Origin of the sequence: Olsenella uli DSM 7084, assembly GCF_000143845.1 — a bacterium.
Lineage (GTDB): Bacteria > Actinomycetota > Coriobacteriia > Coriobacteriales > Atopobiaceae > Olsenella > Olsenella uli.
In genome coordinates, this window is the sequence record NC_014363.1 from 972,943 (window position 1) to 1,030,613 (window position 57,671).

Annotated in this window: 55 protein-coding genes, 3 tRNA genes and 1 pseudogene (2 of these 59 only partly in view); 52 read left to right on the forward strand and 7 right to left on the reverse strand. The window is 65.9% G+C overall.

All coding sequences use genetic code 11. The features are described from left to right. From acnA to rsfS, 19 genes and pseudogenes are all read left to right on the forward strand, one after another. Positions 1–1,458, forward strand: partial view of an aconitate hydratase AcnA gene (gene acnA, locus OLSU_RS04260; RefSeq protein ID WP_013251718.1) — the 3' portion only. It extends 1,221 nt beyond the left edge of the window; 1,458 of the gene's 2,679 nt are visible here — the last part of the coding sequence; the start codon falls outside the window, past its left edge; the stop codon is at positions 1,456–1,458. Further along, positions 1,371–1,661 (forward strand): annotated as a pseudogene (locus OLSU_RS09905) (double zinc ribbon domain-containing protein); the annotation flags it as partial. The gene acnA and the pseudogene OLSU_RS09905, both read left to right, overlap by 88 nt. Positions 1,662–1,724: 63 nt before the next feature. Next, entirely contained in the window at positions 1,725–2,519 is a 795-nt protein-coding gene (locus tag OLSU_RS04265; RefSeq protein ID WP_013251719.1) for a hypothetical protein, read from the forward strand. A gap of 96 nt (positions 2,520–2,615) precedes the next feature. After that, positions 2,616–3,164 (forward strand): peptidylprolyl isomerase, encoded by a 549-nt coding sequence (locus tag OLSU_RS04270; protein ID WP_013251720.1) that lies wholly within the window; start codon positions 2,616–2,618, stop codon positions 3,162–3,164. Between the two features lie 39 nt (positions 3,165–3,203). Then, a complete protein-coding gene (locus tag OLSU_RS04275) occupies positions 3,204–4,538 on the forward strand; it encodes a tetratricopeptide repeat protein (RefSeq protein ID WP_013251721.1) in 1,335 nt (444 codons plus the stop codon). Positions 4,539–4,588: 50 nt separating this feature from the next. Further along, on the forward strand, positions 4,589–5,635 hold the full coding sequence (mreB, locus tag OLSU_RS04280; RefSeq protein WP_013251722.1) for a rod shape-determining protein: 1,047 nt from the start codon (positions 4,589–4,591) through the stop codon (positions 5,633–5,635). Positions 5,636–5,647: 12 nt separating this feature from the next. Then, positions 5,648–6,646 (forward strand): rod shape-determining protein MreC, encoded by a 999-nt coding sequence (gene mreC / locus OLSU_RS04285; protein ID WP_041548892.1) that lies wholly within the window; start codon positions 5,648–5,650, stop codon positions 6,644–6,646. An 11-nt stretch (positions 6,647–6,657) separates the two neighbouring features. Beyond that, positions 6,658–7,230, forward strand: a complete 573-nt coding sequence (gene mreD / locus OLSU_RS04290; protein ID WP_013251724.1) for a rod shape-determining protein MreD — start codon at positions 6,658–6,660, stop codon at positions 7,228–7,230. An 8-nt stretch (positions 7,231–7,238) separates the two neighbouring features. After that, positions 7,239–9,272, forward strand: a complete 2,034-nt coding sequence (gene mrdA / locus OLSU_RS04295; RefSeq protein WP_013251725.1) for a penicillin-binding protein 2 — start codon at positions 7,239–7,241, stop codon at positions 9,270–9,272. A 14-nt stretch (positions 9,273–9,286) separates the two neighbouring features. After that, positions 9,287–10,519, forward strand: coding sequence for an FtsW/RodA/SpoVE family cell cycle protein (locus OLSU_RS04300; RefSeq protein ID WP_013251726.1), 1,233 nt, complete (start codon positions 9,287–9,289; stop codon positions 10,517–10,519). Positions 10,520–10,577: 58 nt separating this feature from the next. Further along, positions 10,578–11,591 (forward strand): hypothetical protein, encoded by a 1,014-nt coding sequence (locus OLSU_RS04305; RefSeq protein ID WP_013251727.1) that lies wholly within the window; start codon positions 10,578–10,580, stop codon positions 11,589–11,591. A gap of 244 nt (positions 11,592–11,835) precedes the next feature. After that, entirely contained in the window at positions 11,836–12,195 is a 360-nt protein-coding gene (gene rplU / locus OLSU_RS04310) for a 50S ribosomal protein L21 (RefSeq protein WP_013251728.1), read from the forward strand. A gap of 37 nt (positions 12,196–12,232) precedes the next feature. Then, the gene (gene rpmA, locus OLSU_RS04315) at positions 12,233–12,481 is read left to right on the forward strand and encodes a 50S ribosomal protein L27 (RefSeq protein WP_013251729.1); all 249 of its coding nucleotides are present in this window, start codon (positions 12,233–12,235) and stop codon (positions 12,479–12,481) included. A 126-nt stretch (positions 12,482–12,607) separates the two neighbouring features. Next, positions 12,608–14,434 carry an ABC transporter ATP-binding protein gene (locus OLSU_RS04320; protein ID WP_013251730.1) on the forward strand — a complete coding sequence of 609 codons (1,827 nt, stop codon included), beginning with the start codon at positions 12,608–12,610 and terminating at the stop codon, positions 14,432–14,434. A gap of 77 nt (positions 14,435–14,511) precedes the next feature. Further along, the gene (gene obgE / locus OLSU_RS04325) at positions 14,512–15,918 is read left to right on the forward strand and encodes a GTPase ObgE (protein ID WP_013251731.1); all 1,407 of its coding nucleotides are present in this window, start codon (positions 14,512–14,514) and stop codon (positions 15,916–15,918) included. 4 nt (positions 15,919–15,922) lie between these two features. After that, complete coding sequence (gene proB, locus OLSU_RS04330) at positions 15,923–17,047, forward strand: glutamate 5-kinase (protein WP_013251732.1); 1,125 nt, start codon at positions 15,923–15,925, stop codon at positions 17,045–17,047. A gap of 9 nt (positions 17,048–17,056) precedes the next feature. After that, a complete protein-coding gene (nadD, locus tag OLSU_RS04335; protein ID WP_013251733.1) occupies positions 17,057–17,770 on the forward strand; it encodes a nicotinate-nucleotide adenylyltransferase in 714 nt (237 codons plus the stop codon). An 11-nt stretch (positions 17,771–17,781) separates the two neighbouring features. Continuing rightward, the gene (yqeK, locus tag OLSU_RS04340) at positions 17,782–18,426 is read left to right on the forward strand and encodes a bis(5'-nucleosyl)-tetraphosphatase (symmetrical) YqeK (RefSeq protein ID WP_013251734.1); all 645 of its coding nucleotides are present in this window, start codon (positions 17,782–17,784) and stop codon (positions 18,424–18,426) included. Positions 18,427–18,428: 2 nt separating this feature from the next. Continuing rightward, a complete protein-coding gene (gene rsfS / locus OLSU_RS04345; protein WP_013251735.1) occupies positions 18,429–18,779 on the forward strand; it encodes a ribosome silencing factor in 351 nt (116 codons plus the stop codon). A gap of 29 nt (positions 18,780–18,808) precedes the next feature. Here the strand turns inward: rsfS and dinB are convergent, their stop codons facing one another. From dinB to OLSU_RS04360, 3 genes are read right to left on the reverse strand one after another with little or no spacing between them, the layout of a single operon-like run. Continuing rightward, a complete protein-coding gene (dinB, locus tag OLSU_RS04350) occupies positions 18,809–20,104 on the reverse strand; it encodes a DNA polymerase IV (protein ID WP_013251736.1) in 1,296 nt (431 codons plus the stop codon). Between the two features lies 1 nt (position 20,105). Next, a complete protein-coding gene (locus OLSU_RS04355) occupies positions 20,106–21,350 on the reverse strand; it encodes a sensor histidine kinase (RefSeq protein ID WP_013251737.1) in 1,245 nt (414 codons plus the stop codon). A 15-nt stretch (positions 21,351–21,365) separates the two neighbouring features. Beyond that, positions 21,366–22,052 (reverse strand): response regulator transcription factor, encoded by a 687-nt coding sequence (locus OLSU_RS04360; RefSeq protein WP_013251738.1) that lies wholly within the window; start codon positions 22,050–22,052, stop codon positions 21,366–21,368. Between the two features lie 233 nt (positions 22,053–22,285). Between OLSU_RS04360 and rpsP the strand changes: the two genes are divergently transcribed. From rpsP to OLSU_RS04510, 30 genes are all read left to right on the forward strand, one after another. After that, positions 22,286–22,624 carry a 30S ribosomal protein S16 gene (gene rpsP, locus OLSU_RS04365; RefSeq protein WP_013251739.1) on the forward strand — a complete coding sequence of 113 codons (339 nt, stop codon included), beginning with the start codon at positions 22,286–22,288 and terminating at the stop codon, positions 22,622–22,624. A 5-nt stretch (positions 22,625–22,629) separates the two neighbouring features. Then, positions 22,630–22,929 carry a KH domain-containing protein gene (locus OLSU_RS04370; protein ID WP_013251740.1) on the forward strand — a complete coding sequence of 100 codons (300 nt, stop codon included), beginning with the start codon at positions 22,630–22,632 and terminating at the stop codon, positions 22,927–22,929. Between the two features lie 7 nt (positions 22,930–22,936). After that, positions 22,937–23,464 (forward strand): ribosome maturation factor RimM, encoded by a 528-nt coding sequence (locus tag OLSU_RS04375; RefSeq protein ID WP_013251741.1) that lies wholly within the window; start codon positions 22,937–22,939, stop codon positions 23,462–23,464. Continuing rightward, a complete protein-coding gene (gene trmD / locus OLSU_RS04380; protein WP_013251742.1) occupies positions 23,461–24,213 on the forward strand; it encodes a tRNA (guanosine(37)-N1)-methyltransferase TrmD in 753 nt (250 codons plus the stop codon). The genes OLSU_RS04375 and trmD overlap by 4 nt, the downstream gene beginning before the upstream one ends. After that, positions 24,203–24,769, forward strand: coding sequence for a signal peptidase I (lepB, locus tag OLSU_RS04385; protein ID WP_013251743.1), 567 nt, complete (start codon positions 24,203–24,205; stop codon positions 24,767–24,769). Before trmD ends, lepB begins: the two co-directional genes overlap by 11 nt. Before the next feature lie 51 nt (positions 24,770–24,820). After that, positions 24,821–25,729 carry a glycine--tRNA ligase subunit alpha gene (locus tag OLSU_RS04390; protein WP_013251744.1) on the forward strand — a complete coding sequence of 303 codons (909 nt, stop codon included), beginning with the start codon at positions 24,821–24,823 and terminating at the stop codon, positions 25,727–25,729. A 1-nt stretch (position 25,730) separates the two neighbouring features. Next, positions 25,731–27,827 (forward strand): glycine--tRNA ligase subunit beta, encoded by a 2,097-nt coding sequence (gene glyS / locus OLSU_RS04395; RefSeq protein WP_013251745.1) that lies wholly within the window; start codon positions 25,731–25,733, stop codon positions 27,825–27,827. A 68-nt stretch (positions 27,828–27,895) separates the two neighbouring features. Next, positions 27,896–28,294 (forward strand): kinase/pyrophosphorylase, encoded by a 399-nt coding sequence (locus OLSU_RS04400; protein ID WP_013251746.1) that lies wholly within the window; start codon positions 27,896–27,898, stop codon positions 28,292–28,294. Positions 28,295–28,528: 234 nt separating this feature from the next. Next, positions 28,529–31,294, forward strand: coding sequence for a pyruvate, phosphate dikinase (gene ppdK / locus OLSU_RS04405; protein WP_013251747.1), 2,766 nt, complete (start codon positions 28,529–28,531; stop codon positions 31,292–31,294). A gap of 75 nt (positions 31,295–31,369) precedes the next feature. After that, the gene (locus tag OLSU_RS04410) at positions 31,370–32,425 is read left to right on the forward strand and encodes a deoxyguanosinetriphosphate triphosphohydrolase (RefSeq protein WP_013251748.1); all 1,056 of its coding nucleotides are present in this window, start codon (positions 31,370–31,372) and stop codon (positions 32,423–32,425) included. Positions 32,426–32,472: 47 nt separating this feature from the next. Then, positions 32,473–33,126 (forward strand): TetR/AcrR family transcriptional regulator, encoded by a 654-nt coding sequence (locus tag OLSU_RS04415; protein WP_013251749.1) that lies wholly within the window; start codon positions 32,473–32,475, stop codon positions 33,124–33,126. 105 nt (positions 33,127–33,231) lie between these two features. Continuing rightward, complete coding sequence (locus tag OLSU_RS04420; RefSeq protein ID WP_013251750.1) at positions 33,232–35,007, forward strand: ABC transporter ATP-binding protein; 1,776 nt, start codon at positions 33,232–33,234, stop codon at positions 35,005–35,007. Between the two features lie 3 nt (positions 35,008–35,010). Beyond that, the gene (locus tag OLSU_RS04425) at positions 35,011–36,750 is read left to right on the forward strand and encodes an ABC transporter ATP-binding protein (RefSeq protein ID WP_013251751.1); all 1,740 of its coding nucleotides are present in this window, start codon (positions 35,011–35,013) and stop codon (positions 36,748–36,750) included. Positions 36,751–36,904: 154 nt separating this feature from the next. After that, positions 36,905–37,246, forward strand: coding sequence for a 50S ribosomal protein L19 (rplS, locus tag OLSU_RS04430; RefSeq protein WP_013251752.1), 342 nt, complete (start codon positions 36,905–36,907; stop codon positions 37,244–37,246). 87 nt (positions 37,247–37,333) lie between these two features. Beyond that, entirely contained in the window at positions 37,334–38,113 is a 780-nt protein-coding gene (locus tag OLSU_RS04435) for a ribonuclease HII (protein ID WP_013251753.1), read from the forward strand. Between the two features lie 101 nt (positions 38,114–38,214). Continuing rightward, positions 38,215–38,649 (forward strand): YraN family protein, encoded by a 435-nt coding sequence (locus OLSU_RS04440; protein WP_013251754.1) that lies wholly within the window; start codon positions 38,215–38,217, stop codon positions 38,647–38,649. Beyond that, positions 38,649–40,145, forward strand: coding sequence for a YifB family Mg chelatase-like AAA ATPase (locus OLSU_RS04445; RefSeq protein WP_013251755.1), 1,497 nt, complete (start codon positions 38,649–38,651; stop codon positions 40,143–40,145). The genes OLSU_RS04440 and OLSU_RS04445 overlap by 1 nt, the downstream gene beginning before the upstream one ends. Positions 40,146–40,247: 102 nt before the next feature. Then, positions 40,248–41,054: a DNA-processing protein DprA gene (locus OLSU_RS04450; RefSeq protein WP_236697213.1), complete on the forward strand. Its 807-nt coding sequence runs from the start codon at positions 40,248–40,250 to the stop codon at positions 41,052–41,054. 30 nt (positions 41,055–41,084) lie between these two features. Next, positions 41,085–42,410 carry a methylenetetrahydrofolate--tRNA-(uracil(54)-C(5))-methyltransferase (FADH(2)-oxidizing) TrmFO gene (gene trmFO / locus OLSU_RS04455; protein WP_013251756.1) on the forward strand — a complete coding sequence of 442 codons (1,326 nt, stop codon included), beginning with the start codon at positions 41,085–41,087 and terminating at the stop codon, positions 42,408–42,410. Between the two features lie 11 nt (positions 42,411–42,421). After that, entirely contained in the window at positions 42,422–43,348 is a 927-nt protein-coding gene (xerA, locus tag OLSU_RS04460) for a site-specific tyrosine recombinase/integron integrase (protein ID WP_013251757.1), read from the forward strand. Between the two features lie 207 nt (positions 43,349–43,555). Beyond that, a complete protein-coding gene (gene rpsB, locus OLSU_RS04465; protein ID WP_013251758.1) occupies positions 43,556–44,317 on the forward strand; it encodes a 30S ribosomal protein S2 in 762 nt (253 codons plus the stop codon). A gap of 52 nt (positions 44,318–44,369) precedes the next feature. Next, positions 44,370–45,245: a translation elongation factor Ts gene (gene tsf / locus OLSU_RS04470; RefSeq protein ID WP_013251759.1), complete on the forward strand. Its 876-nt coding sequence runs from the start codon at positions 44,370–44,372 to the stop codon at positions 45,243–45,245. 170 nt (positions 45,246–45,415) lie between these two features. Next, positions 45,416–46,135, forward strand: a complete 720-nt coding sequence (gene pyrH, locus OLSU_RS04475; RefSeq protein ID WP_013251760.1) for a UMP kinase — start codon at positions 45,416–45,418, stop codon at positions 46,133–46,135. Positions 46,136–46,147: 12 nt separating this feature from the next. Continuing rightward, positions 46,148–46,693 carry a ribosome recycling factor gene (gene frr / locus OLSU_RS04480; RefSeq protein WP_013251761.1) on the forward strand — a complete coding sequence of 182 codons (546 nt, stop codon included), beginning with the start codon at positions 46,148–46,150 and terminating at the stop codon, positions 46,691–46,693. Beyond that, positions 46,694–47,479, forward strand: a complete 786-nt coding sequence (locus OLSU_RS04485; protein ID WP_013251762.1) for an isoprenyl transferase — start codon at positions 46,694–46,696, stop codon at positions 47,477–47,479. Continuing rightward, positions 47,476–48,429: a phosphatidate cytidylyltransferase gene (locus OLSU_RS04490; protein ID WP_013251763.1), complete on the forward strand. Its 954-nt coding sequence runs from the start codon at positions 47,476–47,478 to the stop codon at positions 48,427–48,429. The genes OLSU_RS04485 and OLSU_RS04490 overlap by 4 nt, the downstream gene beginning before the upstream one ends. Then, positions 48,426–49,637, forward strand: coding sequence for a 1-deoxy-D-xylulose-5-phosphate reductoisomerase (gene dxr / locus OLSU_RS04495; protein ID WP_013251764.1), 1,212 nt, complete (start codon positions 48,426–48,428; stop codon positions 49,635–49,637). The genes OLSU_RS04490 and dxr overlap by 4 nt, the downstream gene beginning before the upstream one ends. Next, on the forward strand, positions 49,637–51,019 hold the full coding sequence (locus tag OLSU_RS04500) for a site-2 protease family protein (RefSeq protein WP_013251765.1): 1,383 nt from the start codon (positions 49,637–49,639) through the stop codon (positions 51,017–51,019). Before dxr ends, OLSU_RS04500 begins: the two co-directional genes overlap by 1 nt. Positions 51,020–51,030: 11 nt before the next feature. Further along, on the forward strand, positions 51,031–52,143 hold the full coding sequence (gene ispG, locus OLSU_RS04505; RefSeq protein ID WP_013251766.1) for a flavodoxin-dependent (E)-4-hydroxy-3-methylbut-2-enyl-diphosphate synthase: 1,113 nt from the start codon (positions 51,031–51,033) through the stop codon (positions 52,141–52,143). A gap of 75 nt (positions 52,144–52,218) precedes the next feature. Next, the gene (locus OLSU_RS04510) at positions 52,219–53,934 is read left to right on the forward strand and encodes a proline--tRNA ligase (protein ID WP_013251767.1); all 1,716 of its coding nucleotides are present in this window, start codon (positions 52,219–52,221) and stop codon (positions 53,932–53,934) included. Positions 53,935–54,071: 137 nt separating this feature from the next. Here the strand turns inward: OLSU_RS04510 and OLSU_RS04515 are convergent. Beyond that, positions 54,072–54,147 (reverse strand) — tRNA-Ile (locus tag OLSU_RS04515). Between the two features lie 42 nt (positions 54,148–54,189). Beyond that, a tRNA-Ala gene (locus OLSU_RS04520) sits at positions 54,190–54,265 on the reverse strand. 243 nt (positions 54,266–54,508) lie between these two features. On the opposite strand from OLSU_RS04520, the gene OLSU_RS04525 reads away from it, so the two are divergent. Both OLSU_RS04525 and OLSU_RS04530 read left to right on the forward strand, forming a co-directional pair. Next, entirely contained in the window at positions 54,509–54,886 is a 378-nt protein-coding gene (locus tag OLSU_RS04525) for a hypothetical protein (RefSeq protein ID WP_013251768.1), read from the forward strand. A 116-nt stretch (positions 54,887–55,002) separates the two neighbouring features. Beyond that, positions 55,003–55,077, forward strand: a tRNA-Val gene (locus OLSU_RS04530). A gap of 61 nt (positions 55,078–55,138) precedes the next feature. Here OLSU_RS04530 and OLSU_RS04535 read toward each other — a convergent pair. Together OLSU_RS04535 and OLSU_RS04540 are read right to left on the reverse strand one after the other, a co-directional pair. Beyond that, complete coding sequence (locus OLSU_RS04535; protein ID WP_013251769.1) at positions 55,139–56,194, reverse strand: hypothetical protein; 1,056 nt, start codon at positions 56,192–56,194, stop codon at positions 55,139–55,141. Beyond that, the gene (locus OLSU_RS04540; RefSeq protein WP_013251770.1) at positions 56,175–56,822 is read right to left on the reverse strand and encodes an RNA polymerase sigma factor; all 648 of its coding nucleotides are present in this window, start codon (positions 56,820–56,822) and stop codon (positions 56,175–56,177) included. The genes OLSU_RS04535 and OLSU_RS04540 overlap by 20 nt, the downstream gene beginning before the upstream one ends. 515 nt (positions 56,823–57,337) lie before the next feature. Between OLSU_RS04540 and OLSU_RS04545 the strand changes: the two genes are divergently transcribed. Continuing rightward, positions 57,338–57,671, forward strand: partial view of a VOC family protein gene (locus OLSU_RS04545; RefSeq protein WP_013251771.1) — the 5' portion only. It continues 68 nt past the right edge of the window; the window shows 334 of its 402 coding nt (coding positions 1–334); the start codon lies at positions 57,338–57,340; the stop codon falls past the right edge of the window.

Here is a 57,671-nt window from a genome sequence, read left to right on the forward strand (position 1 = left end):
GTTGGCGACCTCTCCTTCGGCTACGACACCCCCGAGGGCAGCGTGACCCTCACGCACGGAACCATCGCCATCGCTGCCATAACGAGCTGCACCACGGCAACGGACCCCGCCATGATGGTCGCGGCCGGGCTTCTCGCCCGCAATGCCGCCGGGCGCGGGCTTGCGCCCAAGCCCTGGGTCAAGAAAGTGCTCGCCCCGGGCAGCCATTCCACCGCGCTCCTGCTCAGCCGTGCGGGCCTCGCGGACGCCCTTTCCCAGCTCGGCTTCCACACCTGCGGCTTCGGCTGCATGAGCTGCATAGGCAACTCTGGCGACATCCTCCCTCAGCTCAAGGGTGTCGCCGCCAAGGCCGAGCTTGCGAGCGTCCTCTCGGGCAACCGCAACTTCGAGGGTCGCATCTCACCCGACGTCAGCCAGAACTACCTCTGCCAGCCCGCCCTGGTCGTCGCATATTCGCTCGTCGGCACGGTCGACGTCGACCTGTCAAGCGATCCCGTGGGCATCGGCACCGATGGCGTGCCCGTCATGCTCTCGGACATTCTGCCCACGGACGAGGAAATCACCGCGACGTTGGGCTCCTTCCTGGACGAGGGGCTCTTTGCCCAAGGCGGCGAGGGGCTCTTCGAGGGCTCGGCCGAGTGGCGGCGGATCGACGCGGGCACGTCCGACGTCTTCTCGTGGGACCCCGACTCGACCTATGTCCGCCGGCCCCCTTACTTCGACCTCGCCACCCATCGTGACGTGGTGGGCATCTCCCGGGCACGGGTCCTCGCGCTCCTCGGGGACTTCGTCACGACAGACCACATCTCGCCGGCCGGATCCATCGCCGCCGACTCCCCGGCCGGTCGCTATCTCGTCGAGAGGGGCGTCTCCCCGGCCGAATTCAACACCTACGGCAGCCGTCGGGGCAATCATGAGGTGATGGCTCGGGGGACCTTCGCGAACGTGAAGCTCTCCAATGCCCTCGCCCAAGGCCGTTCGGGCGGGTTGACCACCGATCTGCTCGACGGCGAGGTCAAGAGCATCTTCGATGCGTCCGTGCACTATGCCGAGGCGGGTGCGCCCCTCGTGATCGTCGCTGGCAAGCTCTACGGCTCTGGGTCGAGCCGTGACTGGGCGGGCAAGGGTCCGACCCTCCTGGGCGTGCGGGCCGTCATTGCCGAGAGCTTCGAACGCATCCATCGCTCCAACCTCGTCCAGATGGGCGTGCTCCCACTCCAGTTCGTCGAGGGGCAGAGCGCCTCGTCCCTTGGCCTCGACGGCACTGAGGTCTTTGACGTCGAGGCCGTGGACCTGTCTGCGGGCATGCCCACGAAGAGGGAGGCTGTCGTCACCGCGCGACGTGCCGACGGGAGTGGGCTCCGTTTCGAGTGCGTCGTGAGGGTGGACACGCCCATGGAGGGTGCCTTCCTCGCCGCTGGTGGCATCCTGCCCTACGTCCTCGACCAACTGTTGTAGCCGCTGTCCCGACTGCCCCTAGGGGCAGTCGGACCCTTGGAGGCACCTTGATCTGTCCTAACTGTGGTTCCAATGTCCCTGATGGTGCCCTCCGCTGCCCAGCCTGCCGTGCTGAGCTGGGCCGGACGACCATCATCCCTCGGCTCAGGGGCGTCTGGTGCAAGAGCTGCGGTGCCCTCGTCCCCCCAGGTAGCGACGTGTGCCCCAACTGCGGCATGCCGCAGCGGGTCCCTGCGGCGCTGTCCCTAGAGGAGGGGTCGCCATCTATGGATGCGCTACCAGGGGCCACGGATCCAAAGGACGAGGCCGAGCTGGCGGGGGAGACCCACGCCATGGTGCGGATCGAGAGCGCCATCCCGTCCGAGCCTACCCAGTACGACCCCTCGTCGACGCGCGACCGCATTCCCCATGCGCGCTTCCTCGTTACGGCCGTGCTTGCGGCGGTTGTCGTGATGAGCGGCACGGTCCTCGCCATCACCCATCCCTGGGACCCTGGCGCCTTCGACACGAAGGCCAAGACCGAGGCCGACACCTCCCACGCGGGATTCCCCGGTACGGTGACGGAGCTGCAGGGACAGGAGGGGGGCAGCGCTACGACCGAGGTGAAGAGCGGTGACGATGCCACCCTCGAACAGCTCCAGGGCTACTACGAGCAGCTGGGCGCCCTCGCGACACGCGCCAACGAGAACGAGTCCCTGTTCCATCAGGTCTATGTCGACGCCGACCCGCAGAGACGAGAGGACGGCAAGGACGCGGCCGACGCGCTCGCCATAGAGGTCAGCAACCTCATCTCGGCCATCTCGTCGGCAAACGTTGAGTCCGGGACCTATGTCAACGAGCAGAGGAACCTCGTGACACTGGGAAACTGGCTGCGCAACAGGATGGATTCGCTCTGCGACGCATGGGACGCCGACGTCTCCTCCGACGATCCCTCCGCCGACAAGGACAGGATCCTGGCCAGCCTCCAAAACGATGGTGGGGCCTCAGCCACGGACAGCTACAGGGTGCTGTTCGAGCAGAACTACCCTGCATGGAAGCCCGAGCGCAAGGGCAGCTCGTAGCGCGCTCTCTGCTTACTCTGTGAAACGGGAGCGCTCCTGCTAGACTGATAAGGATTAATGCACTCGAACGTCGTCTGTTTCGGGAGGAGGGAAGGCATGGGCTTCTTCGACGAACCTCTGCACACGCCCGAGTATCGGCTCGGGGGTGATGAGGTTGCCGCCTTCACCACGAGCAAGGGCACCATCCTCGTGAGGCTGGATGGCGCCGGCGCGCCCATTCACGTCGCCAACTTCTGCGAACTCGCGACTTCTGGCTTCTACGACGGGCTTAAGTTCCACCGCTACGTCCCGGGGTTCGTGATCCAGGGGGGTTGCCCCAACACGCGCGAGATGAGCCCCGACGACGTCGCGGCCGGGCGGCGTGGTCCCGACGGGATGCCTGGGACTGGCGGCCCCGGCTACCGCATCCACGAGGAGTTCAGCACCAACCCACGCAACAGCCACGAGGACGGCGCCCTGGCCATGGCGCGCTCCCAGGACCCCAACAGCGCAGGTTCCCAGTTCTACTTCTGCCTGGGTCCCCAGCACGTGCTGGACAGCGGCTACACCGTCTTCGGCGCGACCATCGAAGGCAAGGACGTCATCGGTGAGCTTCGCCAGGGTGACGTCATCGAGAGCATCCGGATCGAAGGCGCCACCGCGTAGCGTTTGGACGTGTGGCGACGATGCAGACGAGGAGTCATTGTGAATCAGCAGGCTTTTGACGCTGGCAAGGCGGCGTACCAGCGAGGCGACCTCTCCGTCGCCGTGTCCCAGCTCTCCCAGGCAAAGGGTCCCGGGGAGGTCTCGGGTGCGGTCGACCACCTCCTGGGAAACTGCCTCATGAAGCTTGGCCGCTACGGTGAGGCAGCGGCCTCCTACGGCGATGCACTGAGGGATCCCTCCTACGGGCATTCTGGTGCCCTGGCCTGTAACCGTGGCCGCGCGCTCTTGGCGGCAGGCAGGCCCCAGGAGGCGATTGCCTCCCTGACCATGGCGACCAAGGATGAGACCTACACGACGCCATACAAGGCCCAGGTCGCACTCGGCAACGCCTTCATGCGCATCGGCAACGTGCGCGAGGCCGGCGTCGCCTACCGCAGCGCCGCCATCGACGAGAGCAACCCGGATCCCGCCTCGGCCCTGAGGAGTCTCGGCGGATGCTTCATGCAGATGGGTCGTGCCGTCGATGCGGTGGAGGCGTATCGCACCGCCCTCGACTTCTCGACCCCGCTCCAGGACCAGAATGCGGTCTATGGCGACCTCGGACTGGCCTACGTCGCCGCCAACCGCATGACCGAGGCCGTCGACGCGTTTGGCCATGCAACCGCAGACGGCAGCTACCAGCTTCGTCCCGAGGCCCAGGCGGCCTACGACGCCGCCCAGCGCGCGGTCTCGGCTATCACGGGCGGCGGCCCGTCCGAGACCGATGCCCTCCTTGCCGCGGCGGGCTATGGGACCGGTAGCTATGACCCCCTCGATCCGATGGGCACCTCTGGCGAGTTCATGCCCTCCCCGGAGGACACGGGCTTCTTTTCGGTCAACGAGCAGGATCTCATCAGGCAGGACAGGCGCGACCGCAAGGTCCGTCGCAAGCACAGGCACACGGGCCTCAAGGTCTTCGTCGTGCTCCTGCTCCTCGTCGTCGCCCTCGCCGGTGGCGGGTTCTGGGCCTACTGGCAGGGCTATGGCTGGCCGATGCAGGACGCCGTCGTCACCGAGCTCTTCAAGGCCAACACGTCTGGCGGCGACGTGGCGTCGCTGCTGGCCGACTCCGTCTCCGCAGACGACCGCTCGGCGATCGAGTCGCTGCTCCCCACCAGCACGACAAGCGTCTCCATCGATGGCGTCGACCGCTCCATGACCAGCTCGACCGTCCTTGCCACGGCTACGCTCCCGTCAGGCGGAAAGCAGGCCTACCAGATCGAACTCGTGCGGGACGGAATCGGCTGGAAGGTCAGCTCCGTCAGCGCCCAGTTCGCGTCCTCCGACGCCTCGGGCTCGAACGGTTCCACCACTGGCACCATTTCCGGCAACTAGCACGCGCCCGCCCTTCCGTGCGGCCAGGCCACTGATTGGGATAGGAAGATATGTCGATCCTCGACTCGCTCTTCGGAGAATATGACGGCGACCTCGCCATCGACCTTGGCACGGCCAACACCCTCGTGGCCGCCCGGGGCCAGGGCATCATCCTGAACGAACCCTCCGTCGTCGCCATCGACAAGAGCGAGGACCGCGTCCTTGCCGTCGGTGCAGACGCAAAGAGGATGATCGGACGCACGCCCGGCTCCATCATCGCGGAGCGCCCCCTCAAGGACGGCGTCATCGCCGACTTCGACGTCACCGAGGTCATGCTGCGCTACTTCATCGAGAAGGCGCGAGGCACGAGGCGTTACCCCTGGAGCCCACGCCCCCGCGTCGTCGTGTGCGTCCCCTCCGGGGTCACTTCCGTCGAGAAGCGTGCCGTCTTCGAGGCAACCATCGCTGCCGGCGCTCGCCAGGCCTTCCTGATCGAGGAGCCCATGGCCGCCGCCATTGGTGCCGACCTGCCCATCGAGGACCCCACTGGTTCCATGGTCGTCGACATCGGGGGCGGCACCACCGAAGTCGCCGTTATTGCCATGGGTGGCATCGTCGTCTCCCAGTCGATTCGCACGGCAGGCGACGAGTTTGACCAGACCATCCTCGAGCATGTTCGCGATGCCTACAGCCTCTCCATTGGCGAGCGCACGGCTGAGGACATCAAGATCAAGGTCGGCTCCGCGGCGCCCCTTGCCGAGGAGCTTGACGTCGAGGTGAATGGCCGTGACGTGATGAGCGGCCTGCCCAAGACGGTCCGCATCGAGAGCGAGGAGATTCGCCGGGCCCTCGACAAGCCGCTCGACGAGGTCACCAAGACGGTCAAGGACGCCCTAGACGTCACGCCACCCGACCTTGCCAGCGACCTCATGTACTACGGCATCCTCCTTACGGGGGGTGGCGGGCTTCTGCGTGGGCTCGACCAGCGCCTGCGCGAGGAGACGGGCGTGCCCGTGAACGTGAGCCCCACGGCCCTCGAGAACGTGGTGAACGGCTGCGCGCGCGTCCTCGAGGCCAATGCCCTCTCCGGCGGCTTCGTCCAACAGAGCGCGAGCTAGGCCGTGCCCCCCATGCCTTCGCTCCGTGGCGGCACGTCGCGCGCCAGCATCAGGAAAAGCGACTCGGACTCGGGCGTGCGCCTGCTGGTGGCCTGTGTCGCCCTCTCGCTCGTCATGTTCACCCTGAGTGCGCGGGAGAGTGGCTCGGGCTTCTTCACGAGCATGCGCGGCGCGTTCTCTACGGTCACCATGCCCGTGCGCTACGTGGGCGCCGCCGCCTCCGTGCCCTTTCAGGGCCTTGGCAACGTCTTCGCCAACCTCACCGCCGACCAGCAGACGCTCTCGGAGCTCAGGCAGGAGAATGAGCGCCTGACGGCACGCAACACGGAGCTCGAGGAGGCCGAGCAGACCGCCGCGAGGCTACAGGACCTCCTCGCCTTGCAGAGCACCTACAGCCTCCAGTCCACGGCGGCGCGCATCATCTCGGGCTCCAGCGACTCGTGGACCGATACGGTCACCCTTGACAAGGGCTCGAGCGCGGGGCTCTCCGTCGGCATGCCCGTAACGGACTCAAGCGGTGCCATCGGCCAGATCATCGAATGCGGGACGACCTCCTCCGTCGTGCGCCTCATCACGGACGAGAACTCCGGCGTCTCGGCCATGGTGCAGTCAAGCAGGGCGCAGGGCGTCCTCAAGGGTTCCGCCGATGGCACGCTGCACCTAACGCTCATCGGCACCGACCAGACGGTAGACGTGGGAGACACCGTCGTCACCAGCGGCCTCGGCGGCATCTTCCCGAAGGGGCTGCCGCTCGGTAAGGTCATCAGTGTCAACAAGGCTGCCGGCGCGCTGTACTATGACATCGACGTGAGCCCCCTATCGAGCACGGAGGGCTTCGAGGAGGTGCTCGTCATCACTTCGCTGACGGAGGGGCAGGAGGCGACCTCCGACGACATCGCTGCGGCGGACGCGCAGGAGACCTCCTCCATCGTCGGTGGTTCCGCCCCTTCGTCGTCCGATGCGACCCCGTCGGAGGAGTCCTCCGAGGGCGACGCAGGCACAAGCGAGTAGGGGAGGCGTGCATGCGAGTCAATGATTCGGGCAAGAACCGCAGGGACATAGGCTGGATGGGGCTTGCATGCCTTGTCCTGCAACTCGCCCTTGCCCCCAACATCGCCGTTGCCAACGGTCACATCAACTTCGCCATCGTGTTCGCAGGCATCGTGGCACTCAGCTACGGTGGGCCCACGGGCGTCCTTTGCGGCTTTCTTTCTGGCCTGGTCTTTGACCTCTGCTCGACGGGCCCGATTGGCCTCATGGCACTTCTCCTCACCATCTCCTCCTTCGTGCTCGGCATCGAGAATAGGAACCGCCTCTCGGACGACTCGTCGGGGGCGCTTGTGGTCTATCTCATCTCCACGTTTGCCACAATCCTCGTCTATCACCTGGTGATGCTCCTCTTTGGGCAGGCCGGCTCGCTTGTGGATGCCTTCGTGCTGCGGGCTCTCCCGACCTTCGCCCTCACGGCCGCCGCCTACCTCCCCGCCGCCTACCTCCTTTCGCACTCGCATGGGTCTGGACTGCAGCTTGGCGGCGGAGCCACCTCGCTCCGCTCGAGGCATGGTGGCGGCAGGTACAGCTTGGGCAAACGCTAGGGGGTTCCGTGAATCCCATAGTCGTGGTCATAATCGTGCTGGCGGTGATACTCGTCGCCCTCGTCGCCGTCTTCTTCCTCGTCGGCCGTGGCGAGGCGCGCTTCACCTTCGACATCGGTGGCGCCGTGCCGCGTGCCGCGGGCGGATCGGACACCTCCAGCGAGAGCGGCTTCAAGTCACGACTCAATGGGCTGGGAGTCTTCTCCGGGTCGATCATCGCCACCCTTCTCGTCAAGCTCTGGACGATGCAGCTGGTCTCCTCTGACTCCTACAGCGCGCAGGCGGAGTCCAACCGCACCCGCACCATCTCCCTCGCGGCACCGCGCGGACGCATACTCGACCGCAACGGTGTCGAGCTCGTGGGCAACCGTGCGAGCCTCTCGGTCATGGCGGAGGCCAGCGTCGCTGACAACGAGATCGAATGCAAGCTGCTGGGAAACCTCATCGGAATGCCGGAGATGGCGGTCAGGCGCAAGATCGAGGACGCCTCCGAGGGGGCGCAGAGCCTCAGGACCGTCGCCGTGGACGTGTCCCGTCGGGTCGTGGCCTATATCAACGAGCGCTCCTACCTCTTTGCGGGCGTCTCGGTGGCCGAGAAGGCCCAACGTCATTATCCGCTGGGCAACGTCGCGGCACACGTCCTGGGCTATACGGGCACGGTCTCCTCGGACCAGCTCGGCTCGACGGGCGGCTCGGACGTCGAGGGCGCCATCCGCTACGAGTCGGGTGACATAGTCGGCCAGGCGGGCGTCGAGTACCAGTACGAGAGCGTCCTGCAGGGCATCAAGGGCGAGCAGACCGTCTATGTCGACGCAGACGGAAACGTTTTGAGCCACACGGGCAGCGTCGATGCCCAGAGTGGCTCGGACATAGTCCTGACGCTCGATGCCAACATCCAGAAGGCGGCGGAGGAGTCGCTCCAGGGCAGGATCAAGACCCTCTACGGTGCCGGCAAGACGGAGTGCAAGGGTGGCTGTGCGATCGCGATGGACGTCACCAACGGGGAGATCCTGGCGATGGCAAGCGCGCCGACCTTCTATCCCAACGTGTTCGTGGGGGGCATCTCGACAGACGACTGGGACGAGCTCTCGTCCGAGGAGGGCGCGAACCCCCTCATGAACCGCGCCGTTGCTGGGCAGTACCCATCCGCATCGACCATCAAGCCCCTTTCCACCCTGGCCGCCCTCGACTACGGCATCGCCGGTGCGGATTCAGGCTACGACTGCACGGGCTACTGGACGGGCTTCGGCAAGGACTATGGGCAATACTGCTGGAACCATAGCGGCCACGGCTGGATGACGCTCCAGACGGGCATCACCTACTCATGTGACGTGGTCTTCTACGAGGTCGGCAAGGGCTTCTACTACTCCGATAGCAAGGAGGGCCTCCAGGAGACCTACCGCGCCTGGGGTCTGGGCAGCGCCGAGGGGGTCGACCTGCCCTCCGAGTCCGTCGGGCGCGTTCCCGACGCGGAATGGAAGTGGAACTACTACACCTCCTCCGATGACTCCGCACGCTCGTGGCAGGGTGGTGACAGCACCAACCTCGCCATCGGCCAGGGAGACCTCCTCGTGACCCCGCTCCAGATGCTCTGTGCCTATGCGGGTCTGGCGACCGGAGGGACCACCTGGCGCCCGCACGTCCTCAAGTCCGTCAAGTCCAACGTCGGCGGCGGCTCGGTCATAGACTACAAGTGCGAGGTCCTCCGTCAGATTGACATCGAGCCAAGCCATCTGGACCTCGTCCATGCGGGTCTCACAGGTGTCATCTACGAGGAGTCCGAGGCCCAGGCATCCCACTTCACGAACCTGTCGGTGAGGGTTGCCGGCAAGACGGGCACGGCCGAGACCCCAAAGAAGGACCCTACGGGCTGGTTCATCGCCTACGCCCCGTCAGACGATCCCAAGTATGTCGTCGCCTCCGTCATCGAGAACGGCGGCTATGGCTCCGAAGGCGCCATGTATGTGGTGCGCGACATCCTTGGCGCCATCTACAACGAACCGGATGACTCGACCGCCGTCGACACATCCGGCGTGCAATAGGGGAGGGGGAGGCTATGCCACAACGGGTTGCGGCACCCCAGGGGGCCCAAGGTGTCATCGGTACGCTGCGTGGGGCCATCGGCAGCTTCGGCAAGCGAGTCTCGGGCGACCGTGCCACGCGCAGCAGATCGCGACTGAACGGCCCCTTCTACCTCCCCCAGCTACTTGCCGCGCTGCTCATAGTCGCCTTCGGTGCCGTCGTCATATACACCGCGTCGCTCACGATCGCCGAGGCGTCGTTCGTGCGTCAGCTCGCGGGCATTGCGATCGGCCTCGTCTGTGCCTGGGGCATGTATCGCTATGACTACCGCGCCCTCGCAAACATGTCGACGGCCCTGCTCGTCGCTGATGTCGTGCTTATGCTGCTTCCCAGCGTCCCGGGGTTCGGCGTCTCGGCCATGGGTATGACCGGTTGGGTCAAGATTCCCCTCGTCGGCCTGCGCTTCCAGCCCTCGGAGCTCGCCAAGCTCGTGACCATCTTCCTCATGGCCTCGCTCGGCGCTGAGTACAACGGGCGCATCGACTCCCTGCGCGACTACCTCAAGCTCTGCGGAATCCTCGTCGTACCCTTCGTGCTCATCCTCACCCAACCCGACCTTGGCACCGGCCTCATCGTGCTCGTGACGGGAGCCTCCATCATCATCTGCTCGGGCGCCAAGCGCACCTGGGTCATCGCGACCATCGCCGGCATCGTCGCGCTCGCAGCCATCGTCGTCGCCACCTCCATGACGGAGGGCCTTCCCCATCTGCTCAAGACCTACCAGCTCAATCGCCTCATTGTCTTTGTGGACCCCTCCGTCGACCCTTCGGGCGACGGCTACAACCTCCAGCAGGCGAAGATCGCCGTTGGCTCGGGTGGCCTGCTTGGCAAGGGTTTTGGCAACGCCACGCAGGCAGCGGGCGGCTTTCTTCCCGAGGCACATACGGACTTCGTCTTTGCCCTGCTCGCCGAGGAGTTCGGCTTCGTCGGGTCCGTCGTGCTGCTGGGACTCTTCGCCACGATGATCCTCTCGACCATACTTTTGGCCCAGCGCGTTGAGTCCCCCTTTGGGAAGCTGGTCCTCGCCGGCTGCGCCACCATGTGGTCCTTCCAGCTGCTCCAGAATGTGGGCATGTGCATTGGCATCATGCCGATCACGGGCATCCCGCTGCCCTTTGTGAGCTTCGGTTCCTCCTCGATGGTCACGCAGCTGACTTCGGTGGGCATGGTCCAGTCCGTGTGGCATCACATCGTGAAGGCAGGCTGACAGGCATCCGGGCGCGGGGTAGGATGATGTCGGTGAACCTTCCGATGGGGGAGTGCTGATGGCTCGAAGGACCAAGGTCTCCGTTGGGGACGTCGCAGACATGCTGAGCGCCGGCCGCGAGGCCGAGCGCAGACGTTCGGCCGAGATCAGGGTACTGGTGCTGGTCGCCCCCGATGCCGTGCGTTCGCACGCGCTTGCGGTGAGGGACGCCTTCACGCCCGAGCTCGCGAGTTCCGTCGTCTGCGTTCGTGCCCTGGGCTCCTTCCCGGATGCCGGCTCCGCGTGGGATGTGGCCGTGATCGTAGCGGCCGCCGACGCCGCAGGGGCAACGGAGGAGGCCGTGCGTGTCGCACGATGCGGCGTTCCCGTGTCGATCGTGGCGGAGTCTGCCCTGGACGTGCGCGACGAGTCGATCCCCTCGGCCGTCTCGGCGCTGGTGTCCGTGATTGCCGCCACGAGCAGACAGGCCCTCATGGACAAGCTGGGGTCTTGGGTTGTGGGCGCGGTGGGTGAGAAGGGCCTCGCCTTCGCCGCCAACTTCCCCTTCTGCCGGAAAGCGAAGGTGGGCGAGCTCGTACACTCCTGTGCCGCACAGAACGCCGCAGTTGGCGCCATAACTCTCATCCCCGGGGCCGACCTGCCCATCATGTGCGCGAACCAGACAAGGCTTGCGTTGGACATGGCCGCGGCGTTTGGAAGGCCCCTCTGCGTCGAGCGCCTTGCGGAACTTGGGGCCGTGCTGGGAGCGGGCTTCGTGTACCGTCAGCTCGCCCGCACGCTAGTGGGGTTGGCGCCGGCCCTGGGTTGGGCGATCAAGGGCGGCATCGGCTACTTTGGTACGGTGACAACCGGCGGGGCGCTCGCCGCCCGTCTCGACCCCGACTCCCCGGACCCGGTGGCCTCTCTGCGTCAATGGCTGCCCAAAGGCCGCGTGCGCGGGCAGGGGACCCCCTCCCCCCGTACGACCACCACGCCCCAAGCGCTCCTGCCCCATCTTGGCACGAGCGCCCGGCGCAACGCCCACGGGGATGCCCCGGCGTACATAGACCTGGGGAAGGACGGGGGCAGATGAGGTTGCCGCGCGAGGACCCGTGCCGCCTCATCGAGCCTCCACAGGTCCGCCGCATGAGACAGTGGCACGAGAGGGGAGATGGACATCTCGCGGATCCGCTCTCGCCGTGTGGCCGGACGGGATGCGCAGATATCCTTTGCAAGGCGTGAACTGCTTGTGGACGCGGCGTTTCTGTTGACGGGGAAAACGAGCGCTAGTAAGATATCTTGCTGTTGCACTAGAACCAGTAATGAAGGGCTAACACATGTACGCAATCGTTACCACTGGTGGCAAGCAGTATAAGGTTGCCAAGGGCGACATCATTGATGTCGAGAAGCTCGACGTGCAGCCTGGCGACAAGGTCAAGCTTGACGTTATTCTGCTGAACGACGGCAAGAAGACCGTCGTTGACGCTGACGCCCTCTCCAAGAAGAAGGTTACCTGCGAGGTCGTCGACCAGTTCAAGGGCGAGAAGGTCACCGTCTTCAAGTTCAAGAAGCGCAAGCGCTACCACCGCACGAGGGGCCATCGCCAGAACCTCACCAGGCTCCAGGTGTCCAACATGCCGACCACCAGGTCCGCCGCTGCCAAGACGGCTTCCACCGAGGATGCCCCTGCGGAATAGCCTGAGTTTTCAATCTGAGTAGATAGGCAGGTAAGAAATGGCTCACAAGAAAGGCCTCGGCTCCTCTCGCAATGGCCGCGACTCCAACGCACAACGCCTTGGCACCAAGATCTTTGGTGGCCAGGCGGTGAGGGCAGGCCAGATCATCGTCCGTCAGCGCGGCACGCACATCACTCCGGGCGAGAACGTCGGGCGTGGCAAGGATGACACGCTGTTTGCGCTCGCCGACGGTACTGTCGAGTTCGTGAGGGGCGCCAAGCACTACGTGCACGTGCGCACCGCGTAGACAGCCCCCATCGTACGCCTGAGCCTCCGGACCTAGTCCGGAGGCTTCTTTGTTACGGGTTGAGGAACCGTCATGGCCCGTCTCGTACCCCCGTCGCATACGCACGGGGAAGCAAAGGAGCACATCATGTCCGAGGGCACCACCAGCCGCATCATCAGGCCCGGCTTCTCGGGTCCCGTGGCGAGGCTCGAGGGCGTGTCCTTCCGCTACGACCCATCCGAAGGGGACGCACTCCACGACATCGACCTCATCGTAGGGCGTGGCGACTTCCTTGGCGTTATCGGCCCGTCCGGCGCGGGGAAGACGACACTCGCGGCCGTGTTGAGCTCGGCCATACCACATCACTACAGCGGGACCTTCTCGGGTCGCGCTGTCCTATGCGGTCAGGACAGCCGTGAGGTCGCGCTCACGGATGTCTGTCGTCATGTGGGCAGCGTCCTGCAGGATATAGACGCACAGATGGTCGCCTCCAACGTCGAGGACGAGATGCTCTATGGTCTCGAGAACTTTGGCGTCCCCCATGACGAGATCCCCTCCCGCATCGAGGCCGCCCTCGAGGCAACCGGCATTGCCCCCCTGCGCACCCGTGACATCGACACGCTTTCAGGCGGGCAGCAGCAGAAGGTCGCCATTGCCGCCATTCTTGCGCTCAGGCCCGAGGTCATGGTCCTCGACGAGCCGACGGCGGCTCTTGATCCGGCGTCATCCAGGGCGGTCTTCGACACGCTGCGCAGGCTCAACGAGGAGGAGGGGATCACGGTCGTCGTGATCGAGCAGAAGGTTGCCCTCCTGTCGGAGTACTGTAGGCGCGTGGCCGTGATGTCCGAGGGCTCCATCGCCCACATCGGCACCCCCCGCGAGGTCTTTGCCCAGTCCCGTTCGTTGCGTGCCCTCGGGGTGGACAGCCCGCGCGTCACACGCGTGTCCAACAAGCTTCTCGAGCGCGGCCTCGTGAGGGATGGCCATGTCTGCCTGACCGTCGAAGAGGCAAGGGACCTCATCTCCTCCGTCGTTGGATGTGGGAAAGTCGTTGCAACTACGGCGGGCGCCTCCCGGAGGGGCACGGGCGCCGAGGGCGCGTGCGACGCCACGACCACCGCCGACGCTCCCATCTTGAGCTTCGAGGACGTGAGCTTCTCGTATGGTCCCGGGGCTGCCTCCGTCGACCACATAAGCTTCGAGGTCCACCCTGGCGAGCTTTTGGGCATCGTCGGGCAGAACGGCGCCGGCAAGACCACCCTCACCAAGCTCATGAGCGGACTTCTGAAGCCGTCGTCAGGAACGGTTCGCGTGGCCGGGCTTGACACGTCGACGGCACGCACGAGCCAGGTCGCGCGCTACGTCTCCACCCTCTTCCAGAATCCCGACCATCAGATCTGCAAGAACACGGTAGTCGAGGAAGTTGCCTTCAGCCTGCAGTTGCTTGGTGTGGGCAGCGAGGCCGCTCTCGAGCGTGCGCGTGACACGGTGGAGCACTTCGGGCTGCCGTCGAATGCCGATCCCTTCTCGCTCTCCCGTGGGCAGAGGCAGATCGTCGCCTTGGCCTCGGTCGTCGTGACCAATCCCCGGCTGCTCATCCTCGACGAGCCCACCTGCGGCCTTGACTACCGGGAATGCATGGTCGTCATGGACGCCGTGAACGCCGCCCGCGAGCGCGGCTGCGCCGTCGTCATGGTGTGCCATGACATGGAGGTCGTCTCCGACTTCGCGACGCGTCTCATGGTCATGGCCCAGGGGCGGCAGCTCGCGGACGGGGACCCACGTGCCATCTTTGCCGACGACAACCTGCTCGGGCGCGCATCCATTGACGCCCCACAGGTTTCGCAACTCTCGTCTGCCCTAGGCAGGGACGTGTCACCTGCCTTTGCGGGCATCACCGAGGTACGCGACCTCGTATCGGCCGTGGAGGAGATGGCGGGGCAGGGCGACAGGGGAGCGCGACCCCTACCCTAGGCCCCACCTCCCTTCCCGCCGCACTCGACGATGTGGGCCCGGATGCCGTACCATGTCATGACATCCAAGGAGGAATCGTGCCTACGAACACTTTCACTGACCTATGCAGGATCAACGTCAAGGGTGGCGACGGAGGTGCGGGGTGCATGTCGTTTCGCCGCGAGGCCTTCGTCCCCAAGGGCGGACCGGACGGCGGTGACGGCGGCAACGGCGGAAGCGTCATCCTCGAGGCGGACCCCCAGCTCTCCTCGCTCATCGACTACCGCTTCAAGCACCATTTCAGGGCGGAGCGTGCCACTCATGGCCGTGGTGCGCGTCGTCATGGCAGCGACGGGAAGGACCTGGTGCTGCGTGTGCCGCTCGGAACCGTCGTGCGCGAGCTCGATCCCGAGACGATGGAGCCGGCCTTCGATATAGCCGACCTCACGCATGCGGGCCAGCGCGTCGTCGTCGCGCCGGGAGGGATGGGTGGCCGGGGCAACATCCACTTCGTCACCTCAGTTCGTCGCGCCCCCGCCTTCGCAGAGAAGGGGGAGCCCGCCCGCGAGCACTGGATCGAGCTCGAGATGAAGCTCATGGCGGACGCCGCCCTCGTCGGCATGCCGTCCGTGGGCAAGAGTTCGCTCATTGCGCGCCTCTCCGCCGCGCGCCCCAAGATCGCCGACTACCCCTTCACGACATTGGCGCCCAACCTCGGCATGGTCCGCTCGAGGACGGGCGCATCGTTTGTCGTTGCGGACGTCCCGGGCCTCATCGAGGGTGCCAGCGAGGGCAGGGGCCTTGGCCACGAGTTCCTGCGCCACATCGAGCGCACCGCCCTCATCCTGCACGTGGTCGACATGACGGGCGGGTATGAGCAGCGTGACGCCATAGAGGACTATGAGGCAATCAATGCCGAGCTCAAGGCCTATGCGTCCGAGCTTGCCGATCGACCGCAGATCGTGGTCGCGAACAAGTGCGACATGCCGGGGACCGGGGGTTCCATCGAGCGCCTCCGTGCGGTGGCCGAGAGGGACGCACGTCCCTTCTTCGCCGTGTCCGCCGCGACGGGCATGGGCCTCGCGGAACTTACGACACGTTGCGCCCTCGAGGTCGCGGCCCTACGCCGTTCCCTCGCCCTCGACACCCCGGAAGACGATATCGACATGAGCGCGCTGGCCGAGCGCAGGCGCCAGCAGCGCGACCGCGCAGTGAACATCCGCATGGAGTCCACGGGCATCTGGCGCGTGGGGGGCGGGGCCGTCGAGCGCATGGTCGTCCAGACGGATTGGGAGAACGACGAGGCCGTCATCTACCTGCAACATCGCTTCGACAAGATCGGCCTCGACGACAAGCTCGTCAAGGCTGGCTGCAAGGTGGGTGACGAGGTGAGGATCCTCGGGTATGCCTTCACCTTCGAAGGCGACGGCAGAGACGACGGACAGGTCGGCCCCGATGACCTGGATGAGTTGCCGTCTGACGCCTTCTACGTGGAGGGTGACTAGCCCCATGGGCGAGATTTTCGATGCGCCCGGCATCATCGTCGTCAAGGTCGGTTCCTCCACCCTGGTGGATGCCCAGGGCTCTCCCGACAGGGACTTCATCGCTGGCCTCTGCGCCCAGGTGGCGCAGCTGCGGGGCGAGGGGCACGGCGTCGCCGTCGTGTCGTCCGGTGCCGTCGCCGCTGGCATGGAACGTCTGGGCATGGATGTGCGGCCCCTCGACATGCCGGGGCTCCAGGCGTGCGCCTCGGCCGGGCAGGCGGCTCTCACGGAGGTCTACGCCGACATCCTGAGTGCCTACCACATCCCCTGCGGCCAGGTCCTGCTCACCCGCAGGGACCTCGTCGATCGCAAGGGATACCTCAACGCACGCAACACTCTCGGTCGGCTGCTGAGCCTGGGTGCCGTTCCGGTCGTGAACGAGAACGACACCGTGTCCGTCGCCGAGTTTGCCTTCGGGGATAACGACACCTTGGGTGCCATCGTGGCGACTCTCATCAACGCGGACCTCTACGTCATCCTCTCTGACGTCGACGGGCTCTACACGGCAAACCCCCAGAGCGACCCCGAGGCGCGCCTCGTGTCGCGCGTCGAGGCCATCACGCCCGAGGTTGCGGCCATGGCGACGGGGGCGGGTTCTGCCGTTGGGACCGGCGGCATGGCCGCGAAGGTCCGTGCTGCCCGCGCGGCACTCTCCGCCGGCATACCCACCGTCATCTGTCGGGGCCGAAGGGCAGGGTCCCTGCTTGAGGCCGCACACGGTGAGGGCGTGGGAACGCGCTTCGAGCCCTCGGACGGAAGCGCGCCCGAGAGTGCCCGCAAGCTCTGGATCGGGCTTGCCGAGGTTCCGCATGGCACGATATGGCTCGATGAGGGGGCCTGCACCGCGGTGGCCTCTCGAGGGGCCTCCGTTCTGCCCGTGGGCGTCACGCGCGTCGAGGGCGACTATGCGGCCGGTGACGTTGTGAACGTCATGGCCCCCGACGGCGTGCTGGTCGGTCGTGGGATCACGCGCTACTCAAGCGAGGAGATGGTACGGGTCCACGGCCTCAAGCTCGACGTGATAGCCCGCTTCATGCCTGAGAAGGACGGCGCCGTCGCCATCCACCGTGACGAGCTCCTCGTCTTCTAGGAGGTACCGATGGACATCGCCGATGACGAGCCCCTCCGCACGGAGGAACCCGTGACGCCACACGACGACCTGCCCCGACTGGGGCAGGACGCCTCGCGCACGTATCGTCTGGGCATCATGGGCGGCACCTTCGACCCCATCCATAACGGCCATCTCGTCACCGCCGAGCAGGCCTTCGATGATCTGGGTCTCGATGTCGTCGTGTTCATGCCTGCGGGACGTCCGGCCTTCAAGCGAGACGTCCTCGTCACGGCAGGGGAGGATCGCTACGCGATGACGCTCCTCGCGACTGCGGACAACCCGCACTTCGTCGCCAGCCGCTTCGAGGTCGATCGGCCGGGCATCACCTACACGGCAGACACGCTCGAGCTTCTCCGGGCGCTCTATCCCGGCAACGTCGAGCTGTACTTCATCACCGGAGCCGACGCCATAGCCGAGATCGTCTCCTGGCGCCATGCCGAGCGGTTGGGTCGGCTCGCCACGCTCGTCGGCGCCACGCGCCCGGGCTATGACCTCGCCCGCGCCAAGGCGGCCATCGATGCCTCGTCCTATGACTTCGACGTGGTCTACCTGGAAGTCCCCGCGCTCGCAATATCGTCGAGCTATCTCAGGGGGCGCGTGTCGCGTGGCCAGAGCCTTCGCTACCTCACGCCCGATGCGGTCACTGGCTACATCCACAAGCACAAGCTCTATGGCGTGAGGCCAAACCGATACAGCATGTGAGGGGAGCGGGCATGGACCGGATGGCCGACTATACGGAGGAACAGGCCGCGACGATCGGGCGCCTGGAGCATGATTTGGGGGAGCGCATGTCCGCCAGGCCACAGCGTCTCGCGCACTCTCTCTCGGTGGCACACACGGCCGAGGAGATGGCCCTCCTCTATGGCGTCGACGCGTTCCAGGCGCGCGTGGCTGGCATACTCCATGATTGGGACAAGGCCCTCACCACCGAGGAGCTCAAGGCGGATGCCCATGCCATGGGCATAGACCTCGGCGTCGATATGTCCCTGGTGATTCCCCTGCTCCATGGGCTCACGGCCGCCCGTCGCCTGAGGTCCTCCTATCCGGAGCTTCCAGAACCCGTGTTTGCCGCCATCGAGAGGCATACCATGGCTGCGGTGGAGATGGCGCCCCTGGACCAGGTGCTCTTTGTCGCCGACGGCATAGAGCCGCTGCGCGGCGATGCCAAGGGCATCCGGGAAGTCCGCGAGCTGGTGGGAGTCGCCTCCCTCGGAGAGCTGTTCTGGAGATCCTTCGTGGGAGGCATCGTCTACGTGCTCGAGACGAACCGCTACCTCTATCCCGGGACGCTCGAGATCTACAACGCCCTCGCCCTCAGGAGGGCACCGGGTCCGACCGACTTGAAAGGAAACCTCTGAACATGGCAGTGACCCCCTTGGAGCTCGCGAAGGCCGCGGCAGTCGCCGCAGACGACAAGAAAGCCACCGATCTCGTCCTGATTGATCTCTGCGAGGCGTCGGATGTCTGTGACTACTTTCTCATCTGCACTGCCGCAAACGCCCCTCAGATGGACGCCACCGTAGACGCCATCTGCGAGAAGGTGGGTGCCAACTGTGGGGAGAAGCCCCTCTCCATCGAGGGGAGAGCCCAGACGGGCTGGGTCCTCATGGACTATGGAGCCGTGGTCGTGCACGTCTTTAGGCCCGAGGCGCGCGAGTACTTCCGCCTGGAGAACCTCTGGGGCGATGCCCCGCGCGTCGACTTGTCCTAGTCGCGTCCATCGCAGGTGGTGGTCCGAGCTCAGGAGTCAGGCCCGCTCATGGGCACGGTGTCCGACTCGTCCTCGCCCAGTCGCAGGTCGCGCCCATAGCTCAGAGCCTCCTTCCCAAAGCGCTCGCGCACGGCGTCGGCTGTGACGGAGAGTTCCCTGAGCGCCGACGCGCCGCGCCGCCCAACTGGGGTGCGGCCGTCTCCCACACTCCCGACGTCCAGCGAGAGCGAGAGCTGCCGCGGACGGACCCCGCCGAAGTCGCTGACGGCAACGCCGACAAGGCGCACTCCCGTCGCCCCGTCCCACAGCGCGTCCAGCAGCCCGACCGCCACGGCCCCAAAGACATGCTCGTCATCGCTTGCCTCGCCCAGTTGCCGCTGCATGGTGTGGGCGTGCTCGTAGTCAAACTTGAGCTTGAGCGTCACCTGAGACCCCTTGAGACCCCTGCGACGCAGACGTGCGCCCACGAGTTCGCTGACATGGCGCACCGCCGCCTCCAGCTCGTCGCGTCCCGTCAGGTCGCGGGCGAAGGTACGCTCGCTCGAGACGGATTTCACGTCATCGGGGGCGTCTGCGGGCGTCACAGCGCTTGTCTCGAGCCCCGCCGCGCGCAGGACCATGGTTGGGCCAAGGCTTCCGAATGCGCGTCTCATCATGACGGGGTCCTGGGTGGCAAGCTGGCCAAGCGTGTGTATCCCCATGGACTCGAGCTTGGAGGCGGTCGCCTTGCCGATGCCGCTCATGGACCGCGTTGGCAGGGTGGAGAGGAACTCCGCCTCCGTGCCCGGCAACACGATCGTCATGCCGCGCGGCTTCTGGCGCTCCGAGGCGATCTTCGCGACGGTCTTACTGGTCGAGAGGCCGATGGAGCAGGTGATGCCCAGCCCGCTGACGCGTTCCTGTATGCGGCGGCATATGGCGATGGGGCTCTCGCGCGAGAAGCGCCCCGGACTCACGTCGAAGAACGCCTCGTCGATGGAGACCCTCTGGACGAGGGGCGTCTCGTCCGTGACGAGGGACATGACCTGTTGCGAGAGCTCATGGTAGCGCCTGAAGTGGCCACGCGTCCAGATGGCATCGGGGCAGAGCCTTTGGGCCTGGTAGGAGGGCATGGCCGAATGCACGCCGTAGCGCCGCGCCTCATAGGATGCGGTCGAGACCACTCCTCGCTTGTCCGCGGAGCCACCCACGATCACGGGCCTCCCTCGCCATGCAGGGTGGTCGAGCTGCTCGACGGACGCGAAGAACGCATCGAGATCCAGCAGGGCGATCGCCCTGCCCTCCCAGGGGATCCCGTCCCCCCTCGTGTCGTGCTCCCGTCCCATGTCAGGCGATGGGGATCGTGACGGAGAAGGTCGTGCCCTCCACCTGGTCGCTCTTTACGGAGATGCCGCCGCCATGTGCCTCGACGATGCCCTTGGCGATGGCGAGCCCCAGTCCGAAGCCCGACGCCTGGCTTGTGCGTGCGCGGGCCTTGTCGCTGCGGTAGAAGCGGTCGAAGAGGTGCGGCAGGTCCTCGGGGTCAATGGGCGTCCCCATGTTCGTGACGCTGAGGTGCGCCGCCCTCCCGTGCTGGGAGAGGGCCACGAGCACGATGGTGTTCGCGCCTGCGTACTTGCAGGCGTTATCCATCAGGATGCGCACGAGCCGTTCGAGCCACTCCCGGTCCCCCGTGACGTGGACGTTCTCCTCGATGGTCGAGCTGATGGCGCAGGAGCGCTCGAAGGCGATCGCGTCGAACTCGAGGGCCGACTCGTCCACGAGGTCGGAGAGGTCCACGTCATCGTGCTGCATGGCTCCCGCCGCACCCGAGATGGTCTCGTCGGTGCGCGCCAGCTGGAGGAGGTCGTTCACGAGACCCCTCATGTGGTCGGACTCCTCGCGCGTGCTCTCCACCCAGCGCATGCTCCGCGTGGGTATGTCCCTGTCCCTCAGGAGGATCTCCGTGTTCGCCATGATGACGGAGAGGGGCGTCTTGAGTTCGTGGGAGGCGTCGGCGACGAAGGCGCGCTGGCGGTCCCAGGCCTGAGAGACCGGCCTGAGCGCCCAGCCCGCCAAGAACCAGGAGATGGCGAGCATGGCCAGGAGGCCCAGCACGATGATCTCGGCGAAGCGCAGCACCATGTTGGAGAACGACTGGTCCGCAGCGGAGGTGTCGACGATCGCGACGCGCCACCCACCGGCGATGCGCCTGCTCATCCATGACACGTGCAGCTTGGGCATGCTGCCGCTGTCGCTCGAGCTGGTTGTGGCACTTGCGATGACCTCGCCGAGCGTGTCAGGGTTGATGACGACCGGCGCATCGCTCGTCTCGAACACGACGCCGTCGCCGTTGACCTCCACGACGGCGGCGAGCATGTTCGCATGCCTCTCCCCATCCTCCTGCATCTGCGTCCCGATCGTAGGCACCGAGTTGATGTCGCCCTCGATGCTGCGGCGCAGCGACTCCCGTATCAACTGCTGCTGCGTCGCGTAGGTCAGACAGAGCGACATGCCAAGGGTGCTCACGAGGACGCAGCCCACGAGAGTCATGATGATGAGGATGAACTTGCGTTTGAGCCTCCCCAGCATCGTAGGGCGCCCGCGCTACTTGTCATCGTTGGCGAACTGTTCCAAGCGGTAGCCAAGCATCCGTAGCGTGGTGATCTGGACCGTGGAGTGGACGTGGCTGATCTTCTTGCGCAGGAACGAGATGTAGGCCTCGACGGAGTTTTCCGACGCCTCTCCGTCGGTACCCCATACGCGCGTGAGCAGGTCCTGCTTCGAGATGACACGGGCCGTAGAGCTCATGAGCATCCTGAGGACCTCGAACTCCTTGCCTGAGAGATGCACCGTATGCCCATCGCAGGAGAGGTCGTGCGTGGCCAGGTCGAGCGTCAGGTCAGCGAAGCTCACCTCGTCGATGACGACGTCTCCCTGGCGCCTGGTGAGCGCCCTCAGGCGAGCGAGAAGCTCGGGGGACTCGAAGGGCTTGGTCATGTAGTCGTCCGCGCCGGCATCCAGCCCCTCGACCTTGTCGCTCGTCGAGGTGCGTGCGGTGAGCATGAGAACGGGGATGGAGTTGTTCTCGCGCCGCAGCCGGCGGACGACCTCGATGCCGTCCATGCCCGGCAGCATCCCGTCCATGATAACGGCGTCGTAGAGCCCGCTCTCGCAGGCGGTGAGGCCGGACTTCCCGTCATAGACGGCCTCGGCGTTATAGTCTGCGTCGGAAAGGATGCGGACGATGGCATCGGCGAGGTTGCGCTCGTCCTCGACCACCAGGATGTTCATGGGTACCTCCAGGTTGTGCCTTGGCTAACTGAACCTGAGTTTACCCCGCAGACTGAATTTGCTCTGAACGACCACCGCATCCCGGCCGAAACGGGGAGGAAGGGTGCCTGAAGGTTCACAAAATCGACACCGTGTGCCCAGGTGACGGTGTCGTATCATAGAGAACCGCTTTATGTGGCAATGCGACGCACCAACCCATGTCCACGGCGTCGCGCGTCTGAAGGAGTTTTACCTTGGCAGTTAAGATTCGTCTCGCCCGTCACGGCGCAAAGAAGCGTCCATACTACCGCGTCGTCGTCGCCGATGGCCGCATGCCGCGCGACGGTCGATACATCGAGCTCGTCGGTCGTTACAACCCGCTGACCACCCCCAAGGTCATCGACCTCGACCTCGAGAAGATCGACGAGTGGATCGCCAGGGGCGCCCAGCCCTCCAATGCCGTCGCCCACCTGATCGACGTCGCTCGCTCTGACGCGCCCGCACCCGAGAAGAAGCAGAAGCCCTCCAAGAAGGCCGCTGCCAGGGCTGCCGCCGAGGCCGAGGCGGCCGCTGGGGCAGAGGACGCGGAGTAGCCGCCGTGTCCGGGCAGATCACTGACGTTCCCAGCTCCCCTGGCCAGGCCTGCGAGGAGCTTGCCTCCGACAAGGTCGCCGACCTCGTGGAGTACATCGTCTGCGGCCTCGTCACGGACGAGGACGCCGTCTCCCTCGACGTGACTGACAGCGATGGTTCCGCGCTCATCGAGGTCAGTTGCGCCGAGGAGGACGCGGGACGCGTCATCGGCAGAAGGGGCCGCACGATCAAGGCCATCCGCACGCTCGCCCGTGCCCTCGGTTCGCGCGTGGGCACCTCGGTCGAGGTCGAGGTCCTGGGATAGGCAGCTGGTGCGTGCCAACTACAGAGCCATAGCCCGTGTGGTGAAGACCCACGGCAAGAGGGGGGAGGTCGTGACGGTTCCCGTTCACGGCCTTCCCCCTCTGCTGCGCCCCGCGCTCAAGGTCGCCGTCGTCCCGCCCGCCCTCAAGGGCGACCGCCTCAGGGTGGTGGCCTCCGCGAGCGGAGATGGGCGCGGCCAGCTCGTTCGCCTCTCGGGCGTCGGGGGGATGGGCGATGCGTCGCGGCTGGTGGGGAAGACCCTGCTCGCCCGTGTGGACGACCTGCCGGATGGCTTCGAGCTCCATGACGCCTGCGCCCTGCTCGGCCGCTCGGTCGCGGACGAGAGGTACGGGGACCTCGGGCGCATCGCCGAGGTCCTGGTCGGGCCGGCCAACGACGTCTGGGTCCTGGATGGTCCTTACGGCGAGGTCCTCGTCCCCGTCGTCGACTCCGTGGTCCTGGGCATGGACGGTGGCGCCCCCATTCGCACGCGCGTTCCCGACGGCCTCGTCGAGACGACGGAGAGGTGGGCATGAGGTTCGAGACGCTGTCGGTGTTTCCCCAGGTCTTTGCCCCCTACCTGGACGTCTCCATCATGGGGCGTGCGCGGGAGCGGGGCATCCTCGACTTTGAGGCCTACGACCTGAGGCAATGGACGCACGATCGCCACAACACGGTCGACGACGCCCCCTTCGGCGGCGGGCAGGGCATGCTCATGAAGCCCGGACCCCTCTTCGAGGCCGTCGATGACATCTCGTCGCGGGGCAGGTCCCGTCCCCACGTCGTGTTCTTCTCGCCCTGCGGCGTCCCGTACCGCCAGGACATCGCCGAGCGGCTGTCCCACAGGGAGCGCGTCCTGCTCGTCTGCGGGCGCTACGAGGGAATGGACGAGCGCGTCTTCGGGCTTGCCGACGAGACCATCTCGTTGGGGGACTACGTCCTGACAGGCGGGGAGCTGGCGGCGCTCGTCGTCATCGACTCCGTGGTGCGCCTGCTGCCCGGCGCGCTGGGCGACGACATGAGTGCCCGGGACGAGTCCTTCTCGGATGGCCTCCTGGAATACGCGCAGTACACGCGTCCGGCGCAGTATCGTGGGATGGGCGTGCCCGACGTCCTGCTCTCCGGCGACCACGCGGCCGTCGCGGCCTGGCGTCGCAAGAGCGCCGTGGAGCGCACGGCGCTCTGGAGGCCCGACCTCCTCGAGGGCGCCTCGCTCACGGAAGGGGAGCGACGCTTCACGCAGGGGCTCCGCGACATGGGGAAAGGGGCAGACGATGACGGATAGCGACGAGGCACGGGGCGTCCGGCCCGCTTGGGTCGACTGGACCCTCACGATTGCAGCGGGAGTCCTTCTTGCCCTGATGGTGCGCGCCTTCGTGGCCGAGGTCTATGTCGTTCCGTCCGCCTCGATGCTCGAGACGATCCATGAGGGGGACCGCCTGGTGGGGGAGAAGGTCTCCTACCGGCTGGGTCGGCCCTCCGTCGGTGACGTGGTGACCTTCAACGACCCCGACGGGTCGGGCTCCACCCTCATCAAGCGCGTCATCGCCATCGAGGGCCAGACCATCGACCTGCGTAACGGCACCCTCTATGTGGATGGCGTGGCACAGAGCGAGTGCTATGTGGACGGCAGGCCCAGCTACGCGCTCACCCAGCATGCGGCCAACCTCGAGCAGGACATCAGCTATCCCTATACGGTCCCGAAGGGCTGCGTCTGGGTGATGGGGGACAACCGTACCAACTCGCTCGACTCGCGCTACTTTGGCGCGGTGGGCGTCGACCAGGTCACATCGAGGGCCGCCTTCATCTTCTGGCCACCCTCCGACATGGGGCGGCTCTAGGCCGTCACCTTGGGCATGCAGGTTCCGACGAAGAGGAGAAGATCTAAGGAAATGAGCGAGACCCCCCTAACCTTCCAGGACATGATCCTGACGCTCGAGCGCTATTGGGCAGGCAGGGGCTGCACCGTCATGCAGCCCTATGACAGCGAGGTCGGCGCCGGCACCTTCCACACGGCCACGCTTCTGCGCTCGCTCGGCCCCGCCGCCTGGCGCACCTGCTACCCGCAGCCCTGCCGTCGTCCCGCCGACGGGCGCTACGGCGAGAACCCCAACCGCATGCAGCACTACTACCAGTTCCAGGTCGTCCTGAAGCCGTCGCCCGCCGACTCCCAGGACCTCTACCTGGGATCGCTTGCCGCGATCGGCCTCGACCCCCAGGAGCATGACGTGCGCTTCGTCGAGGACGACTGGGAGAGCCCCACGCTCGGTGCCTGGGGACTTGGCTGGGAGGTCTGGATGGACGGCATGGAGGTCACCCAGTACACCTACTTCCAGCAGGTCGGCGGCATCGAGGTCGATCCCGTCCCCGTCGAGATCACCTATGGGCTCGAGCGCATCGCCATGTACGCGCAGGGGGTCGACTCGGTCTACGACATCGTGTGGAGCTATCTGCCCGACGGAACGCCCATGACCTACGGAGATGTGTTCCTCGAGAACGAGCGCGAGTTCTCCGCCTACAACTTCGAGGTCGCAAACGTGGAGCTGATGCGGGAGAAGTTCGACGAGTACGAGGCCGAGTGCCACAGCTGTCTCGAGCGCAGGCTGCCGCTACCCGCCTACGACTGCGTGATGAAGTGCTCCCACGCCTTCAACCTCCTGGACTCCCGCGGCGCCATCTCGGCCACCGAGCGCGCGAACTACATCCTGCGCGTCCGCACCGTGGCCAAGGCGTGTTGCGAGGCCTACCTCCTCGAGGTTGCCAACGGGACCGACGACGCCCGGGAAGGGGAGGTGGCCTGAGATGGCAGAGACCAAGGATTTCCTGCTCGAGGTCGGCTGCGAGGAGATGCCCTCGGCACCGCTCGCAAGCGCGCAGGCCCAACTTGCCCGGCTTTCCGCATCCGCGCTCACGGATGCGGGGCTTGCCCACGGCGCCATCGAGTGCCACTCCACGCCTCGCCGTCTCTCCGTGCTCGTGCATGACGTCGCGATGGCGACCGAAGAGGTCCACGAGGTCAGGCGTGGCCCTGCCACGGGCATCGCCTTCGACGCCGAGGGCAGGCCCACCAAGGCGGCCCAGGGCTTCGCGCGGAAGATGGGCCTTGGTGCGGAGCAGCTCGTCGTGCGCGGGGACGGCGATGGCAAGGACTATGTCTTCGCCGAGACGAGCATTCCCTCGCGCCCCGCACAGCCCATCCTCAGCGCGGCGGCGAAACGGCTCATAGCCTCGCTCGAATGGCCCAACTATCGCAGCCAGCGCTGGGGATCCGAGCACGCGACCTTCGTCCGTCCCGTTCGCTGGATCTGCGCGCTTCTGGGCGACGAGGTCATCCCCGTCTCCTTCGCGGACGTCACCAGCTCGAACGCGACGCGTGGCCACCGCGTCCTCGGCGCGGGGGAACATGCCATAGCCAACCCCTCCGCCTATCGCGAGACGCTTCGGTCGGCAGGCGTCATGCTCGAGGACGAGCGCCGCGAGGCCATCCTCGCTGGCGTCGCGCGCATCGAGGAGGAACGTGGGGGCGCACACGTCGACACCCCGCGTCGCGTCCTCGACGAGGTCGTGAACCTCTGCGAGTGGCCGACGCTCCTCGTGGGGAGGTTCGATGAGGAGTTCCTCGCCGTGCCGCACGAGATCATCTGCGAGTCGATGCTCTCCAACCAGCGCTACTTCCCGATCTATGACGCAAGCGGCGCCCTCACGCGGGAGTTCGTGGTCGTCTCGAACGCCGACCCTGCGGTTTCACCCACGGTGGTGGCCGGCAACGAGCGCGTCGTACGCGCCCGCCTCGACGATGCCAAGTTCTTCTATGACGAGGACCTCAAGGTCCCCTTGGACGACTTTGTCGAGAGGCTCGACCGCGTCACCTTCCAGGAGCGTCTCGGCACGATGCGCCAGAAGGTCGAGCGTATGGAGTCGCTTTCGGCTGAGGTCGCCCGTGGGGCAGGGCAGGGCGAGGAGGTCGCTCGCCTGGCCAGGCGTGCCGCACACCTCGCCAAGGCCGATCTCGTGAGCCAGGCCGTCGTGGAGTTCACCAACCAGCAGGGCGTCATGGGCGGCTACTATGCCAAGGCCGCTGGAGAACCCGCCGAGGTCGCCAGCGCCATCCGGGAGCACTACCGTCCGCGCTTCGCCGGCGACGCGCTTCCCGAGGGCGTCGTGGGCAAGGCGGTCGCCATCGCCGACAAGCTCGACACCATCTGCGGGATGTTTGCGATAGACGAGCCCCCGACCGGTTCGTCCGACCCCTTCGCACAGCGCCGAGCCGCCATCGGCATCATCGCCATGGCGCGCGCCATGCCCACGCTGAGCCTCCGTCCCCTGATCGGGGCCGCACTGGACGCCTATGCGCGCCAGGGCCTCGCCTTCGACGCCGGAGACGTTGCCGAGAAGGTGGCCCTGTTCTTTGCGGGGCGCCTTGCGACCATCGCCAGGGACGACGGCGTCTCTCCCGATACCATCGAGGCCGTCTCCTCCGTCGGCGTCATCGACCCGGACGAGTTCCTCCACCGCGCCCACGCGCTCGACGGTGCCCGTGCCGATGCGCCCGAGGTCTTCGATGACCTCGCCACGGCATACGCACGTGCAGCCCACCTGGGCGATGCCCGCCTTGGCACGACGGTCGACGAGGCTCTCATGGGGCAGGCCGAAAGGGAGCTCCTGCATGCCTGCGAGCGGGGTGCGGGAAATGTGGAGAAGTCGTTGTCGATGAGGGACTTCGACGGCGCGTGCAGGGCCCTCGCCGAGCTGAAGGAACCAATCGACCATTTCTTTGATGACGTCCTCGTCATGGACGAGGACACTGTGCTAAGGGAGAACCGCCTGCGGCTGCTGAATAAGTTCGCTTCCGTATTCAGTGGCGTGGCAGACATCGGGGCGCTCTCCAGGAGGAAGTAGGCACGGGCCCCGCCCAAGGGGCCCTCGGGCGGGGCTGGGTCCACGGCCCCGGTGATTTGGAGGGAACTATGACGGACGTCACGACAGGAGAAGAGATTCCCGAGGTCACTCCCATAGTGTTTGTCATCTCGGACGCGCGCGGCAAGACGGCGACCGGCGTCGTCGAGGCGGCAGCCTCCCAGTTTGGCGAGGAGGCCGTCGTGATCAAGCAGCTGGGAAACGTCCACAGCGTCAGCATGGTCTGCGACTACCTTGACAAAAACGTCGACCCCGACCTGCCCCTTGCGGTCTTCCACACCATCGTCGACCGCAACCTCCGCCGCGACATCCGTCGCGAGCTCGACAAGAGGGGCATCCCCTCGATCGACCTTCTCGGGCCCTCTATCACCGTGATCTCTACCCTGACGGGCGAGGAGCCCAAGTACGAGCCAGGCCGCAGGACCGTGACCGAGGTCGAGACCCTCTAGACGCTTTTTGCGCAGACTTTCCACTATAGGCCATGTTGGGGGCCCTGTTCCCGCAAACCTCCCTGACAGCTCATTTGGTGCCGTTGGGCGGAGGGCGGTCGCCGGGGGTGTGCCTCTGGATAAAATAGCTTCGTTATGAAGAGCGCCTGCCGTGAGCTTCATCTCACCGCAGGTGCTCTCGCGTAAGGCAAGGGGTGCTCGCGTGCCCCGTGGCAACGAGATCAGGGGTGTCATATGGCTGAGAAGCACGTGTATCGTTTCGGCATGGACGAAGACGGTAACAACGTTACCGAGGTCGCAGGCAAGACCGTCAACGAGGCCAAGTGGATCACCGGCGGCAAGGGCGCCAACCTCGCCGAGATGGCCAACATCGGCCTTCCCGTCCCCCCGGGATTCTCCATCACCTGCCAGACCTGCGTCGCCTATTCCAGCGCTGGTAACGTTTGGCCTGAGGGCGTCCTCGATGAGATTGACGAGTATCGTGCCGACCTTGAGAGGCGCATGGGAAAGAGGCTCGGCGACAAGGATGACCCGCTGCTCGTCTCCGTCCGCTCCGGCGCGCCCTTCTCCATGCCTGGCATGATGGACACGGTGCTCAACCTCGGCCTCAACGACGAATCCGTCCAGGGCCTCATCAAGCAGACCAACAACGAGCGTTTCGCGTGGGACTCCTATCGCCGCTTCGTCCAGATGTTCTCCGGCGTCGTCATGGGCGTCGACGGCCAGCTCTTCGAGGACGCCATCAACAAGAAGAAGGCAGACAAGGGCGTCAAGCTCGACACCGACCTCGACGCCGCCGACCTCAGGGACCTGACCGAGACCTTCAAGGGCATATTCGCCAAAAACGTCGACTCGCAGGCCCACCCCGAGGTCGCGCCCAACGGCATCGCCACCTTCCCGCAGGATCCCTACCTGCAGCTCCGCCTTGCCGAGCAGGCCGTGTTCGGCTCCTGGAACACCGAGCGCGCCATCCTCTACCGCAAGCAGAACAAGATTGACGACTCCCTCGGTACGGCCGTCAACGTCCAGGTCATGGTCTTCGGCAACAAGGGCGAGACCTCCGCTACGGGCGTCGCGTTCACGCGCAACCCCGCCGACGGCACCAACGAGCGTTACGGCGACTTCTTGGTCAACGCCCAGGGCGAGGACGTCGTGGCCGGCATCCGCAACACCGAGCCCATCGCAGACCTGCCCAAGATCCCTGGTCTCGAGAAGGCCGGCAAGGACCTCTACCACGTCTTCGAGATCCTCGAGGACCACTACGCGGACATGATGGACCTCGAGTTCACCATCGAGCAGGGCAAGCTCTGGATGCTCCAGACCCGTGTGGGCAAGCGCACCGCCCTCTCTGCGCTCAAGGTCGCCATGCAGATGGTCGAGGAGGGTCGCATCACCCAGGAGCAGGCCATCATGCGCGTCGCCCCGTCTCAGCTCGACCAGCTCCTGCACCCGCAGTTCGACCCCAAGGCCAAGCTGGACGTCGTGGCCAAGGGCATGAACGCGTCACCCGGCGCGGCGGTGGGCGCCGTCGTCTTCTCCTCTGACGCCGCCGTCCACTACGCCAACATCGAGAAGCCCTGCATCCTCGTCCGCTGGGAGACCACCCCTGACGACCTCAAGGGCATGGTCGCCGCCGAGGGCATCCTCACGTCACATGGCGGCAAGACCTCGCATGCCGCCGTCATAGCCCGCGGCATGGGCACGCCTTGCGTCTGCGGCGCCGAGGCGCTGAGGATCGATGCCAAGGCCAAGGAGTGCGTCATCTCCGGCACCAATGCCGTCCTGCACGAGGGCGACATCATCTCCATCAACGGCACGACCGGTGACATCATCCTGGGCGCCGTGCCCCTTACGCGCCCCGAGCTCACCGGTGACCTCGAGACCATCCTCGGATGGGCCGACGACGTCCGCCGCGACGCCTCCCGCGGTCGGCTGTTCGGCGTCCGCACCAACGCGGACAACCCCGAGGACGCCCAGCTGTCCGTCGACTTCGGTGCTGAGGGCATCGGCCTCGACCGCACCGAGCACATGTTCCTGGGCGAGCGCAAGGAGATCATCCAGTCCTTCATCCTTGCTGACAACGACGGCCAGAAACAGCAGGCACTCGGACAGCTTCTCAAGGCGCAGACTGGTGACTTCGAGGGCATGTTCAAGGCGATGGACGGCAAGGCCGTCATCGTCCGCCTCCTCGACCCGCCCCTGCACGAGTTCCTCGACGACCCGCGCGAGCTTGCCGTCGAGATCGCCCACGCCGAGGGCCGTGGCGAGACGGAGATCCAGATCAAGGCCATGCGCGACCGCCTCGCCCGCCTGGACTCCTTCCAGGAGGCCAACCCCATGCTCGGCCTGCGCGGCTGCCGTCTGGGCATCGTCTACCCCGAGCTCAACGACATGCAGGTCCGTGCCATTGCCGCCGCCGCGGCCAAGCTTAAGAAGCAGGGCCTCGATCCCAGGCCCGAGATCATGGTGCCGCTGATTTCCACCGTCGAGGAGCTCAAGCTCGTCCGCGCCCAGATCGAGGCCGGCGTCCACGCCGTCGCCGAGGCGGAGGGCGTCGAGCTCAGCATTCCCATCGGCTGCATGATTGAGCTCCCCCGTGCCGCCGTGACTGCCGACGAGATCGGCAAGTACGCCGACTTCTTCTCCTTCGGAACCAACGACCTCACCCAGACGACCTTCGGCTTCTCCCGCGATGACGTCGAGAGCGCCTTCATCCCCCAGTACCTCAACAAGAAGATCCTGAGGGCCAACCCGTTCGAGACGCTGGATTCCGGCGTCGCGAAGCTGGTCGAGATGGGCGTCAAGGGCGGACATGCCGCCAACGACACCATCGTCTGTGGAGTCTGTGGCGAGACCGGCGGCGACCCCGACTCCATCCAGATGTACTATGACCTCGGTCTCGACTACGTCTCCTGCTCGCCCTACCGCGTGCCCATCGCACGCCTGGCGGGTGCGCAGGCCAAGATCAGCTCCAACGGCGGACCCCGAAAGCTCGCCTAGGGCTGCGTGATCTGAGCTTGTCACGACGGGGGAGGGGCCTAGGGCCCCTCCCCCTTGCTTTTACGGGAGGCGCACATGGACATCATCGACAGGGAGACGCTGGAGCGACGCGAGCACGAGCTGCTCAGCCCATGGGCCTGCCACTCCGACGAGAGCTCCGGCCGCACGCGGGAAGAGGAGCCAGACCCCTTGCGGACCTGCTTCCAATGCGACCGCGACAGGATCCTGCACAGCAAGAGCTTCAGGCGGCTCGCCAACAAGACACAGGTCTTCTTGGCGCCGGAGGGAGACCACTATCGCACCCGCCTCACCCACACCCTCGAGGTCGCCCAGATCGCCTGCGCAATCGCACGTCCCCTGGGGCTTAACGTCGACCTCACCGAGGCCATAGCCCTTGGCCATGACCTGGGCCACACGCCCTTTGGGCACTGCGGCGAACGGGCACTCCAGCGCGCCATGGCACGCAGGCTGTGCTGTGACTCCGACGACCCGCGACTCTTCCGTCACAACGAGCAGAGCGCCCGCATCGTCTGCCTGCTAGAGAAGGACGGCCTCGGTCTCAACCTCACCCGCGAGACCATAGACGGCATCGTCAACCACAACCAAGGGACGGCGGCGCACACGCTCGAAGGCCAGGTGGTCGCCCGGGCAGACCGCATGGCCTACGTGACGCATGACATGGATGACGCCAAGAGGGCCGGCATCCTGAGCGAGGAGTCGCTTCCCGCGGACCTGCGCCGCATCCTGGGATCCAGCTCGTCGGAGCGCATAGAGACCATGGTGCACGACGCGGTCAGCGCGAGTGCCCAGTGCGGAAAGATCGCCATGTCAGACGTAGTGTGGGACGCCATGATGGGGATGAGGCGCTTCCTGTCAGAGAACCTGTACACTCGTGGCGAGGCGAAGCGCGAGGAACCCAAGGCTGCCCATCTTGTGGAGGAGCTGTTCACGCACTTCGTACGCCATCCGGACGAGATCCCGGCCGAGTACCGCTCTCGCAGGCAGGACTCCGTGGACGTCCAGGCGGCAGACTACGTGAGCAGCATGACCGACCGCTATGCCATCCGACTCTACGAGGAGCTTAACGTGCCCAAGGCCTGGAGCCTGTCCGACCAGCGGGGCGACAGCTGAGATGGGGCGCGCTACGATGGATGCCATGAGGGACGGTCGGGGGACGCGTGGATGATGCCAAGATCATGGACGACTCAGGCGGCGGCACCCGCGCGGCCATACTCGCCTCCGCCCGTTCCGCCTTCCTCGTGGGCGGCTTCTCCGGCGTCTCGATGCGCGCCATCGCCACCTCGGCAGGCGTGACCACTGGTGCCATCTACGGATACTTTCCCAGCAAGGAGGCCCTCTTCGATGCCGTCGTAGGACCTGCGGGGGATGGTCTCTTCGCACTTCACCTCGCGGCCCTGCGGGAATTCTCCGCGCGCCCCGCAGGAGGGCGCTCCTTCGACGCCATGTGGGAGTTCGAGTTGGAGAAACGCTCGCAGATGATGGATTTCATCTATGACCACCTCGACGACTTCCGTATCATCTCGGAGGGCTCCACCGGCACGCGCTGGGAGCGCTACCTCGACAAGTTCGTAGAGGTCGAGGTGTCGAGCACCTTCGAGTACGAACGGGATACGCTTGAGGTCGACGGGCATCCCTCGGACGTCGAGCGCGTTCTCGTCGAGGTGCTCACAGGCCTCTTCTTCAAGGGCGTCTTCGATCTGCTGTCGCGTGACCTCAGCCGCACGGAGGCTCAGCGTTTCATCGCGAGATATGGGCGCTTCTTCCACGACGGCATGCGTATGCTCATGGAGCGGACCGCTGCCGGCACCTGACATCCCCTGACGGCCTCTCTATTCCTGCGCACATACCTTGCCAAGTGACATAACGCTGTTATATCCTACCTAAGGTAACCAAGACTAACTTTAGGAGGACATGACATGGGAAAGAGGGAAGAGAGGGAGATCGACCCTCTGTCCAGGCTGCTCGGGTGGGCAGGGCCAACCAACCGAGCGCTCTACGTGCTTTCCGTGGCACTTGCCGTCATAGGCGTGGTGGGTAACGTCCTGCCGTACTATACGGCGGGCCAGATGGTTCTGGGCGTGCTCGGGGGTAATCGCAGCCTGGGGTTCTATGGAGGCTGGTGCGCCTTCGCGGCCGTGAGCTTCGGCTGCCACATCGTCTTTCACTACGCGTCGACGTCCGTCTCGCACATAGCGACGTTCAGGACCATCTCGTCGGTGCGCCGCCGCCTTGCGTCCAAGCTCACGCGCGTCCCCATGGGCTACGTCCTCGACACGCCCTCGGGCACGCTCAAGAACATCCTCGTGGAGAAGGCCGACGGCATCGAGGTTGCCCTCGCCCATGTGGTCCCCGAGATGACCAGCGACCTGCTGGTGCCCATCGCGGTCGTAGCCTACCTGTTTTCGCTCGACTGGAGGCTGGCCCTCGTCTCACTCGCGACCATCCCCGTGGGCGCCCTGGTCTACGGCCAGATGATGCGCGACTACGAGGAGTGGTACGGCCGCACCGTGACGACGGGCAACGAGATGTCGTCCGCCGCCGTCGAGTATGTGAATGGCATCGAGGTCATCAAGGCCTTCGGCCGCTCGGCCAGCTCGTATGAGAAGTTCTCCCGTGCGGTACACGCATACGCCCACTCCTTCATCGACTGGATGGCACACTGTCAGATCTGGTCGGACCTGGGGCTGTCCATCATGCCCGCCACGCTGGTGGGGGTGCTCCCGGTGGGCTGCCTCCTCGTGGCATCGGGGCAGCTCGAGCCCGCGACCTTCGTGCTGGCCGCCATCCTCTCGCTGGGCATCTTCCCGCCCCTCTACGCGGCCATGAGCTTCATGGACTCCCTTGCCCAGCTGGGAACGGTCGTGGGCCAGATCGCCGATGTGCTCGGTCAGGGCGAGCAGCTCCGTGCCGACGAGCCTTCGTCCGGACTTCGCGCGGGCGAGGTCCCGAGCATCGAGCTTACGGACGTGCGCTTCTCGTACGGCGACGCCGAGGTGCTGCATGGCGTGGACCTCTCGGTCGAGGCGGGTACGGTCTGCGCCCTCGTGGGACCCAGCGGGTCGGGCAAGTCGACCCTGGCGCGGCTCATGGCCGGCTTCTGGGACCCTGGCGAAGGCAGCGTGTGCCTGGGAGGCGTTCCCCTCACGAGCCTCTCAGCGAGTCAGCTGGCGGACGAGGTGGCATACGTCTCGCAGGACAACTACCTCTTCGACCAGTCGATCATGGAGAACATCCGCATGGGCCGTCCCGACGCCACGGACGAGGAGGTCATGGAGGTGGCGCGCCAGAGCGGCTGCCACGACTTCATCATGGCCCTCGACCACGGCTACCAGACCGTGGTGGGCGGCGGCGGCGGGCACCTCTCGGGCGGCGAGCGCCAGCGCGTCGCCATCGCACGGGCCATGCTGCATGACAGCCCCGTCGTGATCCTGGACGAGGCCACGGCCTACACGGACCCGGAGAGCGAAGCCCAGGTGGAGGCTGCCGTCTCTCGTCTCGTCGCGGGAAGGACCCTGGTCGTGATCGCGCACCGGCTCTCCACCATCACCGACGCGGACAAGATCGTCGTGGTGGACGACGGACGCATCCGCGCCAGCGGCACGCACGAGGAGCTCATGGGATCCTGCGAGCTCTACCGGAAGATGTACCAGGCTCACATGGGCGCCCGCGATATGGCGTCGGAAGGGGAGTAGGGCATGCTGTCAACCATACGCAAGTACTTCGCCTTCGGCGGGTCGAACACGCCCAAGCTGCGTCGCGGCATGGCCTGGAGCGTGGGTAACTCCATCTTCGAGGCGCTGCAGATCCTGGCCCTGGCCATCGTGCTCTCGGCCGTCGCCACCTCGACGGTGGGGGTCCGGACGGCGGTCGCCTCACTGGCCGTCATGCTTGTCTCCATGGCAGGCTGCTCCGTTACCGCACACTTCAAGAGCCAGAACTTCTGCGACGGCAACTTCTCCATGAGCGGCGAGAAGCGTTCGCAGATCGGCGATCGCATGCGCTATCTGCCCATGGGCTACTTCAATGACAACAGCCTGGGGGAGATCGCCAGCACCATGACCAATACCCTCGACGACGTGCAGAACGCCGGTGGCGTCGTCTACTCCAACGTCATCTCGGGCCTCGTGCTCACGGTGGTCATGGTGCTCATGCTCGCCGTGATGGACCTGCGCTGCGGCCTGCTTGCCGCCGCCACCGTCGTCTGCGTGCTGGGCATCAATGCCATCATGCAGAACGTCTCGCGTGCCGTTTCCGACCGCCGCGTGGAGTCCCAGCGCGCCATCGTGGGCGCCGTCCTCGAGTACGTGCAGGGCATCTCCGTGGTGAGGGCCTTCTCCCTGGCCGATGGCGCGGAGAGCCGCCTGGGCGCCGCCATCGGCGACTGCGAGCACGCCAACCTCACGCTCGAACTGCGCTTCGTCTGCTTCATGGTCCTGGAGGCGCTGGTCTGCAAGGCATCGAGCATCGCCCTCTGCCTGCTGTCGCTCTCGCTCTGGGCCTCTGGCTCGCTCGAGACAGGCACCTGCCTCACCATGGTCGTCGCATCGTTCATGGTGTTCGCCAAGCTCGAGCTGGTGGGCAGCTATGCCAGCCTGCTGCGCATGATCGACTTCAGCATGGACAAGGTGAACGCCCTCATCGCGACCCCCGCCATGGGGGAGGGCGCTGGCATCGAGTCCGGCGACCGCTTTGACATCGAGCTCGAGGACGTCTCCTTCTCCTACGGAGAGCGAGACGTGGTCGACCACGTCTCGCTCTCCATCCCCCAGGGCAGCTCCTGCGCGCTCGTGGGACCCTCCGGCAGCGGCAAGACCACGCTCGCGCACCTCATGGCGCGCTTCTGGGACGTGGATGCGGGACGCGTCACCGTGGGCGCGCACGATGTACGCGACTGGAAGGTGGACGCCCTGCTCTCCAACTTCTCCATGGTCTTCCAGGGAGTCTACCTCTTCGACGATACCATCGAGAACAACATCAAGTTCGGCCGTCCGCAGGCCACGCACGCAGAGGTCGTCGAGGCTGCGCGCCGCGCCTGCTGCGACGAGTTCATCGACAGGTTGGAGCATGGCTACGACACGCGAATAGGAGAGGGTGGGGCCTCCCTCTCGGGTGGCGAGCGCCAGCGCATCTCCATCGCCCGCGCCATCCTCAAGGACGCTCCCATCGTCATCCTCGACGAGGCCACCGCGAACGTCGACCCCGAGAACGAACTCGAGCTCCAGCGGGCCATCGAGGAGCTGAGGCGCGGTAAGACGGTCATCATGATCGCACACCGCCTCAAGACGGTGCGCGGGGCCGACCAGATCGTGGTGGTGGACGCAGGCCGCATCGTGCAGCGCGGCACGCACGAGAGCCTCATGCGCGAGGAGGGGATCTACCGTGACTTCGTGGGCATGCGCGAGCGCACCATTGGCTGGAAGCTCGCCCAGGCATAGCCCGCGCGCGGCCATTGTGGTCGCTTTGTGCCCAAGCTCGAGACGGAGCGCCTGGCTTCCTTGCCCCAACAGGACGCATGCCATATAATGACTCGCCGTGTGTAAGCCTATGTGCCGCGCAGTAGACGACGGCACCTCTAGAGACGAGGTAACTATGGACTACATTCGCGCAATCGAGCGCCAGCAGATCCGTGAGGACATCCCTCAGGTTCGCGTCGGCGACAACGTCAAGGTGCACTACCGCATCAAGGAGGGCGAGCGCGAGCGCGAGCAGGTCTTCCAGGGCGACGTCATCCGCATGAGCGGGGGCTCCTCCCGCGAGACCTTCACCGTCCGCAAGATCTCCTTCGGCGTCGGTGTCGAGCGCACCTTCCCCCTCCACAGCCCCAAGATCGCCCAGCTCGAGGTCGTGCGCCATGGTGACGTCCATCGTGCCAAGCTCTACTACCTTCGCGACCGCGTCGGCAAGGCGGCGCGCATCCGCGAGAAGCGCTAGGTCATACAGCAGAGGAACCCCAAGGGGCCGCCCGCGTGGCGGCCCCTCTCGTAGACGCACAGCGTTCGGGCGGGAGAGGAGGCGCGCATGGCATACGCCGCGACGGCGAGGGAGATTGCCGCACTCCTGAGTGACGCGGGACCCGAGGAGGCCCTCGCCCTTAGCGAGCGCTATGCCGAGGACCCCCGCAAGCAGGTTCGCCAGGCTGTTGGCGCGGCCTTGCGGCGCCGCGAGCGCGAACTCGAGGAGAGGGAGCGCGTCTCCCGGATGTATGCCCTTGAGCGGGAGCTGGGTGGGGAGGGTGTCATCGTGGGCGTGGACGAGGTGGGCCGCGGGGCCCTCGCCGGTCCGCTCACCGCTTGCGCGGTCGCCCTGCCGGGCGAGCCCATCATATGGGGTCTCAATGACTCCAAGCAGCTGAGTCCCGCACGGCGCGGGGCATTGGGAGCCACGATAGCCGAGCACGCCATCGCCATCGGCGTGGCCCACGTCGAACCCGCATCCATCGATGCCGTCGGCATGTCGGTGGCGCTGCGGATGGCCATGGGCCAGGCCATTGCCGATGCCGGTGTCGATGCGGACTGCGTCCTGATAGACGGCAACCCCGTACACGTGCATCCCCAAGAGCGCGCCCTCGTCAAGGGCGACGCGCGCGTCGCGTGCATCGCGGCGGCCTCCATCGTCGCCAAGGTGACCCGAGACTCCCTCATGGTGGCCTACGACAGCGAGTATCCGGGCTATCATCTCGCCGAGTGCAAGGGATACGGCTCCCCGGCGCACATCGACGCCATCAGGCGGTTAGGGCTGACCCCCATTCATCGTGTGTCGTTCTGCGGCAACTTCCTGGAGACTCCCGCGCTGTTCTGAGAAGGACGTCCTACAGGGTGCTTGCGGTAAACGAGCGCAGGCACCGGTGCAAGTCACCCATAGCAGAATCCTTCCCACGATATGATGCGAGGGAGGCTTCTATGCAGGCGGGCGGAGAAGGGGCGCAGGAGGGCCGCACGGGTGCCGGACGGCGGACGCGCGGCATGGGCGCCCGCGAGGTCGGCGCCGAGGGAGAGCGACTGGCCACGACCTACCTCAGGCGGCGTGGGTACGAGGTCCTGGAGCGCAACTGGACGTGTACGGCCGGTGAGGTGGACATAGTCTGCGAGATCGAGGGTACCGTCGTGCTGGTCGAGGTGAAGACGCGCCTTTGGCGGGAGGTGGAGGACGGCCCTTTGCCGGAGCTTGCCGTGGACGGTAGGAAGCGGGCCCGTTACCGCAGGCTTGCGCTCGTCTATCTCTGCACCCATCCCGAAGTCGAGGCGGTCCGCTTCGACGTGGTGGCGATAAGCATCGTGGGAAGGCGCTGTGCCCAGGTCCACCACCTCATGGGCGCCTTCGCCTGGGATGACTGATGGGTGCCTCCGTAGCCGTCCAGACGGCCATACTGCACGGGATGGAGGCCCTGCCCGTGAGGGTCGAGGTGTCCACTTCCGCAGGCATTCCAGGCATCACGATGGTAGGTCTGCCCGATTCCGCCGTGTTGGAGTCCCGTTCGCGCATTCGCTGCGCCATACGAAACAGCGCCCTCAGGATGCCCCGTGAGCACATAACCGTGAACTTCGCACCCGGAGAGTTGAGAAAGTCGGGCACGGGGCTCGACCTGCCCGTGGCGGTGTCCATCCTTTGCAGCAGCGGGCAGATGCCGCTGACTGGTCTCGATTCCTGCCTCTTCGTCGGCGAGCTGGCGCTCGAGGGCGACATACGGCCCACGCGCGGCATGCTCGCGTACCAGAGGCTCGCGGAGTCTATGGGCCTTGCGCTCGTCTGCTCTCCGGAATCGGGCTGCCTGGGATCCTACGAGCGCTGCCTGGGCGTAGCCGCGCTGGGAGAGATCGCCCGTGGCGTCCCTTGGGTCACCCGTCACTGCAGACGTCCGAGTCCCGCCGACGACCACTCGTGCGAGCATGCTCCGGCGACGCTCGACTTCGCCGACGTCGTGGACCAGGAGTCCGCGAAGCGTGCCATCGCCATTGCGGTCGCAGGTGGCCATGGCCTGCTCATGGTGGGTCCTCCCGGGTCGGGGAAGACCATGCTCGCCCGGAGGATACCACGCATCATGCCCCCACTTTCCCCAGCGGAGAAGGACGAGGCCCTGCTCGTTGCCTCGGTCGCCGGCCGGGACGCGACCGAGCTGCAGCTGGGCAACAGGCCCTTTCGCAGCCCCCATCACTCCATCTCACTCGCTGGGATGATAGGTGGCGGAAGGCCCGTGCTGCCAGGTGAGGTGACCCTCGCCCACAGGGGCGTGCTGTTCCTCGATGAGCTCCCCGAGTTTGCGTGCAACGTCCTACAGTCACTGAGGCAGCCCCTCGAGGAGAGGTGCGTGAGGCTTATCAGGGCGGAGGGCGCCTTCGCCTTTCCCTGCGACTTTCTCTTCGTCGCTGCGGCAAATCCCTGCCCCTGCGGCTACCTGGGCGATCCGGTAAGGCCCTGCAGCTGCAGCGAGACGAGGGTGGCCCAGTACCAGTCGCGCATAGGCGGCCCGCTCATGGATCGCATCGACGTGAGGGTGGACGTGGCGCGTCCCGATGCGTCGAAGGTGATAGGCGGCCGCGAGGGGCTCTCGACGGAAGACATGACGCGCATGGTGCTGCGCGCGAGGGAGCGTCAGGAAGGGAGAGGCGATGCCGGCGCACTCAACTCCCGGCTTCCCCTCTCCCAGATTTCCCTGGAGGCGGACGCGCGCTCCGTGCTCGAGCGGATGTCGGCAAGGCTTGCGCTCGGCGGTCGCTCGATCGTTCGCGTCGCACGCGTAGCCCGAACGATTGCCGACCTCGAGGGAAGTGACCGCGTCAGGCGAGGCCATGTCGTAGAGGCCTGCATGTACCGAGACCGAAGTGGGGTATGACGATGGTGGCACGAGGGGGGCGCTGGGCGCTCGGGAGGAAGGACGAGGGATATCCCCCCCTCCCTCGAGCTCCTCGAGGACCCTCCAGAGGAGCTGAGGGGCATTGGCGACCCCTCGGCGCTAGGGGCGCCTTGCATATCGATCATCGGGGCCCGCAGGGCGACGCCCTATGGCATTGCCGTCGCGGAGATCGCTGGCCGCGTCGCAGCCGAATGTGGCCTGACGGTCGTGTCGGGAGGTGCCATGGGCTGCGACTGCGCCGCCCTGCGTGCCGCAGCCAGGTCCGGTGGCCGCTGCGTGATCGTGTCCGGATGCGGGGCGGACCGCGTGTACCCCGCAAGCTCGTCGGACATGTTCGAACGGGCCGCGGCAGGGGAGGGTGCGGTCATATCGCTCGAGCCTTGGGGGCAGGGACCGAGGAGGTGGGCCTTCCCCAAGAGGAACCGCATCATCGCCGCGCTCTCGAGATGCGTGCTGATCGCCGAGGCGGGGGTGAGATCGGGAACCATGAGCACCGCAGACGCTGCGGTCGAGATGGGGAGGACGCTGTATGCCGTGCCCGGCTCGATCTTCTCGCCGCAGTCTGCCGGCGCGAACACCCTCATCGCCAACGGGGCCGCCATCATCTCTTCCGAGGTCGACCTGGAGGTCCGGATATCGTATGACTACGGGTGCCTGCGGTTCGTGGGCGCCCAGGGACCGACCCCATCCGGCAGGATACTGTCTGCACTGACCGCGAACCCCATGCGCCCCGACGACCTTGCCCGCGCGCTGGGGGAGGACGTGGTCCACGTCCTCAACGCGTTGAGCGACTACGAGCTCCAGGGTCTTGTGGTCCGCCTGCGCGACGGCCGCTTCTCCCCGTCAGCGCCCGCGTTCGAGGGGCAGGGTACAATCGCTACCGGGTAACGGTGTCACATGCGTGCGGGGGAGTCCAAGGTGCCAGACGAAGTCACAGTCATCGGAGGGGGTCTCGCGGGGAGCGAGTGCGCGCTTCAGCTTGCGAGCCGGGGCGTACGGGTCACGCTCTTTGAGCAGCGCCCGTTCCATAGCTCACCCGCACACCACGGTGCGGGCTTTGCCGAACTCGTGTGCTCGAACTCCCTCAAGTCGACGCGCCACGACAGCGCGGCGGGTCTCCTCAAGGAGGAGATCACCAAGATGGGCTCCTTCCTCATCGCCCTTGCGCACAGGGCCTCCGTTCCGGCCGGGGGTGCCCTTGCGGTCGATCGTGGTGCCTTCACGGACCTTGTCACGCAGGCGATCGAGGGCGAGGGGAACATATCCGTCGTACGGGAGGAGGTCACGACGATTCCCGGGGGCATGGTCGTCGTCGCAGCCGGGCCCCTCTGCTCCGACGCCCTGTTCGGGGACCTCTCTCGAAGGCTGGGGGCCGAGTCGCTCTCCTTCTACGATGCCGCGGCGCCCATCGTCGACGCGCAGACCGTCGATCGCTCCATCGCCTTCGTGCAGTCACGCTATGCCGAGGGAGGGGGAGACTACCTCAACTGCCCCATGGACCGAGACGAGTACGATGCGTTCTACGACGCCCTCGTCGCCGCCAAGCGCATCGTCTCCAAGGACTTCGAGCAGAAGGACCTCTTCAATGCCTGTCAACCCGTCGAGGAGGTCGCCCGAACGGGACGCGACTCGCTGCGCTTTGGCGCCCTCAAGCCCGTCGGTCTCACGGATCCCAGAACGGGACGGCGTCCCTGGGCTGCCGTGCAGCTGCGCGCCGAGAACGTAGGGCGTACGGCGTATAACCTCGTGGGGTTCCAGACCAATCTCAGCTGGGGCGAGCAGAAGCGCGTCTTCCGGATGATCCCGGGTCTTGAGGAGGCGGACTTCTTCCGCTATGGCGTCATGCACAGGAACAGCTTCGTCGACGCGCCCCGTGTCCTAACGGATACCTTTGCCATACCCCATACGCAGGTCAGACTTGCGGGCCAGATCACCGGTACGGAGGGCTACGTCGAGGCCATCGCCTCGGGCCTGCTCGCCGCGCTCAACACCATCTGCGACATCCGCTCTGCCGAACACGTCGACCTCCCGGCGACGACTGCCCTGGGCTCGCTCGTGAGGTACGCGACCGACCCGGCAACGTGTCCCTACCAACCCATGCATGTCAACTTCGGCATCATCGCTCCCTTGGGGAGGGGGCGTCTCGGTAAGCGGGAACGCTACGGGGCCTATGCAGACAGGGCCGCCCGGGACATGGACACCTACCTCGCAAGTCGTCCCGACCTCTTCGGCCGGGCAAGGTGACGGTGGACGCCATGGGAGATGCGACGGCCGCTGCCACGCCGGACCTCGACGCGCTTCTCAGGCGCTTTCTCTCGGACCTCTCCGTGACGCGCAACCTTTCCGAGAACACCATCAGGGCCTATGGGACGGACCTTGCGGCGTACGCGCGTTGGACGAGGCGCCAGGGGGTGGACCCCCTCGACGTGACGCATTCTCAGCTGAGGGCATACCTGGGCGAGCTTGTGCGGGCACGCTACTCGTCGAGGACGCTCAACCGCCGTCTCTCGGCCATCAGGACGCTCTATCGCTGGCTCGTGCGGGAGGGCTATACCAACAAGGACGCCGCAGCCGCAATAGCCAGCCCCAAGGTTGCGCGGACGCTTCCCAAGACGATGACGGACCCTGACGTCTGCCAGCTGCTTGGGGCCTGCGACGAGGACGGCGTCATCGGCCTGCGCGACCGCGCGCTCATAGAGCTGCTCTATGCCAGCGGGGCGCGCATATCGGAGATCTCCCGGCTGGACGTAGGGGACATAGACCGCGAGCGCCGCCAGGTGACGCTCCTCGGCAAGGGCGGCAAGGAGCGCATCGTTCCCCTCTACGACATGTGCATCGACGAGCTCGATGCCTATCTGCTCACCGCACGTCCCGCCCTCGTCGTGAGGGGTGAGGGGGCGTCCGAGGCGCTCTTCGTGTCCACGCGAGGCAGGCGTATGTCGGCGGCAGCCCTGAGGGAGGCGTTCGAGAGACGCGTGCGTCTCGCGGGCCTGGACGCGGACATCACGCCCCACGCCATGCGCCATACCTATGCCACGGAGTTGCTTTCAGGCGGCGCGGATCTCAGGAGCGTACAGGAGCTGCTCGGTCACTCGAGCCTCTCGACGACCCAGATATACACGCACCTCTCCGTTGACAGGCTCAAGGCAGCCGCTCGTCAGGCGCACCCGCGCGGAGAGTGAGGCGGCTTGTGGAGCGAAGGTGTTCTGCCCGCCCTGCTGGCATGTCTACCCCCCCCCTGATATACTCAGGAGCTGCTGTGCGCATGCATGGCTACAATTCGCACGCGTGACGACTCGTCGGCCACGGTGCCCGGGGCAACAGCCAAGTCCCGGGTGGCTCTGACGGGGTTGACATCACGCGGAGGACCAACCAACGGAGGTATACACATGGCTGTCAAGATCAACATCCGCACCCTGCTCGAGGCCGGCTGCCACTATGGCCACCAGACGCGCCGCTGGAACCCCAAGATGAGGCCTTACATCTTCGGCGAGCGCAATGGCATCTACATTCTGGACCTCAAGCAGACCGTCGTCGAGGCCGACAAGGCATACAGCTTCCTCAAGGAGACTGCCGCCAAGGGTGGCCGCGTGCTGTTCGTGGGCACCAAGAAGCAGGCCCAGGAGCCCATCTCCGCCCAGGCGACACGTGCCGGCATGCCCTACATCAACCAGCGCTGGCTCGGTGGCATGCTGACCAACTTCGTCACCATGCGTTCCCGCATCGACCGCATGGAGGAGCTCGAGACCATGGTCGAGGACGGGAGCATGGCCGCCCGCGGCAAGAAGGAGCAGGCCGTACTCACCAAGGAGCTCGAGAAGCTCCAGCGCAACCTCGGTGGCGTCCGTGACATGCACACGCTTCCCCAGGCCCTCTTCGTCATCGACACCAAACGCGAGGAGATTGCCGTCCGCGAGGCCAATCGCCTGCACATCCCCGTCATCGGCCTGCTTGACACCAACTCGGACCCCGACGTGATCGACTACGGCATCCCCGCGAACGACGACGCCATCCGCTCCGTCAACCTCATGTGCGAGCTTGTCGCCGACGCCGTCCTCGCTGGCTCCGGCAAGGAGCAGATCTCCGTCGAGGAGATGGAGGCTGGCGAGACCACCCCGGCCGTCGAGACCGAGGCCCCTGCGACCGAGTAGCCCGCGCGTCACCCGCACCCACTAGATTTCAACCCCAAGAAGGAGGGGCATCATGGCCCAGATTACCGCCGCGCTCGTCAAGCAGCTTCGCGAGATGACCGACTCCCCGATGATGGAGTGCAAGAGGGCCCTCGTCGAGGCGGACGGTGACATCGAGGCGGCCGTCGACGTCCTACGTAGGATGGGCATCGCCAAGGCCGTCAAGCGCGCTGGTCGTGACACCAACGAGGGCACCATCGCCGCCTACGTGTCCGAGGACGGCAAGTCAGGTGCGCTGCTCGAGCTCACCTGTGAGACCGACTTCGTCGGCACCAACCCCAAGTTCACCAGCTTCGCAGCCGACCTCGCCAAGGTCGTCGCCGAGAGCGACCCCGCCGACGTCGAGGCACTCAAGGCCTGCGCCTTTGGCGAGACCACCGTCGAGGCCGAGCTCACCGAGATGATCCACGTCATCGGCGAGAACATGAAGGTCGCCCGCTTCCAGCGCGTCACCGCCGAGCATGGTGCCCTCGCCAGCTACATTCACCTCGGTGGCAAGCTGGGTGACATCGTCGAGTTCTCCTTCGGCAAGGCCGAGACCGCCCGGAACGACGAGTTCAAGACCTTCGCGCATGACGTCGCGATGCAGGTCGCGGCCGTCGCCCCCGTCTCTGCCCGCCGCGAGGACGTCCCCGCAGACGTCATCGAGCACGAAAAGGGCATCTACATGGCCCAGGCCGCCGACTCCGGCAAGCCCGAGGCCATCCAGGAGAGGATCGCCCTGGGCAAGCTTGAGAAGTTCTATAAGGAGAACGTCCTCACCGAGCAGGAGTTCATCAAAGACTCCAGCGTGACCATCGCCGAGCTTGCCAAGAGGGTCGGCAAGGCTGCCGCGGACGAGGTCGCCGTGGTCGGCTTCACGCGCTTCGCCTTTGGCGACGAGAACTAGCATCCCTCGCCTTCTTGCCGTTGGGACCGGCCCGCAAGAAGCGGGCCGGTCCTTTCGTATGTCGGGGTTGTCAGCTCGCCTAATGGGCGGCGGCACATTCGATGCGTTTGATAGAATCGTCAAAGTCGGTCCGGTTGTGACCGGGCGCCATGGCAGAGACTGGAGGCTCCGTGTCAGGCTACAGATACAAGCGCGTGCTGCTCAAGCTTTCCGGCGAGGCCCTCATGGGCAACAGGGACTTCGGCATCGACCCGGACGTCCCCCAGCGCATCGCGCGGGAGTTGAAGCCCGCCTACGATGCAGGCCTCGAGGTTGCGGTCGTCGTGGGCGGTGGCAACATCTTCAGGGGCCTCTCGGGCGCTGCGGCGGGCATGGACCGTGCCCAAGGTGACAACATGGGCATGCTCGCCACGGTCATCAACTCGCTCGCCCTCCAGGACACCTTCGAGCACAGCGGCATGCAGTGTCGCGTCATGAGCGCCATCGAGATGCACCAGGTGTCCGAGACCTACATCCGCCGTCGTGCCATCCGGCACCTCGAGAAGGGACGGATCACGATCTTCGCGGCCGGCACGGGCAACCCCTACTTCACCACCGACACCGCAGCGGCCCTGAGGGCCTGCGAGATCGGCGCCGAGGTGCTCATGAAGGCGACCAAGGTCGATGGCATCTACGATGCGGACCCAGTCGCAAACCCTGAGGCCAAGCGCTTCGACACCATCAGCTACCGTGAGGTCCTGAACCGTGACCTCCAGGTCATGGATGCCACTGCCACGGCCCTCTGCCACGACAACCACATGCCTATCATGGTGTTCAGCCTCGACGGCGAGGGCATCTTCGACCGAGCCCTCAAGGGCGAGCCCGTCGGGACCACCGTCGTAGAAGACTAAAGGAGAAAGCTCATGAGCCAGTACAGCGATTCCGCCAGGAAGCACATGGACAAGTGCCTCAACGCCCTGAGGGGCAACTTCGCAAGGGTTCGTACCGGCCGCGCGAACGCGCACGTCCTCGACGACATCAGGGTCGACTACTACGGGCAGATGACCCCGATCACCCAGCTTGCAGGCGTCAAGGTGCCCGAGGCCTCGATGCTCGTCGTCGAGCCTTGGGACAAGAGTGCCCTCAAGTCCATCGAGAAGGCCATCGAGTCCTCCGACCTGGGCATCACTCCCAGCAACGACGGCGTCTCCATCCGCCTGCCCTTCCCCAAGCCCACGGAGGAGCGCCGCAAGGAGCTCGTCAAGGAGTGCCACAAGTATGCCGAAGAGGCGAAGGTGGCCATCCGCAACGCCCGTCGCGACGCCAACGGCAAGGCCGAGCGCAGCGAGGAGCTCTCCGAGGACGAGGTCGCGCGCGAGAAGAAGGGTATCCAGAAGGTTACCGACGACTACGTCGCCAAGGTCGACCAGATGCTCAAGGCCAAGACCGCCGAGGTCATGGAGATCTAAGTGGGGCGCGACGACCAGAAGCTCCGCGCATACTACGGCGCCGGACCCGCCGACATCTCCCTCGATGACATCGACCTCGGGGGCATCCCCCGCCATGTCTCGATCATCATGGATGGCAACGGGCGCTGGGCCAAGGCCCGTGGCCTCGACCGCTCCGAGGGCCATGTCGCCGGTGTCGACTCGCTGCGCGAGGCCGTGACCACGAGCGTCCGCCTCGGCGTTGACGTACTGTCGGTCTATGCGTTCTCGACCGAGAACTGGAAGCGCCCTCGCCGTGAGGTCAACCTGCTCATGCACCTGTTCGCGACCACGCTGATGCAGGAGCTCCCGCTCTTCTTCCAGGAGGACGTGCGCCTGCGCTTCCTGGGCGACCTCGAGGCGCTTCCCCGGGAGACGCGCGACGTCTTCCAGCGCGGACTCGACGAGACGGCAGGGCACACGGGCATGACCTTTGCGCTCGCCGTCAACTACGGCTCGCGTGCGGAGCTGGTCCGTGCCACCTGCCAGATCGCCCGCGAGGTCCAGGCGGGCTCTTTGGCCGTGGAGGACATAGACGAGGAGTGCGTCTCATCTCGGCTGTACTCGTCCGGCCTGCCCGACCCGGACCTCCTCATCAGGACCTCCGGGGAGCTCAGGCTCTCCAACTACCTCCTGTGGCAGCTCGCCTACACCGAGTTCTACGTGACGGACACCTACTGGCCTGACTTCTCCCGCTGGGACTACCTGCGTGCCATACGCTCCTACCAGCGCCGCGACCGGCGCTTTGGGGGTGTCCGGCAGCCGTGAGCGAGAGGGGTGGCGCCAAGGCGCCGGAAAGCGAGAGGAGCCAGGGCATCGACCTTGGCATAGAGCGCCTTGAGAGCCACCGAGACTCCAAGGCAGACGACCGTCTCAACGGTAGGCTCAAAGGGCAGCGCGCACGCGGGTGGACCGAGAAGCTCGTGGCACGCACCACCTCCGGTGCCGTCTACGCCATCACCATACTGGCCTGCCTCTTTGCGGGAAGCATTCCCACGGCGGCCATCGTCACGGCCATGGCCTGGCTCTGCTGCTCGGAGTTCTTCCACATCGCCCGCATCGGGGGCCGTATGCCCAACGAGGTCATGGGGCTGACGGCGGCCATCGCCTTCCCGCTGGTGCCCCTGCTGCACGTGGACAGCGCCCTCCTTGTCGTCTCCTTCCTCCTTTTGGTGTCCTGCGCGTGCTGGTACGTCGCCACACCGCGCGCGAACGTGTCCGACGTGGCGATCACGGTATTCGGGCCCGTCTACACGGCGCTCCTGTTCTCCTGCGTCGTGATGTTGCGCTGCAGCGACCCCGGCTTCGAGGGCGGCGTGCTCACCTTTGGCGTCATGGGCTCGGTCTGGGTCAACGACGCCGCGGCCTACTTCGTGGGCTCACGCTTCGGCAGACACAGGCTCGCCCCCAAGATCTCCCCGAACAAGAGCATGGAGGGTCTCTGGGGCGGGCTTGTCGGCTGCGTCGTCATCTGGCTCGCCATAGCCGCTCTCCACGTCAGGGGAATCGGCTTCCCGCTGGCCATCCTCTGCGGCGTGCTGGTGGGGGCTTTCTCCGTCGTCGGCGACCTCTTCGAGTCGCGCCTCAAGCGTGGCGTCGGCGTCAAGGACTCGGGCAGCATCATGCCCGGGCATGGCGGCCTGCTCGACCGCTCCGACTCCATGCTCTTTGGCTGCACGGTCGCCTACGTCCTACTTCATCTTGGAGGGATTCTTTGATCGACCCTACCATCAGCGCGTCCCCCGCGTCGGTCGGCCCCGCGCCTGAGGGCCGTCGCCTTCGCGTCGCCATCCTGGGTGCCTCGGGTTCCGTGGGCACCCAGACGCTCGACGTCTGTCGTCGCCATGCGGACAAGGTACGTGTCACGGCGCTCTCCGTCCTGGGTTCGACGGAGCGCCTCGTCTCGGCGGCGCGCGAGTTCGGGGTATCAGCCGTCGCCGTCGTCGACGAGACGCATGGCAAAGACCCCATCCTGCAGGAGCTCCCCGCAGGCTGCGAGCTGGGTGTGGGCACGGACGCCGCGCTCGAACTCGTCACGCGCGATGACGTCGACTGCGTCGTGTGCGCCGTAGTCGGTGCCGCCGGCATCAGGGGAGGCTATGCCGCGCTCAAGGCCGGCAAGCGCCTGGGCTACGCCAACAAGGAGTCCATCGTCGTCGCGGGCGACCTCCTCATGCCCCTGGTCAAGCCTGGCGCGCTCGTTCCGATCGACTCAGAGCACAGCGCCATCTTCCAGTGCCTGCGGGCGGAGCGCCCGTCCGAGCTCGAGCGCATCTGGCTCACCTGCTCGGGCGGCCCGTTCTTCGGCATGAACCGCGAGGAGCTCTCCCACGTCACGGCCACCGACGCGCTGCGACATCCCACCTGGAGGATGGGGGCCAAGATCACCATCGACTCCGCGACCCTCATGAACAAGGGTCTCGAGGTCCTCGAGGCACGCCGCATCTTCGATGCGCCGCTTGAGCGGATCAGCGTCCTCGTCCATCGCCAAAGCAGGGTCCACTCGATGGTCGAGTTCTCCGACGGTTCGGTGAAGGCCCAGCTGGGGCCTGCCGACATGCGCATTCCCATCCAGTACGCCCTCAGCTACCCCGAACGCTGGGAGACACCCTGCGCACGCGTCGACTACGCCGCCCTGGGGGAGCTCACGTTCGAGCCTGTGGACGAGGGCGCCTTCGGCTGCCTGCGCCTCGCCCGCGAGGCGGGCCTCGCCGGAGGAACCATCCCCTGTGTCCTCAACGCCGCAAACGAGGTCGCCAACCATGCCTTCCGTAAGGGAAGCTGCGGCTTCCTCGACATAGAGCGCGTGGTGGAGCGCACGGTCGACGCCTTCACGCGCGCGGACGTCCAGAGCCTCGAACAGCTTGCCGAGGTGGACGCCCGTGCCAGGGACCATGCGCGCAACGAGCTGAGGGGACTTCTCTGATGGCCGCGCTTGCGGGCTTTGTCGCCCCGCTGTTCTGGGGAGTCGTCGTCCTGTCCCTGCTCGTGTTCGTCCACGAGGCGGGGCACTTCCTGAGCGCCCGACTCTGCGGCATGCGCGTCACCGAGTTCTACCTGGGCATGCCCTGCCGTGCCAGGCTGTCCTTCCGTTCCAGGCGCTACGGCACGGAAGTGGGTGTGACGCCCATCCTCCTGGGTGGCTACACGCGGATCTGTGGCATGGAGGGCGAGGACGACGACCTTCTCGCCACCTGCCTCGCCTCGGTGCAGAGGCAGGGGCGCGTGGCCGCCACCGATGTCGCCGTCGAGCTGGGCATCGACGAGGAGCGTGCCTACGCGCTTCTCGCGACGCTTTGCGACTGGGCCTCCATCAGGCCCCTCTATGATCCGAGACGCGGCGAGCACCCCGGCCAGAAGACCTATCCCGCCCGCTTCGAGACGCTCGCGCGTGACGCGGACATGCTTACCGAGTACGACCGGGGGCACGACTTCGCCCGGGCTGGCTCGACCACTGCGGGTCAGGCACGGCCTGTCGTGGGCGCGCCGGAGGAGCTCTTGAAGACGGAGCGGTCACGTACCTATCGTGGCAAGGGCTTCCTCGCGCGCGCCTTCGTGCTGGTTGCGGGTCCGCTCGTGAACATAGCCCTGGCCTTCGCCATCGTCGTGGGATCGCTCTGCCTGGCCGGCATCAGCATAGCAGTCAACACCAACGTCATCGGCCACGTGGAGGAGGGCTCCTGTGCCGCGGCAGCAGGACTCGTGGACGGGGACAGCATCACGGCTGTCGACGATGTCGCCACAAGCGACTGGAACGGACTCTGTGACGCGCTTGGCACCGCGCTTTCGGCCAGGAGGGACTTCACGGTCACCTATACGCATGGGGGGACAAGCCAGACGGTGACGGTCGACATGCCCGAAGGCGAGCAGATGACGCGCTTTGGCATAGAGGCCCAGCGATCGGTGGTGCGCCTGAATGTCATCCAGGCGTCCGCCTACGCCCTAGACTATGCGGGCCAGGTGGGCACGTTCGCCCTGCGTCTCATCATGCCCCAGCACACGGTGGAGACGCTACAGGGGACCTCGTCGGTCGTGGGCGTCTCGGCCATGGCCGCCACCGCGGCGTCCGAGGGTCCACGCGAGCTCCTGCTCTTCATCGCCATGGTCTCGATGTCGTTGGGATTCATGAACCTGCTTCCCATACCACCCCTCGACGGTGGAAAGGTCCTCATCGAGGTCATCCAGCTCATGGTCCGAAGGCCCATCCCCACCAGGGTGCAGAACGGCATCAGCTACCTGGGGCTGGCCTTCTTCCTGCTCGTGTTCTGCTTCGCGCTCAAAAACGACCTCAGCACCCTGTTCTTCTGATGGGAGTACGGATGGGAGAAAGCGAAGGAAGGATTCGCCGACAGCTCACGCACCAGGTGCATGTCGGCTGCGTTGCGGTGGGCGGCGGTGCGCCCGTATCGGTCCAGTCGATGTGCACGACCAAGACCGACGACGCCCCCGCGACCCTCGCACAGATTCGCGCGCTCGCGGACGCGGGCTGCGAGATCATCCGCGTCGCGGTTCCCGACGCGCGCTGCCTCGACGGGTTTCAGGCGATCTGCGAGCAGAGCCCGCTGCCCGTCGTCGCCGACATTCACTTCGACCACCGCCTTGCCATAGCGGCAGCCCGTCGGGGAGCGGCTGCCCTGCGCATCAACCCCGGCAACATCGGTTCCCTCGAGCGCGTCGACGCCGTGATCGACGAGGCGGGGGAGAGGGACATCCCCATCCGCATCGGCGTCAACGCCGGATCCCTCGACCGTCGCTTCGACGACCGCGATGACCTCACCCTACCCGAGAAGCTCGTGGCCTCCGCCTCTGGCTACGTCGAGCACTTCGAGGGGCGCGGCTTCACGGATGTCGTGCTCTCGGCCAAGGCGCACTCCGTTCCCACGACGCTCGCGACCTACCGCACGCTCTCGCGCGAACTCCCACAGATACCGTTGCACGTGGGCGTGACCGAGGCCGGGACGCTCAGGCAGGGGACGGTAAAGAACAGTGTTGGCGTGGGCATCCTCCTGGAGCAGGGCATCGGCGACACCATGCGGCTCTCCCTCACGGCCGATCCCGTGGAGGAGGTCCACGTCGCCTGGGAGCTCCTGAGCGCCCTGGGCATGCGACGCCTCCACCCCGAGCTGGTGAGCTGCCCCACCTGCGGGCGCTGCCAGGTGAGGCTCATCGACATGGCCGAGGAGGTCTCGTCGCGCCTGGCGTCCGTCAAGGCGCCCATCTCCGTTGCGGTCATGGGCTGCGTCGTGAACGGCCCTGGCGAGGCGCGCGACGCCGACCTGGGGGTGGCCTGCGGGAGGGGCCAGGGCGTGCTCTTCGAGAACGGCAGGAAGATTCGCAGCGTCCCCGAGGAGCGCATCGTCGACGAGCTGTTTGGGGAGATCGCGGCGCGTCACGGCGACGGACGGGAGGGTACGTCCGTCTCGGACGGCTAGGTCACCAACGCCGCAATGCCCCACCCAGACGCGCCCGCTGCAGCGCGGGTCCAAGAACCCATGGAAGGAAGCACGTTGAGAAGCTACGAGAAGATGTCCAGGCTCTACGCACCCACCCTCAAGGAGGACCCCACCGACGCCGAGCTGGCAAGCCACCGGCTGTTGCTGCGGGCGGGCATGATCCGCAAGGGGGCGGCCGGCCTCTACAGCTACCTGCCCCTGGCCTGGCGCTCCATCCGGAAGATCGAGGCCATCATCCGCGACGAGATGGAGACCATCGGCGCCCAGGAGATGCAGGTCCCCATCCTGACCGACGCGGACCTCTGGCACCAGAGCGGTCGCTGGGAGGTCTACGGACCCGAGCTCATGCGCATAGACGACCGCCATGGCCACTCGTACGCCCTAGGCCCCACGCACGAGGAGTCCTTCACTGACCTGGTCCACAACGAGCTCAAGAGCTACAAGCAGCTGCCTGTGACGCTCTACCAGGTCCAGGACAAGTTCCGTGACGAGAGGCGCCCACGCTTCGGCCTCATGCGCGGCCGCGAGTTCATCATGAAGGACGCCTATTCCTTCTCGGCCACCCAGGAGTCCCTGCGGCAGTGCTATGAGGAGGAGAAGGCCGCCTACGCCCGGATCGCCGAGCGCTGCGGCCTGAGGGCCCTGCCCGTCGTCGCGGACTCGGGCCAGATTGGCGGCGACAGCTCCGTCGAGTTCATGGCCCTGGCGGATGCCGGCGAGGCCGAGCTGGTCTACTGTGACGGCTGCGGATTTGCCGCCGATGCCGAGGCCGCGACGGCCAAGGTCATTCTGCCTGAGGGGGAGGAAGGCCCGCTCGCGCGCGTCCGCACGCCTGGCGTCAGCACCATCACCGACCTGGCGACGCTGCTGGGGGTCCCTGAGAGCGCCACACGCAAGGCCCTGGCGCTCGTCGATGGCGACGGAGCGCCCGTGGTGTGCCTCGTCCCCGGAGACCACGAGATGAACGACTGTAAGGCCGAACATGCCTTCGGCGCCTACCATCTGATGAGCGACGAGGAGATTGCCCACTTTGGCCTCGTGAGGGGCTTCATGGGGCCCATCGGCCTGCCCGAGGGCATACGCGTCTGTGCCGACATCTCGCTCCGGGAGTCCCCGTGGTGGATCGTGGGTGCCAACGAGGCCGACTACCACTTCGTTCGCGCCAAGCTTGGTCGCGACTTCGAGATCGGCTCCTGGGTCGACGTCATCGGCGCCCGCGAGGGAGACGTGTGCCCCAGTTGTGGCGCCGCCCTCAAGGGGGCGCGCGGCATCGAGATCTCCCAGGTATTCCAGCTGGGCACCAAGTACTCGGAGGCCATGGGGGCCACCTTCACGGACGAGGACGGGCGCGAGAAGCCCTTCCTCATGGGCTGCTACGGCATCGGCGTCTCGCGCACGCTGGCGGCCGTCGTCGAGCAGCACCACGATGAGCATGGCATCTCCTGGCCCGTCTCCGTCGCCCCGTACGAGGTGGAGGTCATTCCCCTGGACGTCCGCGACGACCTGGTCTGGCCCGTCGCCGAGCGCCTGGCCACGGGGCTCGTGGACGCAGGGGTGGAGGTCGTGGTGGACGACCGCAAGGAGCGCCCTGGCGTCAAGTTCAACGACGCGGACCTCATGGGCTTCCCGTTCCAGGTCGTCTGCGGCAAGAAGGCCATCAGGGACGGTAACGTCGAGCTCAAGCTACGGGCCACGGGCGAGCGTCTCGAACTCCCCATCGCCGAGGCCGTGCGCGCCGTGGCCGAAAGGGTGCTCGCGCAGCGCAGGTAAGTACGTGTTCGGACACGGTTGCGAGATGCATGATGTGGGACGGCCTCTCGCAAAACGGGCCTGGTATGGGGCAGGGCCCAGAGTTCTTCTCTAAGGAAGAAGGCCGGAGACCTAAGGTCTCCGGCCTTATGACGTTTTGGTGGGCCCAGCAGGATTCGAACCTGCAACCCAGGGATTATGAGTCCCCTGCGCTAACCGTTGCGCCATAGGCCCGTACGAAAAAGGCGGCGACCGAAGCCGCCGCCGCAGGTACCGTGGTGGAGAATAGGGGGTTCGAACCCCTGACCTCGTGACTGCCAGTCACGCGCTCTCCCAACTGAGCTAATTCCCCGTGCGTTGCCGCGAGGGATATGATGCCAAAACGACGGCAGGCGGTCAAGTGGGAATCCGAGGCAAAGCGAAATCGGCTTATCGAGATGCGGAAAAGGGCGGCAACCTGGATTGCCATCGGGAGAGGGGGAGGACAATCTCCTCCCAAGGCGCTACACTCAGGCACGTACGAATTTGAGCCATACGTGCCTTCGGGCCAATGACCTCACATTTGTCTCAAAGCTCTGGGAAAAGGAGTCCGTCCGTGAACGCTCAAGCCAGGAATGTGAAGATGGCGTGCATAGCCACGCTCGTCTTTGGTGTCATTGCACTCGCCGTGTCCATCCTCTTCATCACGCAGTTTCCCACCAATGTGAGGTCCTACGTCAGCACGGTCGACTCCGTCGCCATGATCTACCTTGGTTTCCAGGGAGCACGCATGATCAACGTTCCCTCGAACGCCGCCAAGATCATGCAGAGCAGCTCTGTCATCGTGCTGCTCTCCTTCGTCTGCGGGGCCTTCCTCATGATCTCTCCAGACAAGATCATCTTGCAGCTGATCATCGGTGGCCTCGGCCTGGTCCTGCCCCTCCTCGTCTTCGTCCTCTCTCGCAAGATGGTCGTCGCCCAGAACAAGGCGTAGTGACCTCGGGGAAGTTCGGGGAGGTATGGGCCCCGCGTGCCGCGCGGGCATTTTGCGGGCATCTGGGATTCGAACCTAGACAAGCGATGGCCATCTGATAAGATGCTTTCTCGCAAGGGCGATTGGCTCAGGGGTAGAGCACTTCCTTCACACGGAAGGGGTCGCTGGTTCGAATCCAGCATCGCCCACCATAAATTTGCAGGCGGGAAGGGGCGCATCCTCTTCCCGCCTTTTTTGCCTCATGCGCCGACGCTACTCCAGCATCGTGATGTAGTAGAGCGCAGGGACCTCCACGTCAGCGGTGCCTGATTCGGAGGCGGCACTCTGATATGCCTCGTCGCGTCGTGCGGTATAGCTGCGGTAGCGGTCCTCGAAGTCGGGGACGGGGGCCATGGCGTAGGCGTGCTCCTGGGCCGACCCGTCGCGCATGATCGCGGTGATGCGCAGTGTCGACTGGGAGAGCATGTTGGCGAACTCCATGACGCTGGCCACCTCGAGGTCATCCCAGCCCTTGTCGGCCTCCTCACCGCCCATCATCTTGTCCAGCTCGTCGCTCACGGCCGCGATCTCTTCGGTTTCAGGGAAGATGGCCTGCACCTTGCGCGTCATCACCCTGGGCTCCTGGTCGTTTCCCTGCTCGTCGTAGCTCACGGAGAAGCTCGTATTGCGCTCGTAGGGAACGCGCTCGCCCTCCTTGACGTCCTGGTTGCTCTCCTGGACGAAGTACAGCTGCCTGTCGTCTTCCAGACCGGCCTCAGCATATCCCCCCTCAAGCGCGAAGGCGAGGGAGGCGATGTTCGCTCCCGTGCAGCCGAGGTCGAGATCGCAGCTTACCATCCATCTGTCATCGTCGCCTCCGCTGATGGAGCCGGCGCCCCCGAAGCGGGAGAGCACCCGTGTGGTCCCATCGTCCTGGGGCGTCCCCTCTGCGTAGGCCCTGAGGGCGAAGCCGTCCTTCGCGGCATCGGCCACGTCCCCCTCGTGGCGGATGACGGAGCCTGCCATGAACACTGCGCCGGCCCCGGCGGCGACGGCCGCGAGTCGCAGAAAGCCCCCTCGCGTGAGCAGGGCCGTACCCGCAGGCCCATGGGCGCGAGATCTCGAGGCACCCTTGCTCGGTACCCTCTTGGGCTGGTCTTCGCCCCTCCTGCATGCCGACCTGAGCTCTCTTGATGCCTCGAGCACCTTCGCGCGCGTCTTTTCGGGGAGCGTGAGCGCACGCCCGAGCCTCACCAGCTCCTGCACCCGGTCGCTTCCGCACGGGTCCGCATCCTCATTCCAGGGACTCTCACTCATATTGGTAGCCATTTTCGTATCCCTCCCGTTCAAGCATCCTGCGCACGCGCTGTCTCGCCCGATGCAGCTTTGTCCGCACCGTAGGGGGCTTCAGACCGACGATGCGGGCTATCTCCTCCGTGCTGCATTCCTCGATGTAGAAGAGGACGAGGACCGCCCTCTGGTCAGCGGGGAGCTTTCGGATTTCCCGCCAGAGCGGGTTGCCCTCGATCCGGTGTACGACGGCCTCGGCGGGGTCGTCTGTGGCGACCTTCCCCTGCGCTCCCGCGAACGTCTGACGGTCAAGTTCGCGCTCGTCACCCACGGTGCTGACCCTGCCCCTCCAAAATCCCCGGTAGACCTCGTGGCATCGGTTGATGGTCACCCTGAGCAGCCAGGCCTTGAGGTGCTCGTCGCTGGTGAAGTCCGTATTGGCGGTAAGCAGCTTGACGAAGACGTCCTGGGCGACGTCCTGGGCATCCTGCTCGGAGTGCATCTGGCTGAGGGCTACCAGATAGACGGACCCTCCGAAGCGGTCCATGGCGTGGCCTAGGAACTCCTCTGAGCGCAGCGTCGGCTGCGGGGCCCCATCCCCCGATCCGTCCCTCTCGGCGCTGTGATCCCCTGCGGACGCCGACGTAGTGTGCTGACCCTGCTTCATGCTTCGCCAACCTCCCGTCCTCTCATCCTCTGCCTATAACATGCAGCGGGGCTCGACTTGTTCCCGTCTTTTTGCAAGGGACAGGTCGAATGATGGCCGCCGTGCCTTCGCCCTAAGTCTTCTCAAAGAGTCACGCTTCTCGCGCAGACCGCTTCTTGCTTGCATACCCCGTGGTGCTGCCGCTTGTCGCACTGTCCAGGTCCTTTGGAGGCTTGGACTGGGCTACCTGGTATGCCCTGTCATGCGCGGCAGGGGGGACCTGTGCAGCCATAACGCCAGCGCTCCTGCTTTCCGAGAAGAGGCGCGTTTCCGCCGTCGCGTTCCTTGCTTTGGCCGTTTTCTTTGGCGCGCTGGCCGTGAATGCCTAGCGCCCTGCCGCGAGTAGGCGAGTAGGCGGGGCAGGTAGGCTGGCAAGCATGTGACCCATTCCCATTGCCATGCTACCCTTGGCGCAGGCGGCCGGCAGGTCGCCAGCATTTTTCACGCGTTCGTTTCACGGTAGGGAAGGGGACAGCATGGTAGGCTCAAGGACCGCGATCGCAAGCTCAGAGAACCCCGTGGGGCTCTTCGACATGCATATCGCCCACGTGGGCATCAATGCCGAGACCGAGGAGGAAGCCGAGAGGGTCGTGGGCCAGTTCCAGACGCTGATGGGGCTCAGCCGCAACGTCGTGGCACCCATCTCGCTCTTTGCGGGGAGCCTTGTGGAGGTCATGCGTCCGGGCTCGGGCCGGGGCACCAAGGGCCACATCGGCTTTCACGTCAACGACATCGATGCAGCGGAGAGGTGGTTTGCCGCACGTGGCTTCGAGGTCAACGAGGATGCACGAGCCCTCAACCCGGACGGCT

Bases quoted from the DNA above. Each gene is read 5' to 3' on its own strand.
- OLSU_RS04265 (WP_013251719.1), top strand. From the start codon at position 1,725: ATGGATGCGCTACCAGGGGCCACGGATCCAAAGGACGAGGCCGAGCTG.
- OLSU_RS04270 (WP_013251720.1), top strand. From the start codon at position 2,616: ATGGGCTTCTTCGACGAACCTCTGCACACGCCCGAGTATCGGCTCGGG.
- mreB (WP_013251722.1), top strand. From the start codon at position 4,589: ATGTCGATCCTCGACTCGCTCTTCGGAGAATATGACGGCGACCTCGCC.
- mreC (WP_041548892.1), top strand. From the start codon at position 5,648: ATGCCTTCGCTCCGTGGCGGCACGTCGCGCGCCAGCATCAGGAAAAGC.
- mreD (WP_013251724.1), top strand. From the start codon at position 6,658: ATGCGAGTCAATGATTCGGGCAAGAACCGCAGGGACATAGGCTGGATG.
- OLSU_RS04300 (WP_013251726.1), top strand. From the start codon at position 9,287: ATGCCACAACGGGTTGCGGCACCCCAGGGGGCCCAAGGTGTCATCGGT.
- OLSU_RS04305 (WP_013251727.1), top strand. From the start codon at position 10,578: ATGGCTCGAAGGACCAAGGTCTCCGTTGGGGACGTCGCAGACATGCTG.
- rplU (WP_013251728.1), top strand. From the start codon at position 11,836: ATGTACGCAATCGTTACCACTGGTGGCAAGCAGTATAAGGTTGCCAAG.
- rpmA (WP_013251729.1), top strand. From the start codon at position 12,233: ATGGCTCACAAGAAAGGCCTCGGCTCCTCTCGCAATGGCCGCGACTCC.
- OLSU_RS04320 (WP_013251730.1), top strand. From the start codon at position 12,608: ATGTCCGAGGGCACCACCAGCCGCATCATCAGGCCCGGCTTCTCGGGT.
- proB (WP_013251732.1), top strand. From the start codon at position 15,923: ATGGGCGAGATTTTCGATGCGCCCGGCATCATCGTCGTCAAGGTCGGT.
- nadD (WP_013251733.1), top strand. From the start codon at position 17,057: ATGGACATCGCCGATGACGAGCCCCTCCGCACGGAGGAACCCGTGACG.
- yqeK (WP_013251734.1), top strand. From the start codon at position 17,782: ATGGACCGGATGGCCGACTATACGGAGGAACAGGCCGCGACGATCGGG.
- rsfS (WP_013251735.1), top strand. From the start codon at position 18,429: ATGGCAGTGACCCCCTTGGAGCTCGCGAAGGCCGCGGCAGTCGCCGCA.
- dinB (WP_013251736.1), bottom strand. From the start codon at position 20,104: ATGGGACGGGAGCACGACACGAGGGGGGACGGGATCCCCTGGGAGGGC.
- OLSU_RS04355 (WP_013251737.1), bottom strand. From the start codon at position 21,350: ATGCTGGGGAGGCTCAAACGCAAGTTCATCCTCATCATCATGACTCTC.
- OLSU_RS04360 (WP_013251738.1), bottom strand. From the start codon at position 22,052: ATGAACATCCTGGTGGTCGAGGACGAGCGCAACCTCGCCGATGCCATC.
- trmD (WP_013251742.1), top strand. From the start codon at position 23,461: ATGAGGTTCGAGACGCTGTCGGTGTTTCCCCAGGTCTTTGCCCCCTAC.
- lepB (WP_013251743.1), top strand. From the start codon at position 24,203: ATGACGGATAGCGACGAGGCACGGGGCGTCCGGCCCGCTTGGGTCGAC.
- OLSU_RS04390 (WP_013251744.1), top strand. From the start codon at position 24,821: ATGAGCGAGACCCCCCTAACCTTCCAGGACATGATCCTGACGCTCGAG.
- glyS (WP_013251745.1), top strand. From the start codon at position 25,731: ATGGCAGAGACCAAGGATTTCCTGCTCGAGGTCGGCTGCGAGGAGATG.
- OLSU_RS04400 (WP_013251746.1), top strand. From the start codon at position 27,896: ATGACGGACGTCACGACAGGAGAAGAGATTCCCGAGGTCACTCCCATA.
- ppdK (WP_013251747.1), top strand. From the start codon at position 28,529: ATGGCTGAGAAGCACGTGTATCGTTTCGGCATGGACGAAGACGGTAAC.
- OLSU_RS04410 (WP_013251748.1), top strand. From the start codon at position 31,370: ATGGACATCATCGACAGGGAGACGCTGGAGCGACGCGAGCACGAGCTG.
- OLSU_RS04420 (WP_013251750.1), top strand. From the start codon at position 33,232: ATGGGAAAGAGGGAAGAGAGGGAGATCGACCCTCTGTCCAGGCTGCTC.
- OLSU_RS04425 (WP_013251751.1), top strand. From the start codon at position 35,011: ATGCTGTCAACCATACGCAAGTACTTCGCCTTCGGCGGGTCGAACACG.
- rplS (WP_013251752.1), top strand. From the start codon at position 36,905: ATGGACTACATTCGCGCAATCGAGCGCCAGCAGATCCGTGAGGACATC.
- OLSU_RS04435 (WP_013251753.1), top strand. From the start codon at position 37,334: ATGGCATACGCCGCGACGGCGAGGGAGATTGCCGCACTCCTGAGTGAC.
- OLSU_RS04440 (WP_013251754.1), top strand. From the start codon at position 38,215: ATGCAGGCGGGCGGAGAAGGGGCGCAGGAGGGCCGCACGGGTGCCGGA.
- OLSU_RS04445 (WP_013251755.1), top strand. From the start codon at position 38,649: ATGGGTGCCTCCGTAGCCGTCCAGACGGCCATACTGCACGGGATGGAG.
- xerA (WP_013251757.1), top strand. From the start codon at position 42,422: ATGGGAGATGCGACGGCCGCTGCCACGCCGGACCTCGACGCGCTTCTC.
- rpsB (WP_013251758.1), top strand. From the start codon at position 43,556: ATGGCTGTCAAGATCAACATCCGCACCCTGCTCGAGGCCGGCTGCCAC.
- tsf (WP_013251759.1), top strand. From the start codon at position 44,370: ATGGCCCAGATTACCGCCGCGCTCGTCAAGCAGCTTCGCGAGATGACC.
- frr (WP_013251761.1), top strand. From the start codon at position 46,148: ATGAGCCAGTACAGCGATTCCGCCAGGAAGCACATGGACAAGTGCCTC.
- OLSU_RS04500 (WP_013251765.1), top strand. From the start codon at position 49,637: ATGGCCGCGCTTGCGGGCTTTGTCGCCCCGCTGTTCTGGGGAGTCGTC.
- ispG (WP_013251766.1), top strand. From the start codon at position 51,031: ATGGGAGAAAGCGAAGGAAGGATTCGCCGACAGCTCACGCACCAGGTG.
- OLSU_RS04535 (WP_013251769.1), bottom strand. From the start codon at position 56,194: ATGGCTACCAATATGAGTGAGAGTCCCTGGAATGAGGATGCGGACCCG.
- OLSU_RS04540 (WP_013251770.1), bottom strand. From the start codon at position 56,822: ATGAAGCAGGGTCAGCACACTACGTCGGCGTCCGCAGGGGATCACAGC.